56 protein-coding genes and 1 rRNA gene (1 of these 57 running past the window's edge) are annotated in these 57,671 nt (G+C 45.4%); 23 read left to right on the top strand and 34 right to left on the bottom strand.

Annotation, left to right across the window (positions count from 1 at the left end):
• On the top strand, nucleotides 1–1,514 hold the 3' portion of the coding sequence (gene ilvA, locus R7E78_RS16620) for a threonine ammonia-lyase, biosynthetic (protein WP_053304042.1). It extends 34 nt beyond the left edge of the window; the window shows 1,514 of its 1,548 coding nt (coding positions 35–1,548); its start codon lies beyond the left edge, outside the window; its stop codon occupies nucleotides 1,512–1,514.
• A gap of 54 nt (nucleotides 1,515–1,568) precedes the next feature.
• Here the strand turns inward: ilvA and punR are convergent, their stop codons facing one another.
• A complete protein-coding gene (punR, locus tag R7E78_RS16615; RefSeq protein ID WP_213872076.1) occupies nucleotides 1,569–2,471 on the bottom strand; it encodes a DNA-binding transcriptional activator PunR in 903 nt (300 codons plus the stop codon).
• Nucleotides 2,472–2,623: 152 nt separating this feature from the next.
• On the opposite strand from punR, the gene punC reads away from it, so the two are divergent.
• On the top strand, nucleotides 2,624–3,829 hold the full coding sequence (punC, locus tag R7E78_RS16610; RefSeq protein ID WP_308386944.1) for a purine nucleoside transporter PunC: 1,206 nt from the start codon (nucleotides 2,624–2,626) through the stop codon (nucleotides 3,827–3,829).
• Between the two features lie 44 nt (nucleotides 3,830–3,873).
• Here punC and R7E78_RS16605 read toward each other — a convergent pair whose 3' ends face one another.
• Nucleotides 3,874–4,650: a transporter substrate-binding domain-containing protein gene (locus tag R7E78_RS16605; protein ID WP_318058076.1), complete on the bottom strand. Its 777-nt coding sequence runs from the start codon at nucleotides 4,648–4,650 to the stop codon at nucleotides 3,874–3,876.
• Between the two features lie 115 nt (nucleotides 4,651–4,765).
• On the opposite strand from R7E78_RS16605, the gene R7E78_RS16600 reads away from it, so the two are divergent.
• Nucleotides 4,766–5,506 carry an amino acid ABC transporter permease gene (locus R7E78_RS16600; RefSeq protein ID WP_318058075.1) on the top strand — a complete coding sequence of 247 codons (741 nt, stop codon included), beginning with the start codon at nucleotides 4,766–4,768 and terminating at the stop codon, nucleotides 5,504–5,506.
• Nucleotides 5,507–5,586: 80 nt separating this feature from the next.
• On the opposite strand, the gene glmU is transcribed toward R7E78_RS16600, so the two are convergent.
• The 23 genes from glmU to R7E78_RS16485 all read right to left on the bottom strand — a co-directional run bounded on the left by glmU (nucleotide 5,587) and on the right by R7E78_RS16485 (nucleotide 25,838).
• On the bottom strand, nucleotides 5,587–6,948 hold the full coding sequence (gene glmU / locus R7E78_RS16595; RefSeq protein WP_047102566.1) for a bifunctional UDP-N-acetylglucosamine diphosphorylase/glucosamine-1-phosphate N-acetyltransferase GlmU: 1,362 nt from the start codon (nucleotides 6,946–6,948) through the stop codon (nucleotides 5,587–5,589).
• 149 nt (nucleotides 6,949–7,097) lie between these two features.
• Nucleotides 7,098–7,520, bottom strand: a complete 423-nt coding sequence (locus R7E78_RS16590) for a F0F1 ATP synthase subunit epsilon (RefSeq protein WP_005378937.1) — start codon at nucleotides 7,518–7,520, stop codon at nucleotides 7,098–7,100.
• A gap of 18 nt (nucleotides 7,521–7,538) precedes the next feature.
• Entirely contained in the window at nucleotides 7,539–8,942 is a 1,404-nt protein-coding gene (gene atpD, locus R7E78_RS16585; RefSeq protein ID WP_005383849.1) for a F0F1 ATP synthase subunit beta, read from the bottom strand.
• 35 nt (nucleotides 8,943–8,977) lie between these two features.
• Nucleotides 8,978–9,844 carry a F0F1 ATP synthase subunit gamma gene (atpG, locus tag R7E78_RS16580; RefSeq protein ID WP_005378932.1) on the bottom strand — a complete coding sequence of 289 codons (867 nt, stop codon included), beginning with the start codon at nucleotides 9,842–9,844 and terminating at the stop codon, nucleotides 8,978–8,980.
• 44 nt (nucleotides 9,845–9,888) lie between these two features.
• Nucleotides 9,889–11,430, bottom strand: a complete 1,542-nt coding sequence (gene atpA, locus R7E78_RS16575; RefSeq protein ID WP_005378931.1) for a F0F1 ATP synthase subunit alpha — start codon at nucleotides 11,428–11,430, stop codon at nucleotides 9,889–9,891.
• Nucleotides 11,431–11,443: 13 nt separating this feature from the next.
• Nucleotides 11,444–11,977, bottom strand: a complete 534-nt coding sequence (gene atpH / locus R7E78_RS16570; protein ID WP_017635596.1) for a F0F1 ATP synthase subunit delta — start codon at nucleotides 11,975–11,977, stop codon at nucleotides 11,444–11,446.
• Between the two features lie 14 nt (nucleotides 11,978–11,991).
• A complete protein-coding gene (atpF, locus tag R7E78_RS16565) occupies nucleotides 11,992–12,462 on the bottom strand; it encodes a F0F1 ATP synthase subunit B (RefSeq protein ID WP_005378929.1) in 471 nt (156 codons plus the stop codon).
• Between the two features lie 74 nt (nucleotides 12,463–12,536).
• Nucleotides 12,537–12,791 carry a F0F1 ATP synthase subunit C gene (gene atpE, locus R7E78_RS16560; protein WP_002540812.1) on the bottom strand — a complete coding sequence of 85 codons (255 nt, stop codon included), beginning with the start codon at nucleotides 12,789–12,791 and terminating at the stop codon, nucleotides 12,537–12,539.
• A 57-nt stretch (nucleotides 12,792–12,848) separates the two neighbouring features.
• Complete coding sequence (atpB, locus tag R7E78_RS16555) at nucleotides 12,849–13,661, bottom strand: F0F1 ATP synthase subunit A (protein WP_005378922.1); 813 nt, start codon at nucleotides 13,659–13,661, stop codon at nucleotides 12,849–12,851.
• An 8-nt stretch (nucleotides 13,662–13,669) separates the two neighbouring features.
• Nucleotides 13,670–14,059, bottom strand: a complete 390-nt coding sequence (locus R7E78_RS16550; RefSeq protein ID WP_005378921.1) for a F0F1 ATP synthase subunit I — start codon at nucleotides 14,057–14,059, stop codon at nucleotides 13,670–13,672.
• Between the two features lie 189 nt (nucleotides 14,060–14,248).
• Entirely contained in the window at nucleotides 14,249–15,130 is an 882-nt protein-coding gene (locus R7E78_RS16545; protein WP_005383840.1) for a ParB/RepB/Spo0J family partition protein, read from the bottom strand.
• A gap of 24 nt (nucleotides 15,131–15,154) precedes the next feature.
• Nucleotides 15,155–15,928: a ParA family protein gene (locus R7E78_RS16540; RefSeq protein WP_005383838.1), complete on the bottom strand. Its 774-nt coding sequence runs from the start codon at nucleotides 15,926–15,928 to the stop codon at nucleotides 15,155–15,157.
• A gap of 10 nt (nucleotides 15,929–15,938) precedes the next feature.
• The gene (gene rsmG / locus R7E78_RS16535) at nucleotides 15,939–16,574 is read right to left on the bottom strand and encodes a 16S rRNA (guanine(527)-N(7))-methyltransferase RsmG (protein WP_262657852.1); all 636 of its coding nucleotides are present in this window, start codon (nucleotides 16,572–16,574) and stop codon (nucleotides 15,939–15,941) included.
• Nucleotides 16,574–18,469 (bottom strand): tRNA uridine-5-carboxymethylaminomethyl(34) synthesis enzyme MnmG, encoded by a 1,896-nt coding sequence (gene mnmG, locus R7E78_RS16530; protein WP_318058074.1) that lies wholly within the window; start codon nucleotides 18,467–18,469, stop codon nucleotides 16,574–16,576. The genes rsmG and mnmG overlap by 1 nt, the downstream gene beginning before the upstream one ends.
• A gap of 479 nt (nucleotides 18,470–18,948) precedes the next feature.
• A complete protein-coding gene (gene mioC / locus R7E78_RS16525) occupies nucleotides 18,949–19,383 on the bottom strand; it encodes an FMN-binding protein MioC (protein ID WP_005378900.1) in 435 nt (144 codons plus the stop codon).
• Nucleotides 19,384–19,483: 100 nt separating this feature from the next.
• Nucleotides 19,484–20,845, bottom strand: coding sequence for a tRNA uridine-5-carboxymethylaminomethyl(34) synthesis GTPase MnmE (gene mnmE / locus R7E78_RS16520; protein WP_005383836.1), 1,362 nt, complete (start codon nucleotides 20,843–20,845; stop codon nucleotides 19,484–19,486).
• Nucleotides 20,846–20,975: 130 nt separating this feature from the next.
• Nucleotides 20,976–22,598: a membrane protein insertase YidC gene (gene yidC, locus R7E78_RS16515; protein WP_318058073.1), complete on the bottom strand. Its 1,623-nt coding sequence runs from the start codon at nucleotides 22,596–22,598 to the stop codon at nucleotides 20,976–20,978.
• A 2-nt stretch (nucleotides 22,599–22,600) separates the two neighbouring features.
• Nucleotides 22,601–22,858, bottom strand: a complete 258-nt coding sequence (gene yidD, locus R7E78_RS16510) for a membrane protein insertion efficiency factor YidD (protein ID WP_005378822.1) — start codon at nucleotides 22,856–22,858, stop codon at nucleotides 22,601–22,603.
• Nucleotides 22,825–23,148 (bottom strand): ribonuclease P protein component, encoded by a 324-nt coding sequence (gene rnpA, locus R7E78_RS16505; RefSeq protein WP_005394102.1) that lies wholly within the window; start codon nucleotides 23,146–23,148, stop codon nucleotides 22,825–22,827. Before rnpA ends, yidD begins: the two co-directional genes overlap by 34 nt.
• Nucleotides 23,149–23,194: 46 nt before the next feature.
• Nucleotides 23,195–23,329 (bottom strand): 50S ribosomal protein L34, encoded by a 135-nt coding sequence (gene rpmH / locus R7E78_RS16500; RefSeq protein ID WP_005378825.1) that lies wholly within the window; start codon nucleotides 23,327–23,329, stop codon nucleotides 23,195–23,197.
• Nucleotides 23,330–23,571: 242 nt separating this feature from the next.
• A complete protein-coding gene (locus tag R7E78_RS16495) occupies nucleotides 23,572–24,309 on the bottom strand; it encodes an amino acid ABC transporter ATP-binding protein (protein ID WP_005378827.1) in 738 nt (245 codons plus the stop codon).
• The gene (locus tag R7E78_RS16490) at nucleotides 24,306–24,977 is read right to left on the bottom strand and encodes an amino acid ABC transporter permease (protein ID WP_005378829.1); all 672 of its coding nucleotides are present in this window, start codon (nucleotides 24,975–24,977) and stop codon (nucleotides 24,306–24,308) included. Before R7E78_RS16490 ends, R7E78_RS16495 begins: the two co-directional genes overlap by 4 nt.
• Before the next feature lie 114 nt (nucleotides 24,978–25,091).
• Nucleotides 25,092–25,838, bottom strand: coding sequence for an amino acid ABC transporter substrate-binding protein (locus R7E78_RS16485; protein WP_005378831.1), 747 nt, complete (start codon nucleotides 25,836–25,838; stop codon nucleotides 25,092–25,094).
• A 412-nt stretch (nucleotides 25,839–26,250) separates the two neighbouring features.
• Here R7E78_RS16485 and dnaA point away from each other — a divergent pair, with 412 nt between their 5' ends.
• From dnaA to R7E78_RS16455, 6 genes are all read left to right on the top strand, one after another.
• A complete protein-coding gene (dnaA, locus tag R7E78_RS16480) occupies nucleotides 26,251–27,657 on the top strand; it encodes a chromosomal replication initiator protein DnaA (protein WP_005378835.1) in 1,407 nt (468 codons plus the stop codon).
• 63 nt (nucleotides 27,658–27,720) lie between these two features.
• Nucleotides 27,721–28,821 (top strand): DNA polymerase III subunit beta, encoded by a 1,101-nt coding sequence (dnaN, locus tag R7E78_RS16475; RefSeq protein ID WP_226084086.1) that lies wholly within the window; start codon nucleotides 27,721–27,723, stop codon nucleotides 28,819–28,821.
• A 9-nt stretch (nucleotides 28,822–28,830) separates the two neighbouring features.
• A complete protein-coding gene (gene recF / locus R7E78_RS16470; RefSeq protein ID WP_005378839.1) occupies nucleotides 28,831–29,910 on the top strand; it encodes a DNA replication/repair protein RecF in 1,080 nt (359 codons plus the stop codon).
• 13 nt (nucleotides 29,911–29,923) lie between these two features.
• Nucleotides 29,924–32,341: a DNA topoisomerase (ATP-hydrolyzing) subunit B gene (gene gyrB / locus R7E78_RS16465; RefSeq protein WP_005378841.1), complete on the top strand. Its 2,418-nt coding sequence runs from the start codon at nucleotides 29,924–29,926 to the stop codon at nucleotides 32,339–32,341.
• 343 nt (nucleotides 32,342–32,684) lie between these two features.
• Complete coding sequence (locus R7E78_RS16460; protein ID WP_017821918.1) at nucleotides 32,685–33,101, top strand: GreA/GreB family elongation factor; 417 nt, start codon at nucleotides 32,685–32,687, stop codon at nucleotides 33,099–33,101.
• Between the two features lie 533 nt (nucleotides 33,102–33,634).
• Nucleotides 33,635–34,072, top strand: a complete 438-nt coding sequence (locus tag R7E78_RS16455; protein WP_005378857.1) for an Hsp20 family protein — start codon at nucleotides 33,635–33,637, stop codon at nucleotides 34,070–34,072.
• 126 nt (nucleotides 34,073–34,198) lie between these two features.
• On the opposite strand, the gene R7E78_RS16450 is transcribed toward R7E78_RS16455, so the two are convergent.
• From R7E78_RS16450 to glyQ, 4 genes are all read right to left on the bottom strand, one after another.
• Nucleotides 34,199–35,452: a valine--pyruvate transaminase gene (locus R7E78_RS16450; RefSeq protein WP_017635592.1), complete on the bottom strand. Its 1,254-nt coding sequence runs from the start codon at nucleotides 35,450–35,452 to the stop codon at nucleotides 34,199–34,201.
• Nucleotides 35,453–35,681: 229 nt separating this feature from the next.
• Entirely contained in the window at nucleotides 35,682–37,766 is a 2,085-nt protein-coding gene (locus tag R7E78_RS16445) for an alpha-amylase (RefSeq protein WP_318058072.1), read from the bottom strand.
• Between the two features lie 217 nt (nucleotides 37,767–37,983).
• Nucleotides 37,984–40,050, bottom strand: a complete 2,067-nt coding sequence (gene glyS / locus R7E78_RS16440; protein WP_262602156.1) for a glycine--tRNA ligase subunit beta — start codon at nucleotides 40,048–40,050, stop codon at nucleotides 37,984–37,986.
• A 1-nt stretch (nucleotide 40,051) separates the two neighbouring features.
• Nucleotides 40,052–40,981 carry a glycine--tRNA ligase subunit alpha gene (glyQ, locus tag R7E78_RS16435; protein ID WP_064376850.1) on the bottom strand — a complete coding sequence of 310 codons (930 nt, stop codon included), beginning with the start codon at nucleotides 40,979–40,981 and terminating at the stop codon, nucleotides 40,052–40,054.
• Between the two features lie 484 nt (nucleotides 40,982–41,465).
• Here glyQ and R7E78_RS16430 point away from each other — a divergent pair, with 484 nt between their 5' ends.
• Together R7E78_RS16430 and R7E78_RS16425 are read left to right on the top strand one after the other, a co-directional pair.
• Nucleotides 41,466–42,020 (top strand): TMEM165/GDT1 family protein, encoded by a 555-nt coding sequence (locus R7E78_RS16430; RefSeq protein ID WP_318058071.1) that lies wholly within the window; start codon nucleotides 41,466–41,468, stop codon nucleotides 42,018–42,020.
• 160 nt (nucleotides 42,021–42,180) lie between these two features.
• A complete protein-coding gene (locus R7E78_RS16425; protein ID WP_005378878.1) occupies nucleotides 42,181–42,441 on the top strand; it encodes a hypothetical protein in 261 nt (86 codons plus the stop codon).
• 44 nt (nucleotides 42,442–42,485) lie between these two features.
• Here the strand turns inward: R7E78_RS16425 and tusA are convergent, their stop codons facing one another.
• Nucleotides 42,486–42,734 (bottom strand): sulfurtransferase TusA, encoded by a 249-nt coding sequence (gene tusA / locus R7E78_RS16420; RefSeq protein WP_005378879.1) that lies wholly within the window; start codon nucleotides 42,732–42,734, stop codon nucleotides 42,486–42,488.
• Nucleotides 42,735–42,867: 133 nt separating this feature from the next.
• On the opposite strand from tusA, the gene R7E78_RS16415 reads away from it, so the two are divergent.
• The 6 genes from R7E78_RS16415 (at nucleotide 42,868) to R7E78_RS16390 (ending at nucleotide 47,138) form a co-directional block, all read left to right on the top strand.
• Nucleotides 42,868–43,050, top strand: coding sequence for a hypothetical protein (locus R7E78_RS16415; protein WP_005378880.1), 183 nt, complete (start codon nucleotides 42,868–42,870; stop codon nucleotides 43,048–43,050).
• A 176-nt stretch (nucleotides 43,051–43,226) separates the two neighbouring features.
• Nucleotides 43,227–44,984: a hypothetical protein gene (locus R7E78_RS16410; protein WP_318058070.1), complete on the top strand. Its 1,758-nt coding sequence runs from the start codon at nucleotides 43,227–43,229 to the stop codon at nucleotides 44,982–44,984.
• 190 nt (nucleotides 44,985–45,174) lie between these two features.
• Entirely contained in the window at nucleotides 45,175–45,369 is a 195-nt protein-coding gene (locus tag R7E78_RS16405; protein WP_318058069.1) for a hypothetical protein, read from the top strand.
• A gap of 1 nt (nucleotide 45,370) precedes the next feature.
• Nucleotides 45,371–45,823 (top strand): hypothetical protein, encoded by a 453-nt coding sequence (locus R7E78_RS16400; protein ID WP_318058068.1) that lies wholly within the window; start codon nucleotides 45,371–45,373, stop codon nucleotides 45,821–45,823.
• Between the two features lie 336 nt (nucleotides 45,824–46,159).
• The gene (locus tag R7E78_RS16395; protein WP_318058067.1) at nucleotides 46,160–46,666 is read left to right on the top strand and encodes a hypothetical protein; all 507 of its coding nucleotides are present in this window, start codon (nucleotides 46,160–46,162) and stop codon (nucleotides 46,664–46,666) included.
• Nucleotides 46,620–47,138, top strand: a complete 519-nt coding sequence (locus tag R7E78_RS16390) for a hypothetical protein (protein WP_318058066.1) — start codon at nucleotides 46,620–46,622, stop codon at nucleotides 47,136–47,138. Before R7E78_RS16395 ends, R7E78_RS16390 begins: the two co-directional genes overlap by 47 nt.
• Nucleotides 47,139–47,144: 6 nt before the next feature.
• Here R7E78_RS16390 and R7E78_RS16385 read toward each other — a convergent pair whose 3' ends face one another.
• On the bottom strand, nucleotides 47,145–47,480 hold the full coding sequence (locus R7E78_RS16385; RefSeq protein WP_318058065.1) for a hypothetical protein: 336 nt from the start codon (nucleotides 47,478–47,480) through the stop codon (nucleotides 47,145–47,147).
• A 310-nt stretch (nucleotides 47,481–47,790) separates the two neighbouring features.
• Between R7E78_RS16385 and R7E78_RS16380 the strand changes: the two genes are divergently transcribed.
• Together R7E78_RS16380 and R7E78_RS16375 are read left to right on the top strand one after the other, a co-directional pair.
• On the top strand, nucleotides 47,791–48,357 hold the full coding sequence (locus R7E78_RS16380) for a recombinase family protein (protein WP_318058064.1): 567 nt from the start codon (nucleotides 47,791–47,793) through the stop codon (nucleotides 48,355–48,357).
• A gap of 265 nt (nucleotides 48,358–48,622) precedes the next feature.
• Complete coding sequence (locus tag R7E78_RS16375; protein WP_017821924.1) at nucleotides 48,623–49,567, top strand: LysR family transcriptional regulator; 945 nt, start codon at nucleotides 48,623–48,625, stop codon at nucleotides 49,565–49,567.
• Nucleotides 49,568–49,619: 52 nt separating this feature from the next.
• On the opposite strand, the gene R7E78_RS16370 is transcribed toward R7E78_RS16375, so the two are convergent.
• The 3 genes from R7E78_RS16370 to fadB form a co-directional block, all read right to left on the bottom strand.
• The gene (locus tag R7E78_RS16370) at nucleotides 49,620–50,600 is read right to left on the bottom strand and encodes an MDR family oxidoreductase (protein WP_042523906.1); all 981 of its coding nucleotides are present in this window, start codon (nucleotides 50,598–50,600) and stop codon (nucleotides 49,620–49,622) included.
• Nucleotides 50,601–50,850: 250 nt separating this feature from the next.
• Nucleotides 50,851–52,026 (bottom strand): acetyl-CoA C-acyltransferase FadA, encoded by a 1,176-nt coding sequence (fadA, locus tag R7E78_RS16365; protein WP_006743176.1) that lies wholly within the window; start codon nucleotides 52,024–52,026, stop codon nucleotides 50,851–50,853.
• A 14-nt stretch (nucleotides 52,027–52,040) separates the two neighbouring features.
• Nucleotides 52,041–54,212, bottom strand: a complete 2,172-nt coding sequence (fadB, locus tag R7E78_RS16360) for a fatty acid oxidation complex subunit alpha FadB (RefSeq protein WP_053308127.1) — start codon at nucleotides 54,210–54,212, stop codon at nucleotides 52,041–52,043.
• Between the two features lie 261 nt (nucleotides 54,213–54,473).
• Here fadB and R7E78_RS16355 point away from each other — a divergent pair, with 261 nt between their 5' ends.
• The 4 genes from R7E78_RS16355 to R7E78_RS16340 form a co-directional block, all read left to right on the top strand.
• Nucleotides 54,474–55,097 carry a YigZ family protein gene (locus R7E78_RS16355; RefSeq protein ID WP_005378891.1) on the top strand — a complete coding sequence of 208 codons (624 nt, stop codon included), beginning with the start codon at nucleotides 54,474–54,476 and terminating at the stop codon, nucleotides 55,095–55,097.
• Nucleotides 55,098–55,143: 46 nt separating this feature from the next.
• On the top strand, nucleotides 55,144–56,601 hold the full coding sequence (locus tag R7E78_RS16350; RefSeq protein WP_005378893.1) for a TrkH family potassium uptake protein: 1,458 nt from the start codon (nucleotides 55,144–55,146) through the stop codon (nucleotides 56,599–56,601).
• A gap of 9 nt (nucleotides 56,602–56,610) precedes the next feature.
• On the top strand, nucleotides 56,611–57,138 hold the full coding sequence (hemG, locus tag R7E78_RS16345) for a menaquinone-dependent protoporphyrinogen IX dehydrogenase (protein WP_005378894.1): 528 nt from the start codon (nucleotides 56,611–56,613) through the stop codon (nucleotides 57,136–57,138).
• Between the two features lie 466 nt (nucleotides 57,139–57,604).
• Nucleotides 57,605–57,671, top strand: a 16S ribosomal RNA gene (locus R7E78_RS16340); the annotation flags it as partial.

The raw sequence follows: 57,671 nt of genomic DNA, 5'->3' as shown, positions 1-57,671 counted from the left end.
AAACTGGCGCAGATTATCTGCGCCAAATCCTTCGCGCACCTGTTTATGAAGTAGCAACAGTGACGCCACTGCAAGAAATGCCTCGTTTATCTGCACGTATCGGGAATAACGTGCAGATCAAGCGTGAAGATCGCCAACCCGTACACTCGTTCAAATTGCGCGGTGCATACAACATGGTGGCGAGTTTATCTGAAGCGCAGAAAGCCGCTGGTGTCATTGCAGCATCGGCAGGTAACCACGCTCAAGGCATGGCGCTCTCTGGTACTAAGCTAGGCATCAAAACCACCATCGTGATGCCTAAAACCACACCAGACATCAAAGTCGATGCGGTACGTGGCTTCGGTGGCAATGTAGTGCTGCACGGCAGCAACTTTGATGAGGCAAAAGCGGAAGCGGAACGCCTTTCTGATCTGCATGGGTACACATTTGTCCCTCCTTTCGATCACCCACTGGTGATTGCAGGTCAAGGCACCATCGGCATGGAAATGCTGCAGCAAAATGGTCACCTTGATTACATCTTCGTCCCTGTCGGTGGTGGCGGTTTGGCTGCCGGTGTTGCGGTACTCGTGAAGCAGCTCATGCCAGAAATCAAAGTGATTGCGGTCGAGCCAGAAGATTCTTCATGCCTCAAAGCGGCATTGGATGCAGGTGAACCAGTAGTATTAGACCAGGTCAGCATGTTTGCCGATGGCGTTGCAGTAAAACGCATTGGTGAAGAGACGTTTCGTCTATGCCAAAAGTACATTGATGGCCATATTGCAGTCTCTAGCGATGAAATCTGCGCAGCAGTAAAAGACATCTTTGAAGACACTCGCGCCATTGCTGAGCCTTCGGGGGCGCTTGCTCTGGCGGGGCTGAAGAAGTTTGCTGAACAGAACAAGCTGAAAGACAAAAACCTAGGTACGGTATTGTCTGGCGCAAACACCAACTTCCACGGTCTGCGTTATGTTTCTGAACGCTGCGAGCTTGGTGAAAAACGTGAAGGTCTGCTTGCCGTCACCATCCCTGAGCGTCAAGGTGCTTTCTTTGAGTTCTGTAACCTCATTGGCGGCCGTGCCGTGACAGAGTTTAACTACCGCTACAACGATGACGCATTAGCAAATATCTTTGTCGGTGTGCGTTTGCAAGGCGGTCAGGAAGAGCTAGAACATATCATTCACGACTTACGTGATGGTGGCTACCCAGTGGTTGACCTGTCTGATGATGAAATGGCGAAACTGCACGTGCGCTACATGATTGGTGGTAAGCCGTCTAAGCCGCTTAAAGAGCGCCTCTACAGCTTTGAATTCCCAGAATATCCGGGAGCGCTACTCAAGTTCTTAAGCACACTCGGCACACACTGGAATATCAGTTTGTTCAACTACCGTAACCACGGCGCTGACTACGGACGTGTTTTATGTGGTTTCGAGTTAGATGAAAGCGATTTAGCTCAGTTTTCTGCACATTTACGTGAACTTGGCTATCAATGCAAAGACGAGACAGACAACCCATCGTATAAGTTTTTCTTGTCATAAAACGCCACATTTTAAACATATCAATGAAAACACCTCGCTAATGCGAGGTGTTTTTTATGACTGTAACCAATCTTTATGTAGCTGATTAGGCGACCCAAGATAGTCCACCATCCACTGGATCAATTTATGATTATCATCTTTGCGCCATACTAAGCAGCAGTGACTGAGCGGTTTATCATCCGGCATGACCTTCTCCACCAGCACACCATCATTGATTAAGGGTGTTGCAATATGACGTGGCATGTAACCCACGCCCACCCCATTTTTTAAACATTCAATCGCACTATACCAATTGGGCAATAATAATCGGCGCTGTTGCGAATAATGGCCAGTATGGCGTTTTGGCAGCACATTCGAAGTATCATCAAGACAGATCGCCGGAAATTGACTCACAAACTCTTCAGTAAGCACTTGTTGTCGAACGCAAGGATGAGCGGGTGACATTACAAATGCCCAATCTAATACGCCCATATCTTTGACTTCAAAATCTCCCCCAACGGGAACCGCAGATGTCGCGCCAACGACAATGTCGGCTCGACCTTGTGCTATGGCTTCCCAAGAACCATTGAAGACCTCCATATTGATCTGCAATTCAGCAAATTCAAACTCGCGATAAAAATCTTCCACTAAAGGTTTGAGTTTTTCTAACTTCACCACGTTATCTAAGGTCAGCTTTAACGTGCTTTTCCATCCTTGAGCCGCTCGCCGCGTTTGTGCTTTCACCTCTTCCATTTGACGCAGCAAAGAGCGCGCCTCGGCCATAAAAAGTTCACCCGCTGGAGTTAGCTCAACTTTCCTTGGTAAACGTCGAAACAGCACCACATCTAGATCTTGCTCGACCTGCCTTACTCCATAGCTGATGGCTGAGGGGACTTTATGCAATACCTCAGCCGCAGCGGTGAAACTGCCTAAACGGGCAACCGTATCCAGCATTTCCAAAGACGCTTTAGAGAACATGATTTAACCTTTCAAAAAATTTGATTGATAACCAACAATTTTAGCGTTTTATTTTCTCAAAATCGAAAAATAGAATAATAAGGTAAATAAATCAGGGTTGGCGCCAACTGATGTTGATTAAAAAATGATTAAATAATTTGACTGGTTGAATCATGAAAATCTCAAAACTACAGCTCATTTATCTGGCAGCATTATCGATGCTTGGCTTCGTTGCTACCGATATGTATCTGCCAGCATTCAAAGCGATGGAAATCGACTTTGCAACAGGCCCTGAGCAAATTGCGCTCTCTTTAACGGTATTCCTCGTTGGTATGGCGATTGGCCAGCTAATGTGGGGATTGGCATCCGATAAATTTGGCCATCGTAATACACTCGCAGCCGGGTTGGTGCTATTTACTATCGCGTCATTCGGTTTGGCTTTCTGTGATCAAGTATGGCAACTACTCACACTGCGCTTTATCCAAGCTATCGGTGTGTGTGCACCAGCCGTGATCTGGCAGGCTATGGTCATTAAACGCTACTCAAGCAGTAGCCAACAAATTTTTGCGACAATCATGCCACTCGTCGCGCTATCACCAGCACTAGCACCTCAATTAGGGGTTGTGTTGGCAGATAACTTCGGCTGGCACAGTATCTTTATTACGCTAACACTGGTTGGTGTCTTTTTGGTCTTTGCGACCATGGCACAAAAAGACGAGAAAGCAGAAATCAAACAAACCAGTATGTCTGCCGACATCAAAGCGCTGCTGAGTTCTAAAAAATACCTTGGCAACGTGTTTATGTTTGCGACGGCTTCAGCTGCATTCTTTGCTTACCTAACTGGGATGCCAGAAATCATGGCGCAACTGGGCTACGAAGCAAAAGATATTGGTTTGAGCTTTATCCCACAAACCATCGCGTTTATGGCTGGTGGCTACTTAGGTAAAGTAGGCGTTCGAAAATTTGGTGATGAAAAGGTTCTGCGCCAACTGATTGGCCTATTTAGTGTCGCGGCATTAATGATTTTCATTGCTTCACAGTGGGATCTGTCATCGATTTGGCCTATTCTTGCGCCATTCTGTTTGATTGCCGTTGCTAACGGCGCGCTGTACCCAATCGTGGTAAACCGTGCACTGGCCAGCGCACAACAGAGCCCTGCAACAGCAGCAGGTCTGCAAAACAGCCTGCAAATCTGTGTAAGTAGCTTCTCAAGTGCATTGGTAGCCGCAATGGCAAGCCAAGCTCAGATGGTTACTGGCATCGCAATCATCATCTGTATGAGTGGGCTGTGGATGGGATACATTCTGTCGAATCGCGAATTATCCAAGCACTTTACGACTCCTGACAACGCCCGAGTCGTGAGTGAAGACGAACTTTAATCGTTCAGATAATAAAAAGAGCCGCGCAATGCGGCTCTTTCTGTTTATAAGCTTTTCAACCCCCATTTCTTGGCAGTCTGCTTAAAAAAGCCTTGAGTCTTTTTCAACTCTACCCAGTGATTGATGTAATTAATCCATACTTGATCGTCTTGCGGCAACAACATAGCAATTGGGGTTGGTTTACGCGGTGCGGTCACTGGCACTATCGCCAACTGTTTAAACTTATCCACCAACGTCGCTGCTTCCACATTGGACGTCACCGATACATCGGCCCTGCGAGCTAGTAGTTCTTGGAAGTCGCGCGCTGGCGCTTCAATAACAATATGCTGAGCAGACGGGAAGAACTCTTTCACCATTTTTTCTTGTACCGTACCTAACGTCGCCGCGACTTTTACTTCTGGTTTATTAAAATCCGCCCAATCAGAGAATTTGGCGAGATCTTTCTTTTGCACCACAGGTACAAAGGAAAGGTAGAAATATGGCTGGCTATATCCAGCTACTTTCGCGCGAGACATGTTCAGAGATGCGCTGCCAGTAATATCGTATTCGTTGGCGGTAATGCCATTAACTAGCGTCTTCCAATCCGTGGGCACATACTCCACTTTTACACCGAGATCTTTAGCAAGTTCTGTTGTTACATCGATATCGAAGCCACGATAACTGTTTGTCGCGGGGTCTTTCATCGTCATCGGATTCCAATCTCCCGTCGTTCCAACTCGGAGTACGCCATTGTCTAAAATGGATTGAAGACGGCTTTCAGCGTGAGCGACTTGAGTCGCAGCAAGCAAACACATTCCTAGCACTAGTAAAATCTTTCTCATTTTTATTCCCTTAAAAATAATGACCTTATACGGTTTAATAATTAACCTTTATTAGAGCTCTACTGATAACATAGCAGCAACAAAGGAAGTTTTTTAGTTAATTCAGGGAGTAAATGTGACGTTTCGAACTCTATGGTTATTTTCACTACTATTACTCACTGGTTGTTCAGATTATCAATGGGGCTGGTATGTACTTGACCCTTCGACGGATCAAGGGCTCACCAATCTAAAGTTTTTAATCGCTGGGTTTAACGACACCATCCAAGTATCACTCCTTAGTATGTTATTTGCGATGAGCTTGGGCCTAATCGTTGCGTTACCCGCTCTGTCGGACTCAGCCTCTCTGAAGTGGATAAACCGTATTTATGTCGAGGTGATCCGTTCAGTGCCAGTTTTAGTCTTACTACTTTGGGTGTATTACGGCATGCCTACACTATTGGATGTCTCACTCAATCACTTTTGGGCGGGTGTTATTGCACTGACTATCGCTGAGAGTGCGTTTATGGCGGAAGTGTTTCGCGGTGGGATACAAGCTATCAGCCGTGGCCAACATGAAGCGGCTGAATCTTTGGGCTTAAGCTATTGGCAAAAGATGCGCCTGGTAATTCTTCCCCAAGCATTTCGACAAATCCTCCCTCCACTGGGCAATCAATTTGTCTACATTCTCAAGATGAGTTCTTTAGTCAGCGTGATTGGTTTAAGCGATCTCACTCGCCGTGCTAATGAGATGGTGGTGAATGAGTACTTACCCTTAGAGATTTATACCTTCCTCGTTTTGGAGTACTTGTTACTCATCCTATTTGTATCTCAAGCCGTTCGTTGGCTCGAAAAACGTATTGCCATTCCTAGCTACTAGCGATGAAGCCTTAGCTAGAAACAACAAAGCCGCTCTTGTTGAGCGGCTTTGACAATATAGAGACAGAGTGTAGGTAATGCTTATTTCTGTTTTACAGGACGCTGCCAGCCAGTAATTTTGCGCTCTTTGACGCGAGTAATTACTAACTCACCTTCTTCAACATCTTTTGTTAGTGTCGTGCCTGCACCGATGGTTGCGCCATCAGCGATAGTGACAGGCGCCACCAGCTGGCTATCAGAACCAACAAAAACATCATTACCGATGATGGTTTTAAACTTGTTCGCACCATCGTAGTTACAAGTGATAGTACCTGCACCGATGTTAGTACGTTGACCGATCTCTGCATCACCTAAGTAAGTTAGGTGGTTCGCTTTTGAACCTTCTCCGATGCGCGCATTTTTCACTTCAACGAAGTTACCCACATGGGAATCGTTACGCATTTCAGCACCAGGACGAAGGCGAGTAAATGGACCAACCGTACATTCTTCACCAACCGTTGCACCTTCAATCACACTGTAAGGGCGAACGATGGTGTTGTCGTCGATTTCACAATCTTTCAGTACACAACCCGCACCGATAACCACGTTATCACCCAGTGAAACTTTACCTTCGACGATAACATTCACGTCGATTTCACAGTCCATACCGCACTGTAACTCACCACGCAAATCAAAGCGTGCTGGATCGCGTAGCATGACACCTTGCTCTAGTAGCTTCTGAGCTTGCATTGACTGGAAAGCACGCTCTAGACGAGCAAGCTGTGCGCGGTCGTTGACCCCTTCCACCTCAATGGCATTGACTGGGTGTACTGCCTCAACGGCACGACCTTCATCGTGTGCAGCTGCAATAACGTCAGTTAGGTAGTATTCGCCTTGTGCGTTGTTGTTGTTTAAGCCAGACAACCAACGCTTAAGATCCCCACCAGTCGCAACCATCACGCCAGTGTTGATCTCTTTAATTTGTTTTTGTTCTTCTGTTGCATCTTTTTGCTCAACGATCGCCACAACAGGACCATTCTTACGGATAATACGACCATAGCCTGTCGGGTTATCTAGAATCACTGTTAGTAGTGCAATACCGCCAGTTGGCTGTGCATCTAATAGGTTTTCAATCGTTTCAGCTGAAATCAGTGGAACATCACCATAAAGCACCAGTACTTTTTCATCGTCTTCAAACTTCGGAGACGCTTGATCAACCGCATGACCTGTCCCTAACTGCTCCGCTTGAAGCACCCAATTTACAGGCTCTTCTGCAAGAGTGGTTTGCATTTGATCACCACCGTGACCAAAGACCAAGTGGATGTTTTGTGCGCCAAGACCTGTACATGTATCGATAACATGTTTTGCCATTGGCTTGCCTGCCAAAGTGTGTAGCACTTTAGGCATGTTCGAATGCATACGGGTACCTTTACCCGCTGCAAGAATCACAGCACTGAATTTCATTGATAACCTATTGACGTTTTATGTTAATTGGCCGTTATTTTAAACAGCTCTTTTAAAATAGTTAATGGAGTAAGGTAAATTTCCAACTAAAATTAATCAAAAAGGCGACCAATTGGCCGCCTTTTTTCATGCAACGTTGCTAATTGAGCTTAGCGACGCTTTTTTGTCAGCTCGATAACTCGTAGCTGAGCAATGGCTTTAGCCAGTTCACTGGCCGCTTGTGCGAAGTCCATGTCACCATGCTGATTCTGGATTTGCTCCTCAGCGCGGCGTTTGGCTTCTTCTGCCTTCGCTGCGTCTAGCTCTTCACCACGGATAGCTGTATCAGCTAGTACAGTCGCTGTACCAGGCTGAATCTCTACCATACCACCAGAAACATAAATAATTTCTTCGTGGCCGTGCTGTTTCACAATACGCACCATACCAGGCTTGATAGCGGTCAGCAGCGGTGTGTGACCATGGAAAATACCAAGTTCACCTTCGCTACCGGTCACCTGAAACGTTTCAACACGACCAGAGAAGATTTTCTTCTCAGCGCTTACTACGTCTAGGTGAAAGGTTATTGCTGCCATATCGCCTCCTAGTTAGCCTTATAGCTTCTTCGCATTCTCAATAGCATCGTCGATGCTACCGCAGTACATAAATGCCTGCTCAGGAATGTCGTCGTATTCACCAGCTAGTAGACCTTTAAAGCCACGTAGAGTCTCTTTTAGAGGTACGTAAATACCAGGGTCACCTGTAAATACTTCTGCTACGTGGTAAGGCTGAGTTAGGAAACGCTCAATCTTACGTGCACGAGATACAACTTGCTTATCTTCTTCAGATAGCTCGTCCATACCTAGGATAGCAATGATATCTTTCAGCTCTTTGTAGCGCTGAAGAGTCTGCTGAACACCACGAGCAACTTCGTAGTGATCTTGACCAACGACTAGTGGATCAAGCATACGAGATGTTGAATCTAGCGGGTCGATCGCAGGGTATAGACCCATTGCAGCGATGTTACGGTTAAGTACAACCGTTGCATCCAAGTGCGCGAACGTTGTTGCTGGAGACGGGTCAGTCAAGTCATCCGCTGGTACGTATACCGCCTGTACAGACGTGATAGAACCTGATTTCGTTGACGTGATACGCTCCTGAAGTACACCCATCTCTTCTGCAAGAGTTGGCTGGTAACCTACCGCAGAAGGCATACGACCTAGTAGTGCTGATACCTCTGTACCTGCAAGTGTGTAACGGTAGATGTTATCAATGAACAGTAGTACGTCACGACCTTCGTCACGGAAACGCTCTGCCATTGTTAGACCAGTCAGTGCAACACGTAGACGGTTACCTGGTGGCTCGTTCATCTGACCGTAAACCATCGCTACTTTTGATTCTTCAGGCTTCTCAACGTTTACAACGCCCGCTTCCTGCATCTCGTAGTAGAAATCGTTACCTTCACGAGTACGCTCACCAACACCAGCAAATACTGATAGACCTGAGTGCTGTAGTGCGATGTTGTTGATAAGTTCCATCATGTTAACGGTCTTACCTACACCTGCACCACCGAATAGACCGATTTTACCACCCTTAGCGAATGGACAAATTAGGTCGATTACTTTAACGCCCGTTTCTAGAAGTGCAATTTCGTTTGATTGCTCTTCGTAGCTTGGTGCACTACGGTGGATAGAGTAAACCTCTTCCGCACCCACTTCACCACGCTCGTCAATCGCGTCACCTAGGACGTTCATGATACGACCTAGAGTTTTAGTACCTACTGGTACTGAAATTGGAGCGCCAGTGTTAACCACTTCTACTCCACGACGTAAACCATCAGAGCTACCCATTACGATACAACGAACTACGCCACCGCCTAGCTGTTGTTGAACTTCAAGAACTAGACGCTCTTTTGAGTCCGTTACGTTTAGAGCGTCATATACACTAGGTACATTGCTCTGTGGGAACTCTACGTCGACTACCGCACCGATGATCTGTACGATCTTACCTGTAGCCATCGTTAATCCTCTAAACTATTTCGTTTTACCTAAGCTTAAACCGCAGCTGCACCACCAACGATTTCTGATAGTTCTTGTGTAATCGCAGCCTGACGGGCTTTGTTGTACACAAGTTCCAAATCGTCAATCAAACTGGTTGCGTTATCCGTTGCAGCCTTCATCGCAATCATTCGAGCCGCTTGCTCACAAGCAAGGTTCTCAACCACACCTTGGTATACCTGAGACTCTACGTAACGCACTAATAGCGTATCCAGTAGAGGTTTTGGTTCAGGCTCATAGATGTAGTCCCATGAATGCTCACGCTGCATCTCTTCGCTGTCCGATTTAGGCAAAGGTAGCAATTGATCGATCGTTGGTTGCTGAACCATAGTATTAACAAACTTGTTGAATACTACATATAGACGGTCCAGTTCACCTTCATCGTATTTCTTCAGCATTACGCCAACAGAGCCGATTAGGTCTTGTAGGCTTGGATTATCTCCAAGACCAGAAACCTGTGCCGCAACTTTTGCGCCACCATGTTTAAAGAAAGCTGTTGCTTTTGAGCCAACAACGGCTAGCTCAATCTCAGCACCTTTCTCTCTCCATGCTTGCATGTCTGTAACGGCTTTTTTGAACACGTTAATGTTCAAACCACCACACAGACCACGGTCTGTCGAAACGATGATGTAACCAACACGTTTAGCTTCACGCTCTTCTAGGTACGGATGACGGTACTCTAGGTTTGCGTTAGCCACATGACCGATCACTTTACGCATTGTTTCAGCGTATGGACGAGAAGCTTCCATTGCATCTTGAGAACGACGCATTTTTGAAGCTGCTACCATTTCCATCGCTTTCGTAATTTTCTGAGTGCTTTTAACACTACCGATTTTATTACGTATCTCTTTTGCGCCGGCCATCGTTACTCTCCGTTAGTTGGTGGCAGAAACTGCCACCGACCTAATTACCAAGTTTGGGTTGCTTTGAAGTCGTCAGTCAGTTTCTTCAACTGAGCTTCGATTTCATCGTTGTAAGCGCCAGACTTGTCGATCTCAGCTGCTAGTTCAGCGTATTGACCGCGAGCGTACGATAGTAGAGCCGCCTCGAAATCTAGAACTTTGTTAAGTTCTACATCATCAAGGTAACCGCGCTCTGCCGCGAAGATAGTTAGAGCTTGGTCAAATACAGACATTGGAGCGTACTGCTTCTGCTTCATTAGTTCTGTAACTTTTTGACCATGGTCTAGCTGTTTCTTCGTTGCGTCATCAAGGTCAGAAGAGAACTGAGCAAATGCCGCTAGTTCACGGTATGCAGCTAGTGCTGTACGGATACCACCTGATAGTTTCTTGATGATTTTCGTCTGAGCTGAACCACCTACACGAGATACTGAGATACCAGGGTCAACAGCAGGACGAACACCAGCGTTGAATAGCTCAGTTTGTAGGAAGATCTGACCATCGGTAATCGAGATTACGTTAGTCGGTACGAATGCTGAAACGTCACCTGCTTGAGTTTCGATGATAGGAAGAGCAGTCAAAGAACCAGTCTTACCTTTCACTTCACCGTTAGTGAAACGCTCTACGTACTCTTCGTTTACACGAGCTGCACGCTCTAGTAGACGCGAGTGTAAGTAGAATACGTCACCTGGGAATGCCTCACGGCCTGGTGGACGTTTAAGTAGTAGAGAGATCTGACGGTAAGCTACCGCTTGCTTAGATAGATCATCGTAAACAATCAGTGCGTCTTCACCGCGATCGCGGAAGTATTCACCCATCGCACAACCTGCGTAAGGCGCTAGGTATTGAAGCGCTGCAGATTCAGAAGCTGATGCAACTACAACGATAGTATTTTGTAGTGCGCCGTGCTCTTCTAGTTTGCGAACAACGTTAGCGATAGTCGATGCTTTCTGACCGATTGCTACGTAGATAGAGAAAATACCAGAGTCTTTCTGGTTGATGATCGCGTCGATCGCCAGTGCTGTTTTACCAATCTGACGGTCACCGATGATAAGCTCACGCTGACCACGACCGATTGGGATCATTGAGTCAACTGACTTATAACCAGTTTGCACAGGTTGGTCTACCGATTTACGGTCGATTACACCTGGTGCGATCACTTCTACAGGCGAAGTCATTTTCGCTTCGATTGGACCTTTACCATCGATAGGCTCACCCAGCGTATTTACTACGCGGCCTAGTAGTTCTGGACCAACTGGCACTTCAAGAATGCGGCCAGTACCTGTAACTTTCATGCCTTCCTTAAGGTCAGCATATGGGCCCATTACAACCGCACCAACCGAGTCACGCTCAAGGTTAAGTGCCAGTGCATAACGGCCACCCGGTAATTCAATCATTTCACCTTGCATCACGTCCGCTAGGCCGTGGATGCGGATGATACCATCGCTTACCGATACGATAGTACCCTCGTTGCGAGCTTCACTAACAACTTCGAAAGATTCGATACGTTGTTTGATCAGATCGCTAATTTCCGTGGAATTAAGTTGCATGCTCCAATCCCCATTAAGACTGCAATGCATCGCTCAGGCGGTTCAAACGACCACGCGCTGAGTCATCGATGACTAGGTCTCCGGCTCGAATAATAACCCCACCAAGTAGGGTCTCATCTACACTGCAATTCAGCTTCACTTTGCGTTCAAGACGCTTTTCAAGTTTGCTGCCAATGTTTGCAAGTTGTTCATCAGAAAGCTCTGTTGCTGAAATTACTTCAACATCAATTTCTTTCTCATGTTCTTTTTTCAGAGTAAAAAACTCCGTGCAAACATCAGGAAGGGCCGCTAAACGACCATTCTCAGCCATTACCTTCAAAAGGTTTTGACCGTGCGCATCAACTTGTTCGCCGCAAACTGCAACAAAAATTTCTGCCATTTTGTCAGCAGAAACCGAACCCGTTAGTAGTTCGTTCATTTGTTCGTTTTTGGCCACTTCAGCAGCAAAAGATAACATTTGGCCCCATTGGTCCAACTGGTCTTTCTCTAAAGCAAAGTCGAAGGCTGCTTTAGCATAGGGGCGTGCGATAGTAGTCAAATCAGACATATGCGCCCCCAGACTTAAAGTTTTGCAGTAATGTTGTCGAGAATATCTTTTTGCGCATCTTTATCGATAGAACGCTCAAGGATTTTCTCAGCACCAGCTACAGCCAGAGTAGCAACTTGTTTGCGCAGCTCATCGCGTGCACGATTGCGTTCAGCTTCAAGTTCTGCTTCTGCTTGCGCTAGGATTTTCTGGCGTTCTGCCTGAGCTTCCTCGCGAGCTTCATCAAGAATTTGAGACTTACGTTTGTTCGCTTGTTCGATGATCTCAGTTGCTGTGCGCTTCGCTTCTTTCAATTGATCAGAAGCGTTGGCTTGTGCTAGATCCAAGTCTTTCGCAGCACGTTCTGCTGCTTGAAGACCATCAGCAATTTTCTTCTGACGCTCTTCGATCGCTTGCATCAATGGTGGCCATACATACTTCATGCAGAACCACACAAATAGTGCGAACGAGATTGCTTGACCTAGCAGAGTTGCGTTTATGTTCACAACAGCTACCCCTCTATTTGGACTTAGTGTTAATCAGTGACAAGCGATAATCGCCCGTCCCGAGTTAAAGGTGATTAACCTAGTTGACCAACGAATGGGTTTGCGAAAGTGAATAGTAGCGCGATTACGATACCGATCATTGGAACCGCATCAAGTAGACCCGCGATGATGAACATCTTAACTTGTAGCATAGGAGCCATTTCTGGTTGACGTGCAGCACCTTCTAGGAATTTACCACCTAGCAGTGCGAAACCAATCGCTGTACCAAGAGAAGCAAGACCGACGATAATACCTACGGCGATTGCAGAAAAGCTCAGTAAAGTTTCCATTACTATCTCCAATTTATAGTTGTTGGCTTAGTGCCCAAATAAAAAGCTTTAAAAAAATTAATGATCAGGATCTTCGTGTGCCATTGACAGGTAAACAATTGTCAACATCATGAATACGAAGGCTTGAATCGTAATAACCAAGATATGGAAGATTGCCCACGGTAGTGAACCCATCCATTGTAAGTACCATGGTAGCATTGCCGCACAAAGAATGAATACAACCTCACCCGCGAACATGTTACCGAATAGACGCATACCAAGTGATAGAGGTTTCGCTAATAGCGATACCACTTCAATTAGTAGGTTAAACGGAATCATCAGTGGGTGATTGAATGGATGTAGTGCAAGTTCTTTTGCGAATCCACCTAGACCTTTTACTTTGATGCTGTAGTAAATCATCAATGCAAAAACGCCTAGAGCCATAGCCATGGTGATATTCACATCAGCAGACGGTACAACCTTAAGGTAAGGAATACCTAGCCAATGCTCTGCTGGGTATGGTAAGAAGTCGATAGGAACTAAGTCCATCACGTTCATCAAAAATACCCAACAAAAGATAGTCAGTGCTAAAGGCGCGATCAGTGGGTTGCGTCCATGGAACGTGTCTTTGACGTTATCGGCGACAAATTCAACGATCATTTCTACAGCACACTGAAGCTTACCCGGTACACCCGCTGTTGTTCTCTTTGCTACTTTGTAAAAAATTCCGAGGAAAATTAAACCAGTAAACCAAGAAAAAAACAGGCTATCGATATGTACGTTCCAGAAACTTGTCTCCGACCCTACTAAACCCAACTTGTATAGCGATAGGTTAGAAAGGTGGTGGGCAATGTAACCGGACGATGTTAGCGCTTCACCTGGCGCAGCCATAACTCATCCTATTTTTTGTTGTTAATGAATAGCACTGGTGCACAGATATTAATACCTAGTACCAGCAAATAGGTTAGTTTGAGGGGAACAAGTTCCACCTGCATATACATGTAGGCAACATAGAACAGAGCAACCGTGATGAGAATTTTCAGTACTTCACCCGTATAGAAGGAAGCAGCGATGCGCTTGGCAGCGCGAGCTCCACTAAACATGAAAGCACACAGCGCGAATACTGCATTGGCAACAACAAAAATGCCTCCGCCAATCAGCGCTGAAAATCCCCAGTCAGGATTTATGGCTACCGCCATTCCTGCTGCCACAAAAATAACCGCGCCAGACTGGATCATTAACAATTGCCTTGCGAGCTCTCGTCCTGGTCTAGCTAACGCAGCTACCATGTATTCGTACCTCTAGTAATATCCACTTCGCACTTAACTCTCTGTGCTGGGAAATTGGCGAAAATTATACGTTCAGTTCAACGTAAAGCAATTCGATTGCATCAAAAACTTACAGTTTTGTTTACAAAACGACAACTTTCGCACAAAATTCGATTAATTAGATTAATTGACCTAAATCAATTATCTCATCTAGGCCTCAAGCTTGGCAATTAGTTGGTCCAATTTGTGAGGCTCATCAAGACTTATCGTCAATTTCGCTTTTCCGTTTGCAGAACGGGTAAGAGAAACTTTTGCATCAAGCAGCTGACTCAATTTATGCGACATTTGCTCGGCTTCGGTATCCTCTTGTTGCCCTTTTTGCTCATTTTGTGGGGCTAAGCACTTTTTTACTAACTGTTCGGTTTGGCGAACAGTCATTTGCTTCTTAGCCACTTGTTGAGCTACTTCGACTTGCTGTTCGCCTTCTAACGCTAACAGAGCTCGAGCATGACCCATTTCCAATTTTTTATCTGCAACCAGACCTTTTACATCAACTTCCAACTGATTCAGACGTAATAGGTTACTCACCGTCGTTCTTGATTTACCAATCACATCGGCCACTTGCTGATGTGTCAGCGTGAATTCATCTTGTAGACGCTCAAGCGCTTGGGCTTCCTCAATCACATTCAAGTCTTCACGTTGAATGTTTTCAATCAACGCCATGGCGATGGCGGCACGATCTTCAACTTTTTTCACCAAACACGGCACGCGTTTTAAACCCGCCTGCCTTGCAGCACGCCAGCGGCGCTCACCTGCGATGATCTCAAACTGACCATTTTCGACCTGGCGAACCACGATTGGTTGAATAATGCCTTGTGATTGAATCGAAGCCGCTAGTTCTTCTAGCGCTTCAGGCGCCATATCTTTACGCGGTTGGTATACGCCCGGCTGCAATTGACCAATCGCTAAATCGGTTAACTCACCGTCTGCCGATAATTCTTGGCTATGCGATGCAATATGCTGTTTTTCACGAGCAAACGAACTGGTCGACAATAACGCATCCAGTCCTTTTCCGAGACCACGCTTAGACATGGGATTGAATTCCTTAGGTTAGAGTTAAACTGGGATTTCTTCGCGGCGGAGCATTTCGCCCGCTAGAGCAAGATACGCTTTGGCACCTGCGGAGTACTTATCGTAGTACATTGCAGGCTTACCGTGACTTGGTGCTTCAGCCAAACGAACATTACGCGGAATGACAGTACGGTAAACTTTATTCCCAAAGTGTTTTTTAAGTTGATCGGATACTTCATTCGATAAGCGGTTGCGTGGGTCGTACATGGTACGCAATAAACCTTCGATTTTGAGGTTTTCATTCACAACAGCCGCTAACTTGCTGATTGTATCCATAAGAGCAGTTAAACCTTCTAACGCAAAGTATTCACATTGCATCGGCACCAGCACTGAGTCAGCTGCCGCCATCGCATTGATTGTAAGAAGGTTTAGAGAAGGAGGACAATCAATAAAGATGAAATCATAGTTATCGCGAACTGACGACAATGCATTTTTTAGACGCACTTCACGAGCGAAAACTTCCATCAATTTGATTTCTGCCGCGGTTACGTCTCCGTTCGCCGCGATCAAATCATACTTCCCTGTTGTTTGGGTACAAACGACTTGATCGAACGGTGTATCTTCGACCAAAAGATCGTATGCGGTGGCGTCGACCATATACTTATCCACGCCACTGGCCATCGTAGCATTACCTTGCGGGTCGAGATCGATCACCAAAACCTTGCGCTTTGTTGCCGCCATCGAAGCCGCTAAGTTAATGCACGTTGTTGTTTTGCCGACCCCACCTTTCTGGTTGGCGATTGCTACAATTTTACCCACGATTACCTCGCTAATTTTCCTTGCGCGATAAGATTACTAGATGACGATCACCTTCCAACTCAGGAACAGCCAAAGATATGATCTCTGTCACACTGCACCATTCAGGAAGCTGATCCATTTCATCTTTAGGGTGCTGTCCTTTCAGCGCTAGAAACACCCCGTGCTCTTGTTTCGGCAAATGGTGGCACCATTCCACCATGTCTGTCATTGAAGCAAAAGCTCGACTCAAAACGCCATCAAATTTTTCTTCAGGCTGGAATTCTTCGACGCGACTTTGAATTGGTGTCACGTTTTTCAGCCCTAATGTGTGCACGACTTGCTTGATAAAACGGATGCGTTTGCCAAGACTGTCGAGCAAAAAGAAGGTTTTCTCAGGGTTCATGATTGCCAAAGGGATGCCCGGTAACCCCGGACCAGTACCAACATCAATGAAGCGCTCACCGGGCAGGTGTGCGCTTACAACGATACTATCAAGAATATGTTTCACTAACATATCAAGCGGATCACGTACCGATGTTAAATTGTACGCTTTGTTCCATTTGTCGAGCAGTTCGACATAGCCAACTAACCGCTCTCGTTGCTGTTCTGACACTTCCAAATCGGTTTTCGCGATCAGTGAATCCAGCTTTGTTCGCAATGCGCTCATTATTCTTCCTCACCTTTCTTCAGCAAACCATGCTTTTTCAAGTGAACAAGTAGAATAGAAATTGCAGCAGGCGTAATACCAGAAATGCGTGATGCAATACCGATGCTCTCTGGTTTGGCCTCGCTCAGTTTAGCAACGACTTCGTTTGATAAACCTTTTACATCGCGGTAATCCAAATCAGCAGGTAACTTGGTATTTTCGTGACGCAGTGATTTTTCGATCTCTTCCTGCTGACGCTTGATGTAACCATCATATTTCACTTGAATTTCAACTTGCTCAGCCGCTTGCTGATCTTCAAGCGCAGGAGCAAACGCTTCAAGTTGCGTCAGTTGCGAATAAGTGATCTCAGGACGACGCAGAAGATCCTCACCACTCGCTTCACGGGCCATTGGGGTTTTCAGCAGCTTGTTCAGCTCATCAACACCCTCTGACTTCGGATTCATCCACGTTGCTTTCAAACGCTGACGCTCCGTTTCCATATTGTTGATTTTCTCGTTAAAGCGAGCCCAACGAACATCATCAATCAAGCCTAGCTCGCGCGCTTTTTCCGTTAAACGTAAATCGGCGTTATCTTCACGAAGTAGCAGGCGGTATTCCGCACGAGAAGTGAACATTCGGTACGGCTCTTTGGTACCCATGGTCGATAAGTCATCAATCAACACGCCCATGTAAGCTTGGTCACGACGTGGGCTCCAGCCTTCTTTGTCTTGGCTAAACAAGCTTGCGTTTAGACCGGCCATCAAGCCTTGCGCTGCGGCTTCTTCGTAGCCAGTCGTACCATTAATCTGGCCAGCAAAGAACAAACCATGAATGAACTTCGTCTCGTACGTTTGCTTCAAATCACGTGGATCGAAGAAATCGTATTCAATCGCATAACCTGGGCGAACGATGTGTGCATTTTCAAACCCTTTCATTGAGCGCACGATTTGTACTTGCACATCAAATGGCAAGCTGGTCGAGATACCATTAGGGTATAACTCGTGCGTGGTTAGGCCTTCTGGCTCAATGAAGATTTGGTGGCTGTTTTTGTCAGCGAAACGCATCACTTTGTCTTCAATAGACGGACAGTAACGAGGACCAATACCTTCAATCACACCAGCGTACATTGGACTGCGATCCAAGTTACTACGGATCACATCGTGAGTTTGTTCATTGGTGTGGGTGATGAAACATGGAATCTGACGCGGATGCTGTTCACGTTTGCCCATGAACGAGAATACAGGCGTTGGGTTATCACCATGCTGAGCTTCTAGCACTGAAAAATCAACAGTACGAGCATCAATGCGCGGTGGAGTACCTGTTTTTAAACGATCCACACGGAACGGCAGTTCACGCAGTCGATCCGCTAATGCGATCGATGGTGGATCCCCGGCACGACCACCAGCCGAGCTTTCCATACCTATGTGGATCTTACCACCAAGGAAGGTACCTACGGTTAGCACAACGGCTTTCGCATGGAAGCGAAGTCCCATTTGAGTTACCACACCAACTGCGCGATCTTGTTCAACAATCAGATCATCAACTGATTGCTGGAACAACGTTAAGTTAGGCGCATTTTCTAATGCATTACGAACGTACGCTTTGTACAGAGCGCGATCGGCTTGAGCTCGAGTTGCTCGTACTGCAGGACCTTTGGAGGCATTTAGTGTACGAAACTGAATACCTGCATGGTCGATGGCTTCAGCCATCAAACCGCCCATAGCATCTACTTCTTTTACTAAGTGACCTTTACCAATACCACCGATCGCCGGATTACAAGACATCTGGCCTAATGTATCGATGTTATGGGTAAGGAGAAGCGTTTTTTGTCCTGTGCGTGCAGATGCGAGCGCGGCTTCCGTTCCTGCGTGTCCGCCACCGACAACAATGACGTCAAAGTTTTCGTGATAAAGCATGAACTGACCTCAGGTATTCAAAGGGATTTAATGGACAGATAAAGGAGCCGTATTTTACCTGCTTTATGCCAGAGAGAAAAACGTTTTCTCGTTTTATCCGTTTTAAGCTTCAAGATAAATATATATAAGATCTATATATATGATCTTTTATTAGATCTACTATTAGGATCGACCGTTTCTGTGGATAACCTAAAAATGATCAACAAGATCATGGATCTTCTTTGGATCATATCTTGTGATCATGATTGGATCAGATCGAGGATTAGCTGGGATCAAAAGTGGTGGTTATACACAGGGGGTGAAATTGATCAAAGTTGTTATTGGGATAACTAAAGGAAAATCACTGGATCTTATTGTAGTTATCCACAGTCTGTTTGGTTGGTTTTTGAGCGGTTAAACAAAATAATTTGGTGGGAGAGTTATTCACATGGGAGAAAACAGAGCCGAATTTCGACTCTGTTGAAGGGAAAGTCGTGAGTTTAAAAACGTTCGATATTCTCTTTTAACCACATTTCTGCGGCGTCTTCTGGCACATCATGGCTCAGTACATCGATTTTAAAGCAATCTGCGAGAGGGGTTGCACCAATATCCTCTAATAAATCATAAGCGTGTTGACCAGCGGCACAGAACGTATCGTAGCTAGAGTCACCAATCGCAATCACCGCAAATTTTACATCAGTCATTTTTGGCGGTGTATTTTGTAATGCTGCGATAAAAGGTTGGATATTATCAGGATACTCACCAGCTCCATGTGTAGAGGTGATCACCAACCACGTACCTTGATTTTCGATATCACTGAGGGAAGGCTGGTTGTGGATCGTTGTTTCAAATCCATTCTCGTTGAGTAGATCACTCAGGTGATCCCCTACGTATTCTGCGCCACCTAACGTGCTGCCTGTAATAATGTGGATCATACTTCTTCCTTATTGAATGCGACGGCTAAAGCTCATGGATGGCTTGCCGTACAAAAAGAAACGCGGTGTGAGTTAAGCTCAGCACCGCGCGTTCGATTATTTACTTCCCGATACAGAATGAAGAGAAGATTCGTCCCAGTAAGTCGTCAGAACTGAACTCACCGGTAATCTCATTGAGATGTTGTTGGGTGATGCGTAGCTCTTCAGCCAATATTTCACCTGCCATATAGCCTTCAAGCTGCTCCTGGCCTATTTGAAGGTGCTGTGCGGCACGTTCTAATGCATCGAGATGACGACGACGAGCCATAAACCCACCTTCACTGTTGCCAGAGAAGCCCATACACTCCTTGAGATGATCGCGCAGAGCTTCAACCCCTGCACCAGTCTTCGCTGACAAACGGATAAGAGTAGGGTTATTGACGTGGCAGATCCCCATATCTTCACCCGTTTGATCCGCTTTATTACGGATCACAGTTATGCCAATGTTGTCTGGTAGGCGATCCACAAAATCTGGCCAGATATCTTTCGGATCGGTGGCATCGGTTGTCGTGCCATCCACCATGAACAACACGCGGTCTGCTTGGGCTATTTCATCCCACGCACGTTCGATACCGATTTTCTCTACTTCATCGGAAGCATCACGCAAACCTGCTGTATCAATGATGTGTAGTGGCATGCCATCAATATGGATATGCTCACGCAGTACATCACGCGTGGTTCCTGCGATGTCGGTTACGATTGCAGATTCTTTACCCGATAGCGCGTTCAGTAGGCTTGATTTGCCCGCATTTGGGCGACCCGCAATCACGACTTTCATCCCTTCACGCATAATAGCGCCTTGGTTAGCTTCTTTGCGCACCGCATCTAGGTTGTCGATGATGGCTTGTAGGTCACCAGCCACTTTACCGTCGGCCAAAAAGTCGATCTCTTCTTCAGGGAAGTCGATGGCTGCTTCAACATAGATACGCAAATGAATCAGCGACTCAACTAAGGTATTAATACGGCCTGAAAATGCGCCCTGTAAGGATTGCAGCGCCGATTTTGCTGCTTCTTCAGAACTGGCATCAATGAGGTCTGCAATCGCTTCGGCTTGAGCTAGGTCGAGCTTATCGTTCAGAAATGCGCGTTCAGAGAACTCACCAGGGCGAGCAGCTCGAATACCATCTATACCTAGAATGCGTTTTATCAGCATATCCATCACGACAGGGCCGCCATGGCCTTGCAGCTCAAGTACGTCTTCACCTGTAAATGAGTGTGGGTTAGGGAAGTACAGTGCGATGCCCTGATCAAGCACAGTGCCATCTTCTGACTTAAACGGCAGGTACTCTGCGTAGCGGGGCTTTAGTGTTTTGCCAGTGACTTCTAACGCCACTTGGTTGGCTTTAGGGCCAGAAACTCGAATAATACCGACACCGCCACGACCAGGCGCGGTCGCTTGAGCGACAATCGTATCTGTAGTCATAATTTTGCCTTTTGAGCTGGGCTATAGGGAAGATACCTAGGGAGCCATCACAATTAATTAGCTGAATTGTAATCAGCCAAAAACAAAAAGGCGACCTTTTGGCCGCCTTTCTCAATCATTTCCTAAAAGGTTACTTGCTGTGTAAGCCTTTTTTCTCTAATCCTTTGTAGATCAGAGTTTGCTGGATAAGCGTTACGATGTTCGACACCAACCAGTACAGAACGAGACCTGATGGGAAGAACAAGAAGAAGAAGGTAAACATAACCGGCATAAAGGTCATGATCTTCTGCTGCATTGGATCCGTTACTGTTGTCGGGCTCATCTTCTGGATTAGGAACATTGACGCACCCATCAGTAGAGGCAGGATGTAGTAAGGGTCCTGCGCTGAAAGGTCATGAATCCAACCGAAGAATGGAGAGTGACGTAGCTCAACCGATTCCATTAGTGCCCAGTATAGTGCGATGAAAATAGGCATCTGTAGGATAAGAGGTAAACAGCCACCTAGTGGGTTCACTTTCTCTTTCTTGTACAGTTCCATCATTTCTTGGCTCATGCGCTGACGGTCATCACCGATACGCTCACGCATTGCTTGCAGCTTAGGCTGAAGCATACGCATTTTCGCCATAGACGTGTATTGCGCTTTTGTTAGTGGGTACATTGCACCACGAACGATGAAGGTCAGACAGATGATTGCCACACCCCAGTTGCCAACAAAGCTCTGGATGAATGAAAGCAACATATGAAGAGGCTTCGCAATGAACCATAACCAGCCGTAGTCCACTACTAGGTCTAGGTTAGGTGCCACTTCTGCCATTTCATCTTGCAGTTTTGGACCAACCCAAAGTGTTGCTTCAAACTTAGCCTGATCGCCTGTTGCGATAGTTTTGTTCGGCATACGAACGCCGATGTCGCCTAGGTTGCCAATTACACGAGTGTATAGGTTAGTACCTGGTTCGTTACGTGGGATCCAAGCTGCGGCAAAGTAGTGTTGAATCATTGCTGCCCAACCTTGGCCATCGGCTAGGTTAAGAGACAGGTTGCGATCCTGCATATCATCAAAGCTGTACTTCTTGTAACGCGTATCTTCTGTTGAGTATGCGCCACCACGGTAAGTAGGCATTGTGATGCTACCACCATCGTCCATTAGGTTTTGACGTAGGTGAGCGTACATACCAAATGTTGCGTTGTTGCCTGAGTTGTTCACTACATCGTATTCAACATTAAGCGCGTAGCTGCCGCGTTTAAAGACGTAAGTTTTGGTGTATTCGATGCCGTTTGCAGTGAATGTCATCGGAACGCGAAGTTCATCTTGACCGTCAGCCATTGTGAAGCTGTCTGCACTTACGTTGTAGTGAGGGCGATTTGTGCTGCTCAAGTCGATACCTTGAGGACCCACTAGACCGCTTTGAGCGATAAATTGGTGACCTTGAGCGTCTTTAAGCAGAACAAAGGAATCTGATGAATCTAACTCAGCAGAGTATTCGTTAAGGTTGGCATGTACCACATCGCCACCAACGGTGTCGATCGACAGAGTTAAAACATCAGTCGTTACTGTGATAGTTTTTGCAGAAGCTTGCTGTTGACCAGGAACTGGGTCAAGTTCATCAGCAAAAGATGGTGCAGGTAGAGTGCTGCTTGATTGAGCCTGTTCAACTGCTTGAGGTTCTGGATTCTTTGCAACTTGCCATTGTTGAAACAGCAAAAAAGAAACCAGGGCCAAACCGATGAGCAGGATATTACGTTGAGAATCCATCGTTAGTTATCTCTGTCTTGTTTTTGGACTGGTGGAACGGGGTCATACCCCCCTTCATTCAAAGGGTGGCATTTTAATAGACGTTTGCCTGATAACCAACATCCTTTTACAAAACCGTGAGCTCTCAAAGCTTCTAGCGCGTAAGTGGAACAGGTTGGTGTGAACCGGCAACGAGGACCAATCAAAGGGCTGATAAACCAGCGATACAGATAAACGAGCCCAATGGCTATCCACGTGAAGGGCGAGACAGGCGTTGCCATAGCTTATCAAACAACTTAAAAATTTCCTCATTGCTTAAATCTTGCGCGCTTTTCTTTGCAATCACAACAAAATCTTTGTTTGGAAGCTGATGTTGATTGTTACGAAAGCTTTCACGAGCCAAACGCTTAAATCGGTTACGACCGACAGCCGTTTTGATTTGCTTTTTGGGAACCGCTAAACCTAATCGTGGGTGAGAAAGTTTGTTATTGCGAGCAATGATGGTGAAATGAGGCGAGCCAGCTCGATGAGCTTGCTGGAAGACGTTTTGATAATGCTCGGGAGTTAACAAACGTAACTCCCGATTAAACGCGTACGTGTTCAAAATAAACTAGCGATTATTTTGATAGGCGCGCACGGCCTTTTGCACGACGTGCGTTGATAACTTTACGACCGTTCTTAGTTGCCATGCGAGCACGGAAGCCGTGAGTACGCTTGCGCTTTAGAACTGTAGGTTGAAAAGTGCGTTTCATGATAATTACCTTTACTGATCAGTAGTTTTAGGTTCTTGTTAAACCCGGCGTGGGTATTTGCTTTCTTATATAAAGAAGCTCTTTATATAGAGAAGGACAACCGACGCCTCTCAACAAAGAGGCGGAATTGTAATCACACTCACATAATGTGTCAATGACTCAATGAGTACGAAATTCCGGCCGGGCGATTATACGTAGTGTGAGTAAAATCTCAAGGATCAATCGATCCTGATGCTTGATCGTTACTCTATTCCTACTTGGTTAAGGAATTTTTTCAAACGAGGATCTTGTGGATTATCGAAGATATCCTGTGGAGAACCTTGCTCAACGATATTGCCTTCCGCCATGAAGATCACTCTATCAGCTACTTCTTTCGCGAATTGCATCTCGTGCGTCACCACCAGCATGGTTTGATGCTGATTAGCTAACTTCTTCATTAATGAGAGAACTTCACCGACCCATTCAGGATCCAGCGCAGAAGTTGGTTCGTCAAACAACAGCAGTTCTGGTTGCAGCGCCATCGCTCGGCCGATACCCACACGTTGTTGTTGGCCGCCAGATAATGCCGCTGGATAACTATCGCCTTTATCCCCAAGGCCGATGTCATCCAGAATTTGTTGCGCTCGTTTGAGAGCATCGGCTTTTTTCCAACCTCGAACGGTCACTAGACCTTCGGCAATGTTCTGGCGCGCATTCATATGGGCAAACAGGGCATAGTTTTGGAACACAAAGCCAGTTCGACGACGCAGCGCTAATACTTCGGCTTTAGTGTGTTTTTGAGTATCAACGGAGATGTCATCTATCGTTATACGACCTTCATCTGCTTGTTCTAGAAAGTTCACCGTACGCAGCAAGGTTGATTTACCCGTACCACTTGAGCCGATAATCACGATGATCTCACCTTGCTTAATATCGAGGTCGATGCCTTTCAGCACTTCAGTCTCACCAAAACGTTTGTGAATATTTTCTAACTTAATCATCGTACGTACGCCTTATTCAGTTTTGCTTCTGCCCAGATTTGTACGCGAGTCAGAATCACCACCACGCCCCAGTAAATAAGAGCAACCGCAAGGAAAGCTTCAAAGAAACGGAAACTTGATGAGGCTTCCATCTGTGCTTTCGCCATGATTTCGGCCACACCAAGCGTGAAGGCGAGAGACGTTGACTTGATCATATCGATGAAATAGTTCATCAATGAAGGCAGTGCGACACGCGTTGCTTGAGGTAAAATCACTCGGCGCATTGCTTGGGATGTCGTCATACCGACCGATAAGCTCGCTTCCATTTGGCTGCGATCAATACCAATAATGGCGGCACGAATACTTTCCGCCATATAAGCGGCAAAGTGCAGCGTTAAACCGATAACCGCTGCTGAAAAGGCGTCGATACCGACCATCAATGGAAAAATTTGCGGTAAGCCGTAGTAAAGCAGGAAAAGCTGAACCAACAGTGGGGTGCCACGGAAGAAGCTGATGTACAGTTGGCTTAATTGATCCAGAACTGGCAGTTTAAATACGCGAATATTGGCTAAAATGACGGATAAAATCAGCGAAAACACCAATCCCCATGTCGCCATTTCCATGGTTGTGCCAAGATATTTCAGCAATATCGGCAACAGTTCCAACATGTAATTAAAGTCAAATCCCATACGGCTTACCTAAAGGCTAGAGAAAAGAAAAGGTGGAAAACAAGTTCCACCTTTACGTAAGTTTATTTTAGTCCGAGAGTGATACCACTTTGCGGCCTAAAGTACAAAGAGTTCTTATTTCGTGATGTCAGCGCCAAACCACTTCACGGAAATTTTCTCTACTGTACCATCTGCGCGCATCTCAGCCAGTGCTTTGTTTACTTCTTCTTGCAGTTTACGACCTTTCTCGTTGTCAACGAAAGGCCATGCGTTTTGAATGGTCTCAAACGGTTCGCCTGCCAATTCCAGAGGAAGGCCAGTTTTCTTAATCAGCTCTAACGCAGAAAGACGATCCATTACAAATGCATCTGCTCGACCGAGCGCCACGTCATGTTCGATACCTGTGTCGTACGTTTTAATGTTGATCTTGCCGTCTTTGTCGTATTGACGCAGCAGTTGCTCAAAGTTAGAGCCTAGGTTCACCGCAACGGTTTTGCCCGCAAGATCATCAACACCTTTGATGCTGTCGTTGCCTTTACGCACGGTAATTTGTGCGCCATCTACAACGTAAGGGTCAGCAAATAGGTATTTAGCTTTACGCTCATCAGTCATGGTGATTTGGTTGGAGATCGTATCGATACGACCAGTTTCTAAAAGACCAAATAAACCAGAGAAGTTGGCTGTTACGTATTCGATTTTGTAATCGTTACGTTTACCGATTTCATCCCACATGTCGACTTCAAAGCCTTGTAGCTTGTCTTGCTTTACAAAAGTAAACGGGAAGTAGCGACCTGACATACCAACTTTGACTTCAGTAGCGGCTTGTACGGTTGCTGCCGACAGTGCAATGGCTGCAACGGCAACCTTAATCCAGTTTTTCATAATACATCTCCATAATTTTATGGTTGGAAATACTACTGTTAGTTAGCTCAATTAAATAAATAACCAAGAGCAATAACCTAGACCTGTGAGTTATTAGATAATAGAAGAAGAATGTTAAATGTGACGAAAATGCGAACTGAACCTAGCGAAATGATCGACAAAATCAGCATTGGGAATAAAATAATACACAGACTTATCACCAATCGCTCGATCTTGTGAATTTTGCCCAATTGTGGATCGTTGTGTGGGCAAATTTGGGGCAAGGTGTGTTGATCTCATCAAGTTTGCAGAAATAATTGTGAATAACTTGGATCTTATTCACTGGATCGTCGATCAATCGCTGGCGATCTTGGTTATCAACAGGTAAAATTGCCAGTCTTTTCCGATAATTCAATTACTCAGTGGGGGCACCGTGTCATCTTCGCTTTGGCTGCAATGTTTGCAGCAGCTTCAAGAAGAGCTACCAGCTACAGAATTCAGCATGTGGGTTCGTCCGCTACAAGCGGAGCTCAATGACAATACTCTCACTCTATTCGCGCCAAACCGCTTTGTGTTGGACTGGGTGCGTGATAAGTATCTGAACAATATTACTCGCTTACTGCAGGAATACTGCGGTGGCGATATTCCTAACTTACGTTTTGAAGTGGGGAGCCGACCTGTCTCTGCACCAAAACCAGCGCCGACACGTACGCCTGCAGATGTGGCTGCGGAGTCATCTGCACCTGCGCAATTACAGGCGCGTAAGCCAGTACACAAAACCTGGGATGACGACGCTCAAGCGATTGCGGCTATCAATCACCGCTCAAACATGAACCCAAAACACAAGTTCGACAACTTTGTTGAAGGTAAGTCGAACCAACTGGGTTTGGCTGCGGCGCGTCAGGTATCGGATAATCCTGGTGCAGCATACAACCCGCTGTTCCTATACGGCGGCACGGGTTTGGGTAAAACCCACTTATTGCATGCGGTGGGTAACGCGATTGTGGATAACAACCCGAACGCAAAAGTGGTCTACATGCACTCAGAACGTTTTGTGCAAGACATGGTGAAAGCGCTGCAAAACAATGCGATTGAAGAATTCAAACGCTACTACCGCAGTGTGGATGCACTCCTTATCGATGACATCCAATTCTTTGCTAATAAAGAACGTTCGCAAGAAGAATTCTTCCATACCTTCAACGCACTATTGGAAGGTAATCAGCAGATCATTCTAACGTCTGACCGTTATCCTAAAGAAATTAATGGCGTTGAAGATCGTCTTAAATCTCGCTTTGGTTGGGGTCTTACTGTTGCGATCGAGCCGCCTGAGCTTGAAACGCGTGTGGCGATCTTGATGAAAAAAGCCGAAGATCACCAAATCCACCTTGCTGATGAAGTGGCATTCTTTATTGCCAAGCGTCTGCGTTCGAACGTTCGTGAGCTCGAAGGTGCATTGAACCGTGTTATCGCGAACGCGAACTTTACTGGTCGTCCAATCACGATTGATTTTGTGCGTGAAGCGCTGCGCGATCTGCTTGCTCTACAAGAGAAGCTGGTGACGATCGATAACATTCAAAAGACCGTGGCGGAATACTACAAGATTAAAGTAGCGGACTTGCTGTCTAAGCGTCGTTCTCGTTCTGTAGCGCGTCCTCGTCAGCTGGCTATGGCGTTAGCAAAAGAACTAACCAACCATAGCTTGCCTGAAATTGGCGATGCGTTTGGGGGCCGCGATCATACGACCGTACTTCATGCTTGTCGCAAGATTGAGCAGCTGCGTGAAGAGAGCCACGACATTAAAGAAGATTACTCTAACTTGATTCGCACCCTGTCTTCGTAATCGGTTAGAATAACGGTATTCTAAGCAAATCATTTATTGAGCTGACAGCGTAAAGAGCCAAGCATGAAATTTACCATTGAACGTAGTCATTTAATCAAACCGCTACAGCAGGTTTCGGGCGCTTTAGGTGGCCGACCAACTCTGCCAATCCTGGGTAACCTACTTCTTAAAGTAGAAGAGAACGTATTGTCGATGACGGCAACCGATCTTGAAGTAGAGTTAGTAAGCAAAGTGACGCTAGAAGGTGATTTTGAAGCGGGCAGCATTACCGTTCCTTCGCGTAAGTTTCTCGATATCTGCCGTGGTTTACCGGACGATGCGATCATCACATTTGTATTAGAAGGTGATCGCGTACAAGTTCGCTCTGGTCGCAGCCGTTTCTCGTTGGCAACGCTTCCTGCGAACGATTTCCCTAATATTGAAGACTGGCAAAGCGAAGTGGAAGTATCACTGAGCCAAGCCGATCTACGTACGCTGATCGACAAAACTCAGTTCTCGATGGCGAATCAAGACGTTCGTTACTACCTCAACGGCATGTTGTTTGAAATTGACGGCACCACGCTACGCAGCGTGGCGACGGACGGCCACCGTATGGCGGTATCGCAAACTCAGCTAGATGCGGACTTTGCGCAGAAGCAAATCATCGTGCCACGCAAAGGTGTGCAAGAATTAGTAAAGTTGATGGATGCGCCAGAGCAGCCCGTAGTACTTCAGATCGGTAGCTCCAATGTTCGTGCTGAGGTGAATAACTTTACTTTTACCTCTAAGTTGGTTGATGGTCGTTTCCCTGACTACCGCCGTGTATTGCCTCAGAGCACCAATAAGACACTAATAGCAAGTTGTGACGAGTTGCGCCAAGCCTTCTCTCGTGCTGCGATTCTTTCCAACGAAAAATTCCGTGGCGTGCGAGTGAATCTGGCTGATACTGAAATGCGCATAACCGCGAATAACCCAGAACAAGAAGAAGCGGAAGAGATGCTTGATGTAACCTTTGAAGGTGACGCCATCGAAATCGGCTTTAACGTAAGCTATGTGCTTGATGTTCTGAACACGTTGCGTTGTGAAAATGTACGTGTGTCGATGTCGGATGCTAACGCTAGCGCGTTGATTGAAAATGCCGACGATGACAGTGCCATGTACGTGGTGATGCCAATTCGTCTATAAGCCAACTGAATGCCTCTTTCTCGTCTCATCATTCAGCAGTTTCGAAACATTAAAGCCTGTGATATTGAGTTATCAGCAGGCTTTAACTTTCTTATCGGGCCGAACGGCAGCGGTAAAACCAGTGTCTTAGAAGCGGTTTATCTGCTCGGGCATGGCCGCTCATTCAAGAGCTCTCTCACCGGACGAGTGATACAAAATGAGTGTGACGAACTGTTTGTTCATGGTCGTTTTTTGAACTCGGATCAATTTGAGCTACCTATCGGCATTAATAAGCAGCGTGATGGCTCAACAGAGGTTAAAATAGGCGGTCAATCTGGACAAAAATTAGCGCAGTTGGCACAAGTTCTGCCTCTGCAGTTGATACACCCAGAAGGGTTTGATTTACTGACAGATGGCCCTAAACATCGTCGTGCGTTTATTGATTGGGGCGTGTTTCATACCGAGCCCGCTTTTTATCAAGCATGGGGAAGGTTCAAGCGCCTGAACAAGCAGCGCAACGCGTTGTTGAAAACCGCCAATAGTTATCGTGAGCTCAGTTATTGGGATCAGGAAATGGCAGGGTTGGCTGAAAACATCAGCCAATGGCGAGCAAGTTACATCGAGCAGATGAAAACCGTCGCAGAAACTATCTGTCAGACATTTTTGCCAGAATTTGAGATCCAATTGAAGTATTATCGTGGCTGGGATAAAGACACTCCATACCACGAGATACTAGAAAAGAATTTTGAGCGTGATCAGGCATTGGGATACACCTTTAGTGGCCCAAACAAAGCTGATTTGCGCATTAAAGTGAACGGAACGCCCGTTGAAGATGTTCTGTCACGCGGTCAATTAAAACTCATGGTGTGTGCATTGCGTGTAGCGCAAGGGCAACACCTGACAGAGATGGCCGGTAAACAATGCATTTACCTAATTGATGACTTCGCGTCGGAATTAGATAGCCAACGTCGCAAGCGTCTTGCTGACTGCTTAAAAGAGACGGGCGCACAAGTATTTGTAAGCTCTATCACTGAAAGCCAAATCGCCGATATGTTGGACGATAACGGTAAATTGTTTCATGTGGAACATGGCAGGATAGAGTCAAACTAGAAGAGAGAAACTCATGTCTGAAAATTACGATTCATCGAGTATTAAGGTACTGAAGGGTCTGGATGCGGTACGTAAGCGTCCAGGAATGTACATCGGCGATACGGACGACGGCACCGGCCTTCACCACATGGTTTTCGAGGTGGTGGATAACTCAATTGATGAAGCGTTGGCAGGTCACTGTAAAGACATCGTTGTGACAATTCATGAGGATAACTCGGTTTCCGTTAGCGATGATGGTCGTGGCATTCCAACAGAAATCCACTCAGAGGAAAATGTCTCTGCAGCAGAAGTAATTATGACGGTTCTTCACGCGGGTGGTAAGTTCGACGATAACTCATACAAAGTATCGGGTGGTCTTCACGGGGTAGGTGTTTCAGTAGTAAACGCACTATCAGAGAAAGTTGAGCTAACGATTCATCGTGGTGGCCATATCCATACGCAAACCTACCGCCATGGTGAGCCTCAAGCGCCACTAGCCGTTGTGGGTGATACGGATAAAACCGGTACACAAATTCGTTTCTGGCCAAGTGCCGAGACGTTCTCTAACACTGAGTTCCACTATGACATTCTGGCGAAACGCCTGCGTGAACTGTCATTCCTGAACTCTGGTGTGTCGATCAAATTGGTTGATGAACGTGAAGCGGACAAACACGATCACTTCATGTATGAAGGTGGTATTCAAGCGTTCGTTGATCACCTAAACACCAACAAAACGCCAATCATCGAAAAAATCTTCCACTTTAACTCTGAGCGTGAAGACGGCATTTCAGTTGAAGTGGCGATGCAATGGAACGATGGTTTCCAAGAGAATATCTTCTGCTTTACCAACAATATCCCACAGCGTGATGGTGGTACTCACCTTGCTGGTTTCCGTGCTGCGCTAACACGTACATTGAACAGCTTTATGGATAAAGAAGGTTTCTCGAAGAAAGCGAAAACAGCGACTTCAGGCGACGATGCGCGTGAAGGTCTAACTGCGGTTGTTTCGGTGAAAGTGCCTGATCCTAAGTTCTCAAGCCAAACAAAAGACAAACTAGTTTCTTCTGAAGTGAAATCAGCTGTTGAGTCTGCAATGGGTGAAAAACTGTCTGAGTTCCTGATTGAGAACCCGACAGAAGCGAAGATGGTTTGTTCGAAAATCATCGATGCAGCACGTGCACGTGAAGCTGCGCGTAAAGCTCGTGAAATGACGCGCCGTAAAGGTGCACTAGACCTAGCTGGTCTTCCAGGTAAACTTGCAGACTGTCAGGAAAAAGATCCGGCACTCTCTGAACTATACATAGTGGAGGGTGATTCGGCAGGCGGCTCCGCAAAACAAGGCCGTAACCGTAAGAACCAAGCAATCCTACCGCTAAAAGGTAAGATTCTTAACGTAGAAAAAGCACGTTTCGACAAGATGCTATCTTCTCAAGAAGTAGCAACACTGATCACCGCACTAGGTTGTGGTATCGGTCGTGACGAGTACAACCCGGACAAGCTTCGTTACCACAACATCATCATCATGACCGATGCCGATGTCGATGGTTCGCACATCCGTACGCTACTGTTGACCTTCTTCTACCGTCAAATGCCAGAGCTTATCGAGCGTGGCTATGTGTACATCGCTCAGCCACCACTATACAAAGTGAAAAAAGGCAAACAAGAGCAGTACATCAAAGATGAAGAAGCGATGAACCAATACCAAGTATCATTAGCTCTGGATAATGCATCGCTACACGTAAACGCAGAAGCACCTGCACTGGCTGGTGAAGCACTAGAGAAGCTTGTTCAACAGTACAATGCGGGTATTAAACTGGCGGAACGTATGAGCCGTCGCTACCCAAGTGCTTTGGTAAACGAGTTGATTTACACTCCTCGCCTAACGCCAGAGCAATGCCATGACGCATCAGTTGTGGAAGCGTGGACGAAGCAGCTTATTGAGCAGCTGAATGCGAAAGAAGTGGGTGCAAGCCAGTACAGCTACGAAGTTGAACAGCACGAAGAGCTAGGCTTAAACTTGCCTAAGATTGTGGTTCGTACTCACGGTGTGACGCACGAACATGCAATTAGCATCGACTTCCTAAACTCGAAAGAGTACGGCAAGTTGGCTGATCTATCAGAAGCACTTGATGGACTTCTGGAAGAAGGCGCGTACATCAAACGTGGTGAGCGTACTATGCCAGTGGCAAACTTTGCAGAAGCACTTGACTGGTTAGTGAAAGAGTCAATGCGTGGCTTAAGCCGTCAGCGCTACAAAGGTCTAGGTGAGATGAACCCAGACCAACTTTGGGAAACCACCATGGACCCAGAAACTCGTCGTATGATGCAGGTAACGATTGAAGATGCGGTAGGCGCAGATCAACTGTTCACTACGCTAATGGGTGACCAAGTAGAACCTCGTCGTAACTTCATCGAAGAGAACGCACTGAAAGTAGCGAACCTAGACGTATAACGACACTGTTCGTGATAGTAAAAAGCAGCGAGAAATCGCTGCTTTTTTTGTTTTACCACCAGCTAAAATCGCCACTTTCTGCTAAAGCGGATGTTTTTCTGGTACTAACTGCCAACAACCCGATCAAGCCTGCCATTTTATTTCTGTTTTCTTTTTTTCTCGCCATTTTGTTCGCTTGAGCGTTTTTGCTTTCTTTTTTCTGCTCGCTATAGTGCTGAAGAGCTGATGAATAAGGAGACTAAGAAAATGGTGATGACTTTCCTGAACTAAGCCGGAAGTGATGCACTTCCGGTTCAATGCACTGAATTTATTTGTAAGACAAGGCATTAAGAAGGAAATAATCATGTTTGAACGCTGGTTCTCAGCGTACTGCTTGGCGCTGCGAACTTGGTGGTTAACCAGTCGCTTTTTAACCTATCAATCACCACTAAGGTTGTTATCGCTATTTGAAACCTGCGAGCAACAAGCCCATTGCCGTAACCGAACTCGTATTGCGGTTGGGGACACGGTTCGCTTAGTGGATGTTGAACGCGCCTATCAATATCGCATGACATTGGTCAGCTCGCGCAAGGGGCAACCCATGACAGGTATGCTCGCGGTCGATTCTTATTTGGGATCTCGACTGTTAGGTCGAGCTAAAAATGATGCGCTCGAAGTGGAAATTTTTAATCAGCGACGCTGCTTTGTGATTACTGAAATTGTTCATCAATCGCAGCCACCAGCTCAGAAAATGCTGTGTGGTTGTCTGTTGTGCCAATAAATAGAGGTGAAGTCATGAGTAAGAAAGAAAAGAAACAACCGCAGTTGAGTCTAAAAGAAAAGCGCAAACTAAAGCAGGAAAAGGCGGCAGAAAAGGGCGTTGTAAAAGCGCGTAAATCCTCCCGCAAGTAAAGTGTAGATTGAGCCCTCCAGAACGGCGGGCTGTTTATCACTGATCGCGAAGTGATGAGAAACTAAGCTGTTCAAGGGGATAGTGGATGCTTTAAAAATTTTTTATTTTTTCCCTTGAAAGTCATTTTTGACGACCTTATATCTAGTTGTGAAGAGGGTGACTGGCTTGCTAGAGACTAGAAGACCAGCCCTCTGAAATCGCTAAAACGAGATCGCTCAGAAGAGGATATGGCGTTTTAGCACACAACTTAAACCTTTAGATTCAATATCATGTCTCCGAGCCAAACCAAGGCCAGTGGAATGATAAGAATCTCTTAGTTCGGCGTTGGTTTTTGCATAAACACGCCAGTAGGATAAAACTCATCTGAACTAAGACTATTGCTTAATTAAGAGGATAGATTTATGCGTAATGTAGATTTCTCACCACTATACCGTAATGCAATTGGCTTTGATCGTCTGCTAAACCTGATGGAAGCGAATACAGCGAAAAATACTTCTGGCGGTTACCCTCCATACAACATTGAGCAAAAAGACGAGCACAACTACCGTATTACTATGGCCGTTGCTGGCTTTGCTGAAGAACAGCTCGATCTGACTCAAAACGAAAACATGTTGATTGTGAAGGGCGAACGTAAAGCAGAAGAAGGCAAAAACTACGTTTACCAAGGTATTGCAGAACGTGATTTTGAACGTAAATTCCAGCTAGCGGATTACGTAAAAGTCGTGGGTGCATCAATGGAAAACGGTCTGCTTCATATCGATTTAGTTCGTGAAATCCCTGAAGCCATGCAACCACGTAAGATTGCTATCGGTGGCAACAACCTGATTGAGAACAACTAATCAGTTAACCACCCGGTTATAGAATGAGAAAGAGCGCCATATGGGCGCTCTTTTTAGTTTGGGGGTTTCAAATCCGCTATTTCAAAGCCGTAATTTCAAAGAGAAGAACGGCTGAGTTCAATCCGTCTATTTACCTTCGCGGTAAGCCTTTTCCACTTCTTCAGCGATAATCGCAATGCCTTTTTGCATCATCTCATCATCTTGAACGTAGTTCATACGCAGGCATTGGTGCGCGTGATCCCACTCGTCTTGCTGGCCAATAAAGAAATATTCACCAGGGACAATCAATACGCCACGCGCTTTCAAGCGTTGGTACAGTTCCATTGTTGTGATTGGCAGTTCATCAAACCATAACCACAAGAAGATAGCGCCTTCCGGCTTGTGGATGCGGAATCGCTCATCGGTAATTGCTTGTTGGAGCAGTTCAACCGCACGTTGCGACTTCTGCTTGTAGAACGGCTTAATCACCTCTGAACTCAGTTTAAGCAGATCACCTTTGCCAATTATATGGTTTGCCAGCGCTGGACCAACACTGCCCGGCGCTAGGCTGATGATGCCGTTCATATTGGTTAATGCTTGCGTGATTTCTTCACTCGCAATCACAATGCCACAACGCACGCCCGGTAAACCAAGCTTAGATAGGCTCATGCATAGGATGGTGTTTTCATTCCAGAACGGTTCGACATCTTCAAAGATGATGTTCGGGAAAGGTAGACCGTAGGCGTTATCGATGATCAGTGGGATGTTGTTCTCACGTGCTAGCTTGTCCAGCTTACGTACTTCTTCATCTGTCAGTACATTACCCGTTGGGTTAGTTGGGCGAGACGCGCAGATTGCCGCAACAGAGTCGTCGACGGCGAGTTGCTCAAAATCGACGTGGTATTTAAACAGGCCGTTATCTAACAGCTCGATTTCTGGGTGGTAAGAAATAAAGATATCTTCATCAATGCCAGCATCACCATAACCGATGTATTCAGGCGCGATAGGCAGTAGCACTTTCTTGTGCGAACCGTCTGGCTGTTTACCTGCCAACAAGTTGAACAAGTAGAAAAAGCCACTCTGGCTACCGTTAGTTAGGCTGATGTTCTTTTCGGAAATATCCCAGCCGTAAGTTTCACGGAATAACTGAGCTAGCGCTTTGACGAACGCGTCTTTACCCTGCGGGCCATCGTAGTTGGCGAGGGCGGCGACGAGCTCCCCACTGGCGAGCATTTCCTCACTGGCTTGGTGAAAGTAATCGAGCATGGCAGGAATGGCGGCAGGATTACCTCCACCGAGCATGATGGCACCTGGTGTGCGCAGACCATCATTCAAATCGTCCATTAACTGCGTAATACCTGAATACTGATTAAATTTTTCACCAAACTTTGAGAACTGCATGCTGACTTATACCTAATTCATTGTGATTGCTTTGTGTATGTTTATGCCGATGTTTTATCGGCTTATCGAGTAATCCTTGACCTTACCTCAATGTGTAATTAACGCAAAGTGTGAATTAAGCCGAAAAAGAAAAAAGTGCGTCATCAGACCAGAGGAACGAGACAAAAGGGCAAAAAGAACAATAAAAAAGGGAAGCTTATGCTTCCCTTGCTGGTGGAGAGAGTGTGATTTACTCACCGGTGTAAACAATCAGCACCTTGTCGTCTTGGTATTGGCGTTCGAACGCGTAATAACCTTCTTGGTTGCGAGTGATGTGCTTACCTTGAGCAACTGCTGGGTGGCGTTTACGGAATTCACCCAACTTTTGCCAATGTTGCAGTAGATCTTCACGCTCGCCATGAATCTTATCCCATGGCATATCTGAGCGTGTGCCTTGGTGGGCGTCTGAACCAGTAATGCCAAAATCACGAGCTATCTCATCACCGTAATAGATCTGTACTGCACCCGGAGCCAGCATCAGTGCATTTGCTGCACGTGCTTGGTCATCAAAGCTGCGGCTGCGCGCTGACCAAAACAGCTGTGTATCGTGTGAAGACAAGTAGCTCAACACGTTGAACTCAGGATCGGTATTGATGCGTTCTGCATAGCGGCGGTAATCATTATCAAGTTGAGCGAAACACTTCAGCGCTTTTGGTGCTACATCAGATTGGAACTCGAAGTTGATGATGGAATCGAAGCCGTTATCGAAATACGGGCTCTTCACTACGCTGTGTGCCCACACTTCACCTGTCATCCAGAAAGGTAGGTCATCCAAGGCTTTGTCCGGGTTGTTTTGCTTCCATTGAGCAAGCGCTTGGGTGGTGCTGGCTTTCAGCTCTGCCCACGCTTCCATTTCAACGTGTTTAGCGGTGTCGACACGGAAGCCGTCAATGCCGTAGTCGCGCACCCAATCGGATAACCAGGTAATCAGGTGTTCACGTGGGGTTTGCAGCTCATCTTGCGCATTGGTGTCTTTATTGCGGAAGAAGTTTGGTAATCCGGTTTTCTGAGTTGATTCGGTTTTAAGATCCGGTAGGTAGTTCAAAGACATGGTGATGTCGTTGTAGCCCGGAGCATCGTAGTCGCCAATATCGGTGCGGATCCAATCTTTGCCCCACCATTTATCCCACGCTTCGCTATCACCGTATTTGATGTAGTCGTTGAAGCTATGCCAGCTTTGTCCTGATTTTGGCTGCCAGTCGGTCCATTTTTCACCAAGGACTTCTTTGGCTTCTTGGTCATCAAGGTAAAGCTGACCAAATCCGAATTCCTGCATGTCTGCTAATGTTGCGTAGCCTGTGTGGTTCATGACTACATCCCAAATCACGCGGATGCCTTTCTTGTGGGCGGTATCGACGAAGGTTCTGAGTTCATCTTCGGTACCCATGTTGGCATCAAGCTTGGTCCAATCTTGGTGATAGTAGCCGTGGTAGCCATAGTGCTTAAAGTCGCCTTTATCGCCGCCGCCAACCCAGCCGTGGATCTGTTCCAGTGGTGAGGTTATCCAGATAGCATTCACACCAAGTGATTCGATGTAATCGAGTTTTTTCGTTAGACCCGCTAAGTCACCACCGTGGAAGGTACCAATCTCATATTTTCCGTCTTTACTGCGACCGTAGCTGTTGTCGTTGTCAGGGTTGCCATTGTAGAAGCGGTCAGTCATGACGAAGTACACTGTTGCGTTATCCCAGCTGAACGGTTTGTCGGCTTGCTGTTCAACTTCTTCTAGCAGCAATAGACCTTGGCTCATAGGACCCGGCTGCATGGTGACGCTGCCATTGGCGACTGTGGCTTCTTGTCCGGTTAAGGCATCACGAACGACAGTGCCATCATTAAAGGTTTGAGCAACGTTGATGGTTTTTGGCGTGTCAGTTGCGACAGGGCAAGAGTAGGTGATGTCCTGACTTTGTTTTGGTTTGATTTTTACCGTCAGCTCGTTGGTGGTTGGATTGAGCGTAAATTGATAGGTATTGGCTTTGAAGATGCGCAGCGGCATTTGTGCATCAGTGGCGCAGTTATCCATTTTTAATGGACGATTGAACTTAATGCGATCTTCTTCTGCTAGGGCAAAGCTACTTCCACAGCTTTGCTTGCTGTCAGCAATGGTAAAGGTATAACTGCCTTTTTCGAGTTTTTGCTCGGCGACAAGTAAGCCCTGTGAGTTTTCCTCAAAAACAGCGGTGTCATCACCAACGCTTAATACGATGGCATTTTCTGGAATCTGGCTGCAGGCGCTCAGTAGACCGATAGAGAGTGCGAGAATTGTTTTTTTCATTGTGTCCTTCCCCCGAATAAACAGTCCAGTTATAGCAAAACTGTGCCTCTACAATCCGAGCTCTACACCAACAAGTTAAACGCGTCTCACCCTACAAATTTTCGTCTTGTTCACAAAATGAATAATAAGCTTCACCTTCATCGGTTTGAAGGCAACAAAAAAGGGAAGCATCTGCTTCCCTTTTACTTATTTCTTAATCACTTCTAAGAGTAATGAATTACTTTTGAAGCAAAGAAATGTCTGCGATCTGTAGGAACAGGTTACGCAGGTTGCTCAGTAGTGTCAGACGGTTCTTCTTAAGTGCTTCGTCGTCTGCCATTACCATTACGTTATCAAAGAACGCGTCAACTGGTTCACGTAGGTCAGCTAACTTGCTTAGGGCTTCTTGGTAGTTACCTGTAGCAAATGCTGGCTCTAGCGCTTCTGTCATTACTTCAACGCTTTCTGCTAGTGCTTTCTCTGCGTCTTCTTGTAGAAGTGCTAGGTCGATGTCTGCTGCTAGTTCGCCGTCGAATTTCGCTAGGATGTTACCTACACGTTTGTTCGCTGCTGCTAGAGACTCAGCTGCTTCTAGTTCACGGAAGTGAGAAACCGCTTTAACTCGTTGGTCGAAGTCTGCTGGTTTAGTCGGACGACGAGCTAGAACCGCTTGAATGATGTCTACACTGAAGCCTTCGTCTTGGTACCAAGCACGGAAACGACCAAGCATGAACTCGATAACGTCTTGTTCAACGTTGTCGTTGGTTAGGCGGTCGCCAAACAGTGACTTCGCTTTCGCTACTAGGTCAACAAGGTCTAGGTTGTAGCCGTATTCAACGATGATACGTAGTACACCTAGAGATGCGCGGCGTAGCGCGAATGGGTCGCTGCCTTTAGGCGCTTGACCAATACCGAAGATACCTACGATAGTGTCTAGCTTGTCTGCCATTGCAACTGCAGTTGAAACACCGTTAGATGGTAGTTCATCACCTGCGAAACGAGGCATGTATTGCTCGTTCAGTGCTACTGCAACTTCTTCTGCTTCACCGTCGTGGCGAGCATAGTGCATACCCATAACACCTTGAGTATCCGTGAATTCGAATACCATTGAGGTCATTAGGTCACATTTTGCTAGTAGACCAGCACGCTTTGATTTCTCAACGTCAGCACCGATTTGCTCAGCAATGTAGCCAGCAAGTTCGGTGATGCGGTCTGTTTTGTCTTTGATCGTACCCAGTTGCTTTTGGAAGATCGCTTGCTCTAGTTCAGGTAGACGGTCGATAAGCGGACGCTTACGGTCTGTGTTGAAGAAGAACTCTGCGTCAGCAAGACGAGGGCGAACTACTTTCTCGTTACCTTCGATTACGTAACGAGGCTCTTTTGATTCGATGTTCGATACGAAGATGAAGTTAGGTAGTAGCTTCTTGTTTTCGTCATAAACAGGGAAGTATTTTTGGTCACCTTTCATGGTGTAAACCAACGCTTCAGAAGGCACTTTTAGGAACTCTTCTTCGAACTTCGCTGTTAGTACTACTGGCCATTCAACCAGAGACGTTACTTCTTCTACTAGGTCATCTTCTAGGTCAGCGATACCGCCAACCGCTGCTGCTGCTTTTTGTGCGTCAGCTAGGATGATTGCTTTACGCGCTTCGTAATCTGCCATTACTTTACCGCGCTCTTCTAGGATCGCAGGGTATTGTTCAGCAGAATCGATAGTGAACTCTTGCTCACCCATGAAGCGGTGACCACGGATAGTGCGATCAGAAGCGACACCAAGGATCTCGCCTTCGATTAGGTCGCTGCCCATTAGCATGGTTAGCGTCTTAACTGGACGGATAAATTGAGTCGTTTTGTTACCCCAGCGCATTGGTTTTGCGATAGGTAGGTTTGCTAGTGCTTTCGCTGCAAGTTCAACTACGATCTCAGACGTTGGCTGACCTTTCACTTCTTGTTTGAACAGTAGCCATTCACCTTTGTCTGTAACCATGCGCTCTGCTTGGTCAACCGTGATGCCACAACCGCGTGCCCAGCCTTGAGCCGCTTTTGTTGGGTTGCCTTCCGCGTCAAACGCTGCAGAAACCGCAGGACCACGTTTTTCAACAACTTTGTCAGACTGGCTGTCTGCTAGTGCTGCGACTTTAAGTGCAAGACGACGAGGTGCCGCGAACCATTTAACGCCTTCGTGAGCAAGCTCAGCGCCTTTTAGTTCTGCTTCGAAGTTTGCTGCGAATGCTTCAGCTAGAGTGCGAAGTTGCGTTGGTGGTAGCTCTTCTGTACCTAGCTCGATTAGAAATTCTTTTGCCATGTTACTCTACCCCTTGCGCTTGTTCTTTCTTACACATTGGGAAGCCTAGAGCTTCACGCGATGCGTAGTATGCTTCTGCAACTGCTTTAGTCAGGTTGCGGATGCGTAGGATGTAACGTTGGCGTTCAGTTACTGAGATCGCTTTACGTGCGTCTAGTAGGTTGAATGCGTGACCAGCTTTTAGAATGCGCTCGTAAGCAGGTAGTGGCAGTGGCTTTTCAAGCTCAAGCAGCTCTTTACACTCTTTCTCGCACTGTTCGAAGAAACCAAATAGGAATTCCACGTCTGCGTGCTCGAAGTTGTAAGTCGATTGCTCTACTTCATTTTGGTGGAAGATGTCACCGTAAGTCACTTTGCTGCCGTCTGGTGCGATGTTCCAAACTAGGTCGTAAACAGAGTCTACTTCTTGGATGTACATTGCTAGACGTTCGATACCGTAAGTGATCTCACCAGTAACTGGCTTACACTCAAGACCGCCAACTTGCTGGAAGTAAGTAAACTGAGTCACTTCCATGCCGTTTAGCCAAACTTCCCAGCCTAGACCCCATGCGCCTAGTGTTGGGTTTTCCCAGTTGTCTTCTACGAAACGGATGTCGTGTACAAGAGGGTCAATACCAAGAACTTCAAGGGAGCCAAGGTACAACTCTTGAATATTGTCAGGCGATGGTTTTAGCGCTACTTGGAATTGGTAGTAGTGCTGAAGACGGTTAGGGTTTTCACCGTAACGGCCATCAGTAGGACGACGTGAAGGTTGTACGTAAGCTGTCGACATTGGCTCTGGGCCAAGCGCTCGTAGACAGGTCATTGGGTGAGAGGTACCCGCACCCACTTCCATATCTAGCGGTTGAACAATGGTACAACCATTTTGAGCCCAATAATCCTGCAGCGCGAGGATCATTCCCTGGAAGGTTTTGATATCGTATTTTTGCATAAGTCAGGTTCGCGCGATTCTCTTGTTACTCGTTAATTCGTCATCTATGCCGAGTTTTTCAACTCTAACAACGGCGATAAAGAGTAATTACGGTTGAATAAATTAACAATCTAGTATAACCAGATATTGAGCATGGGAGTAGAGCTAATCTTGATTAATTCGTGGGCGATTTTCTCCTTTAATGAATTTTTACCGCGTTATCTGCTGTATTTTTCCTAAAAGGGAGTTTTCGCCTGCTTTGGCTCTTGAGAAGCGCAACAAAGGTGGCTAGAATTGCGCCTGTCTTTGGGGAGTAGCTTACCTGATGAAGTTTCTGTTTCATCTGGTTCGTCCGTCAACATAATTGGTGCAAAATCACCATGGCGTTCGAGACTTGAAGCCTTTCAAGTTTAGCAAGACCTTAGACAAATCATCACGAACCGGGGTAGGGGCGTGAGGTTTGTCTTCGGTTAAAAATAATAATCCCTGCCCCAATGAGCATGTCGTGAGCGTTTTAGCTATTTCAATTACTACTGTAGCGTTAGCAGAAATTGGCGATAAGACCCAATTGCTATCTCTATTACTCGCAAGTCGTTACCGAAAACCAATCCCAATTATTGCAGCAATCTTTTTGGCAACTATTGCCAACCACGCTTTGGCTGCATGGTTAGGTGTGGTTGCCGCAGACTATCTATCACCTGAGATTTTAAAGTGGGTGCTGGTGGTCAGTTTTGTCGCGATGGCGGCTTGGGTTCTGATCCCGGACAAACTGGATGATGACGAGCAGATTTCTAATCGAGGCCCATTTATTGCCAGCTTTATCGCGTTCTTCGTTGCGGAGATAGGCGATAAAACTCAGATCGCCACTTCCATCTTAGGGGCGCAATACGCGAATGCGTTAAGTTTGGTGATTATCGGTACCACAATCGGTATGCTGCTGGCGAATGTACCTGTGGTCCTGATTGGTAAATTGTCGGCCGACAAGATGCCTTTAGGGCTGATCCGTAAAATCACCGCATTTTTGTTTATTGCTCTGGCAATAGGGGCTGCACTGTTCTGATTTTTTGCACGTGAAATGATGTGAGTTATCAATCATTAGTGGCGTGCTGCGCGAGTTCAAACTCTGACTCTAAATCGTTCCGTTGCGTGACGGATGACATATAAGTGTCATACTTGTCATGGTAGTTTAATGGTGTGAATGATAGCGAGAGGGCAAGTTTATGCTTACACGTTACATGGGGATGTCCCCGAAGAGTCAGAGTTATTTATTCACTTTTGGTTTAGCGCTGTGTTTACTAGCGATGGTGCTAACTGATATGTGGTTACCGATTGTAGCAGGATCGTTCGTCCTTACTGGATTGACAGTAGAAGCGTGGATTCGTGTCGCTCACATCATTCCTATGCATGAAGAGATGCGGGCAATGAAGAAACAACTTAACAAGCTCCAATCAGAAGTTCGCACACTCGAATACGACGAATAAACAAACGGCAGCCAATATTGGCTGCCGTTTTTAGTTCGACCAGATTATTCCAATCCTTTCTTGATCAGGTACTGATACGGAACTTGCTCCGTTTGTGCCGCAACTAATTGGTGGTCCATAAAGCGGCAGAAACTCGGAATGTCTCGAGTTGTGGATGGATCGTCTGCTTTGACCAGCAAAATCTCACCATCTTGCATGTTGCGAATTGTCTTCCTGACCATCATCACTGGCTCTGGGCAGCGCAGTCCTTCCGCCTCTAATGTCTTGTTTGCCAGTTCAGGATTAAAGCTCATAGTGTGATTCTCGTAACTAACTGAGCGTTGAATTTTACTTTCGTTGAAAAAATATTCAATAACCACTTGGCAAACCGAATTTTTTGTTTTACCTTAAATTAACAATTTGGTAACAACTGGCAAGGGAGAGGCAATGTTAACAGCGTTAGACAGACTTACGATTTACTCAGTGCTGTGTTTTATCTCGTTTTGTGCATTGGTACTCAGGACGCCAGCTGACACCTCTTTGACGCCTCTAGTAGGCATGGTTGCCACTATTATTGGGATTTGGATCGAGATGCGCAGATGGTCTGGCGCATCTGAGCAAGAAAATTAGCGCTTCTTGCTTGGATCAGAATGCTTTTAATAACGCTCACCTATTTTTTACCGACACTTCATTCCGACACTATCCCCATTTTTCTTGGGCTTCCCCGCTGAAAGGCGGGATTTTTTTTGCCTGAAATTAGGCGGTTAGTTATACATGTGTGACGTGTAACACAATAGGTGTCACACATGACCACAGTTAAACATACTATCCAGCGCGGTGAGATTTATCATTTCAATCATAGGATTGGAGGTATAGTTTACAGAAAGAGCTTAAAAACAGACTCTCCATCTACTTCTCGGCAATATGTATCTGATATCTTATCGTTTATCGAACAAGGTAAAGTATTGGGGGTATCAGTGGAAAAGGAAGATATTGACCAGTTTATTGAGATGTTAATCTCTAACAAAGTAAATGAAATTGTTAGACTAGGCAAAGCAGTCACTGAGCCTATGAGTGCAACAGCGAAGTCTTATTTCGACATCTGGTTTCATCAAACAAAAGCTGCAAGAGATTACAACCTGATGGTTGAAGAAAGTAGCAGTAGCGCTCCTATTGATGTTGATATATCAACTCACCTACGTGATTCTCCTTCATATAATCAGTGGCTAACAGCAAGAATGGAGTCGGCTGCGAATCATAGCCCTCTTGTACAAGATTTATCTCAATGGGATGAAGACGAGGGTTGGAGTATCAATGAAGACCATCAATTCTATTGGGATTTCAGAGATTACACTTCTCATGCAAGTGAGTGGGAAAGTCATTTAGACAGTGAAGTAACTACACACGCAAAGAATCTCGCTCACGCATACAGTAAAGGTCATTCTGTACGTGCTCGTATGGAGCTAGGGGAACTCAAGACTAAGTTTGCCCCATTGCTATCTACCACTCCTCCCTCAGTTCATCAGGTGGCAGAACCCAATCCAGAATCTGAGTCTAAAGCACCGTTATTTGAGGATATGTTCGAAGATGTGAAGCAATATATTATTGAAGTACGCAAGCTAAAACCCAAAACAGCCGAAAACAAAGTCGCAGCTTTTAAAGACTTTGTTCCGGCTTTCCAAGGGTTACAAATAGACAGGATTACTTTCGAAGACCTAGAACAGATGTGGAATACGTTTGTTGGATTACCCAAATTAGACAAATTCTCTATAACAAAATACGGCATTGAGGGAGATAGCAAAGAAGAAAAACGGTTATCTCGATGGGAATTAGTTGCTAGTGGCGATATTGATGTAGATGAAGAAGATATGCTAAAGGCGAGTGCGCTTGGTGATAAAGTCGCATTTCTAAAAGATATCTTTATTACGGCAATGCGCAAAGGTTATATCACGACAAACCCGTTAGACATGGCTAACTTAGTAATACCAGAATATCGTAAAACGACACGAGCACCATTATCAAAGACAATCGTTGCAGCTATTGAAACACATGCTTTAGGCGTCCGTGATAGTTATTCTATGGCAATTTTAATGATGGTATATCATGGCATGCGCCCCAGTGAGATTACTTCATTAACCAAGTCTCAAGTGGTGACAGATGAAGATACTAACGTTGTGTATTTTAATATTCTTTCCGGCAAGACAGCTAACGCTATTCGAAAAGTTCCAGTTCACCGTAAGTTACTGAAAGCGGGATTCAGGGACTATGTGGATTCATGTTCTAATGAATTGTTTAAGTTCACTCGCCAGCATCTAACAAACTACTTCAATGTTAAGTTGCGCCCTATGTTCGATATCCCATCGAAGAATAGCGCTGGTGAGTTACAAAGCCTATATAGCCTGCGACATAACGTCATATCTCAGCTTGGTCATTTAAGTACGGAGTTGAAATATAGATTAGTTGGTCATGGTACTAAGACTGTAACTACTAGCTATACATCTGTTGAATTGTTAGAAGCACAGCGGATAATCAACAAAATACAATACCAGCCTTATCATAAATAAGCTGGCTTGTCAATATAAATTGCTTGCAAAATTTATTGGTTAATGTTAATATATCTGTATGAATTGGTTAATTAAATAGCCGATCTTAACAATTCGCGCTCTTTTAGAGCTGCGATACGATTTGAATGCACTACCACCCTTTAGGGGCGGTTGGTGTGTTCTTCTTTTATCTGAAATATAAGGAAATCTTATGTATACACCAGAAGCAGCAATGGTTTATTGCACTCAAAACCAACGCTTACAACCTGTTTTAGCGGTAATCCAAGCTCTTATTGATGGTAAGACTGCAGAACAAATCATCCGCGAACAAATAGCCCCAAGCCTATCAATCCGCACAATTCAATATTACGCCAGCAAGTACCAACCAACACAGGAGTGTCACTAATATGAATCAAGAAATTATCAACGAATTAAACGAACGCTGTCCAATCAAGTTTGACCAAGAGCGATTAGATACACTCGAAGCATCAACCAAGATGCTGCATGAACGTGAAGGAAAATACTTCAAAGAGTTTTATTCTTCTATCTATCATTTTCTCAACGATGTACCAGATAAGTTGAAGCAAAAGTTTGTCATTGTTTCTGATAAATACAGATTAGCTGGTGCTGGTATCAGCATTGTTTATGAGTTACCACCAGCAAAAGCGAAACAGAAATTAGCGGAATCATTAGACAAAGTACGAGTTGATTACCAAGCCGATATTGAAGCCAAACAGCAACGATGGATTGAAGAGCAAATTCAAAGTTTGTTAGATAAGGAAAAAGCCCAGGCAATTTCTGAAGCAGAAAAAAAAGAGCGAGAGTTCAAACGTAAGCTACTAGATGCAATGAGAAAGTAGTCTTAAAAGCGCCTATAACGCGCTCAGAGCAACTTTAAAACTTGAGGTGACGCTTCTCCATTGACGGTAAAGGAAATCTCCACTCATGCCCCTAAGATGTGATTCATGTTTGTTGATGCATCAATACTACTACCGCACAAATAGCGAAAAATCCATTTTAGAACTCAATCTACATCATCCCTTGTAAGATAATAATCTTGTTCTCTCATCCCTTACTATATCGAGTGTTTTTTGGGTATCAAAAGATTATATATCAAGCTGTTTTTGGGATGAAAAATGATTGCTAGTATAGTGACTATGTAATAGGAGCCTACTTTAAACATATAGAGGTAAGTAATGTCAGAGACAACAGGGCAGAAAACTAGACGTAAATTTAAACAAGCGCTAAATATGTACGTACCGCAATACCTAACCTCTATCCAATTCACCGACGAAGCAACACCTATCGAAGTAACCGAGTTCTTCAAGTTTCTTAGAAAATCCCTGAGGTATCACCATGACGGCGTTTTAGTCTTCTGGCTACGTACCAACCGAACAAAATACAAAGTGACGTATCCGATGATTTGTATTTTTACTCAAACGTGTCTAGATACCTCCATCATTCAAACAGAATCAATAGATAGTATTGTTTATAAAATTTTACAGAAGGAATGGACAAGCCAGCTTTCTGATAAATGGCTGAATAACAAAGAGATGTTTGATAATGAATTATTTCGTGATTTCTATGACTTGAATGAAGGTGGCAAACGTAACCCAAGTAGATTAGCAATAGCTAACAAGGACAAAGTCATAGAACATGAAAACATTCTTTCAAATGACGAATGGGGAGAGTGCCCCTTTTAAAGATTTCTACGATTCAGAGCAAGAATACCTATTCCACCAGCGTCACCCAAACTTACTCTACAACTCAACCAGCAAACCTTTTGATTTAACATTCACGGATAGTAACGGAGACAGCTTTCTGGCTGTAGGTGACTTCTACGATATGAACACTGGCTGGTGGATTGAATTAAAGTCTTGTGCTTTGAACAAGTACAGTACCAAGCGTGATAGCTTAATATCTCTTAATCTCGCTCAGCAGCATGCCAAAACTGACAAAACCAAAGCATTAGCCCAACTCAATCATGGTTGGAATCATTCCACGGATAAACAAACCATTGTTCAAGCCAGTTTGAAGTTAAAAGGTATCAACCACGTTGTTATTTTTACCGATAACACCAAACTGACTTTTAGAAGTAATGGCGACATCAACCACATGAAAAAGAAGAAATTGTTTTGGCTATATGAGAATCAATACTTTAGTTTTTTAATTTAGTTTCAACTATTTAATTAAGTATTGTGTTAATTTTTCTAAATACTCACCCTCTCCAAAAGAGATGTAATCTTTAAATAAATAAGTTGTGCTCAGATCCTCTTTGTCATTATTTATTGCTATAACCTCTTTGTGTTCTAAGCTGTCCAGTAGCTCAACAGCTTTATCAATCAATTTCCGCTTGTTTACTTCCAACGTTAACTTTTCGACATCCGTTAGATTCTCTTTGTTCAGTTCACTTTTACAGTAGTTATATGACATAGCTAGTTGTTTATATCGGTGGATTGCTACCTTATCAAGTAAATCCTGATCAATTGGTTCTATGTTATTGCTAAACCATCCCATTGTTAACGCTCCCTTATTGATTGAAAAATAACAATCAAGTATTAGCACAAAAATGCTTAGCAAGTCCCTCTAGCTGTCCACAAGGTACAGAAATTTTTCTCAGCAATGATTTAACGTTAAAAAACCTAGAGTTGATCTTGGGTTGTATTCATATGTATACCCAAATAAATACAAATTAAATGAATACAAAAGCAACGTAATTCCTAGCATAAATACACTTCAATCTGCAAAATATCTAGGGTTTAGACTTGTGAATACAAAAGAATTACACTACTATGCAACTAGATTAATTCAGTAAGGGAGAGTGACAATGACTAAGTATCATTACATCCGAGTGAGTACCGCAGAGCAGCACACTGAACGTCAGGAAGTGAAAACACCAGAAGGTTATGTGCAAATCATCGATAAAGTGTCTGGACGTTCTACAAAGCGCCCAGAGCTTACAAACATGTTAGTTAATCTATCTGTAGGTGATGAGGTGTTAGTCGATGATATAAGCCGTCTAGCGCGCTCCTTGAAGGACTTAAACGAGTTACTCCATCAAATCACTAGTAAAGGCGTAACAGTTACCTTTGCAAAAGAAAACCTTACTTTTACAGGTGATAAATCAAATCCCACAAATGAACTTTTGCTAAACCTTATTGGCGCTGTGTACCAGTTTGAGGTTGATATCAAGAAAGAGAGACAGCGTGAAGGTATTGAGATTGCTAAAGCAAAAGGTGTTTACAAAGGCCGTTCAACAGCGATAAGACAGAAAGCTGAGGTGATTGCACTGCTTAACGATGGCGTACCACAAAGAAAGATTGCAGAACAGATAGGTATAAGTTTGTCGTCAGTTCAACGCATAGTGAAGAAGCACAAAGAGAAAGCAGCCTAGGATATTTTAAACAAAGGCTCCATGACTAGCACAGTATATTCGTGCCACTAAGCGAAGCCCGCAAGATATTTCCCTTAATATCTCCACCAAGAAGCACCACCAGCAATGGGTTGGAAGCTTTATAATTTGTACACAATGTCGTATTGTTATGTAACACATATCTATAAACCCACACGTCCCACGGAAACTATCCGCTGAAAGGCGGGATTTTTTTTGCCTAAAGAGTACAATTTACCCAAACACATACAAAATAAGTGGCTAATTCGTGGAACTGGAAGACATCTATCGCCGAGATTTAAATTTACTGGTTGCGTTGCGAGTACTGATAGAAGAAAACAGTGTCAGTAAGGCGGCAACACGTCTGAACTTGAGTCAATCGGCAATGAGTCGTGTGCTTGGTCGTCTACGCGACTTATTGGGAGACCCGCTGTTTACTCGTCAGGGACAGCATTTGATCCCAACTCAGAAAGCGTTAGAGATCGATCGCTCATTGGGCGAACCATTAGAGTCTTTACGTCAGTTGTTATCTCCGGTTGAGTTTGACCCATTGCAATGCGTACAGACTTTCAACATCGTGACCACCGACTATGCCATGCAAACGATCTTACCGTTCGCTTTGCCGAGAATTTACCAAGAAGCGCCAAACGTGTCTTTCAACTTCTTACCACTGCAACACGACCGTTTATCAGATCAGCTCACTTATGAAGGTGCAGACTTAGCGATTTGTCGCCCGACAGGCCCGGTGGAGCCTCTACGCAGTGAAGTGTTGGGGCGAGTGGGGGTGCTGTGTATGCTTTCAAAACAGCATCCATTAGCGAATAAAGAAATGAGCTTGGATGATTATCTGAGTCATCCACATGCCATGATCGCCATCAGTGATGGTGTTAAGGCACTGATCGAACAAGCTTTGATGGAGAAACCTAAGCGTAAAATGGTCCTGCGGGCGTACCATTTAGAAGCCGCATTGGCGATCATGGATACCTTGCCAATTATCATCACAGTACCAGCGGATTTGGCGTATCTGGTTGCCGAGCGTTATGACTTAGTGGTGAAACCGTTACCATTCCAATTCACGCCGTTTGAATACTCGATGATTTGGCATGCGCGTTGCGAGCATTCTCCCGCTCAAGAATGGTTAAGAACGATTGTGCGTGAAGAGTGTAGCCGTCTGATAGCTAAACGTATCGAAGATATGGGACTGAACTGCTAACAAAAAAGAGCCAGCAATGCCGGCTCTTCGTCTGTTTACACTGAGTCAGTGTTTATAGCTTGATAACCACACGACCCGTTACTTGACCGTTGGTGATGTCTTCTGCATATTTCGGTGCTTCAGCAAGAGCAACTTCAGTACACGCTTGCTCGAAGTAGCTGTCTGGTAGTAGCTCGACCAGCTTTTCCCATGCAGCGATACGTTTCTCTGTTGGGCACATTACTGAGTCCACACCTTGTAGGCGAACATTACGTAGGATGAACGGCATCACTGTGGTTGGTAGATCAAAACCACCAGCAAGACCACAAGCTGCAACTGCACTGTTGTAATCCATTTGCGCCAATACTTTAGCCAGTACTTTGCTGCCTACAGTATCAACCGCACCTGCCCATACTTGCTTTTCAAGTGGACGTGCTAGTTCTTCAAATTCAGTACGGTCGATGATGCGGCTAGCACCTAGTTTTTCAAGTAGCGGGCCATTTTTTTCTACACGACCTGTCACTGCAGCAACTTTGTAGCCAAGCTGTGCTAGAAGCGTTACTGCGACTGAGCCTACACCGCCACTTGCGCCAGTTACTAGGATTTCGCCATTTTCAGGTTTGATGCCTGCATCAAGCAGTGCTTGAACACACAGCATACCAGTGAAGCCAGCAGTACCAACCATCATTGCTTTCTTGCTGTCTAGACCTTTTGGTAGTGGTACTAGCCAATCCGCTTTTAGACGAGCACGCTGAGACATACCACCCCAGTGGTTTTCACCCACGCCCCAGCCAGTAAGGACAACTTTGTCACCAGCTTGGTAGCGGTCGTCTTCTGAGCTTACTACCGTACCTGCTAGGTCAATACCTGGCACCATCGGGAAGTTACGGATGATTTTACCTTTACCTGTGATCGCAAGACCGTCTTTGTAGTTTAACGATGAGTAATCAACGTCAATCAGAACGTCGCCTTCAGGCAGTTGTGTTTCATCGATTTGCTCGATGTTAGCGATAGTACGTTTGTCTTCTTGATTTAGAACTAGAGCATTAAACATAAGGTTCTCCGATTGTGCGGTAGCATGACTCTGGGTCACATGCAGCAAGATATTAACTGGTCTAAGTGTATGTCTTCTTTGTCTATGAATAAAATGAAACTTGATCATTTAATGTATGCTCTTCATGCATGTTTGATGTAAAACAAAGGGCGACATCAATTGTCGCCCTTAAGTGTAATACTAAAAATTTTAGTACTAGTTCATTTGCTTATGATTGTTGGCTCGATCACTACAACAACGTCTTGAACTGTTATGGTCGTTCAAATACTGTCGCAATGCCCTGACCCAAACCGATACACATGGTGGCCAGACCGTATTTCGCGTCTTTCGCTTCCATTAGGTTGATCAACGTTGTTGAGATACGTGAACCAGAACAGCCTAGTGGATGACCCAATGCTATCGCACCACCGTTAAGGTTGACCTTCTCATCCATAACATCAAGCAGGCCTAAGTCTTTAGCACACGGCAGAGACTGCGCGGCAAATGCTTCGTTTAGCTCAACCACATCCATGTCTTCAATTGAAAGACCGGCACGCTTGAGCGCTTTTTTCGTCGCAGGTACAGGACCGTAACCCATAATAGAAGGATCGCAGCCCGCAATGGCCATGCCTTTAATACGTGCACGAATCTTCAAGCCAAGCTCATTGGCTTTCTCTTCACTCATGATCAACATCGCTGATGCACCATCAGACAGAGCCGATGATGTACCGGCTGTTACTGTACCGTTTGCAGGGTCGAACACTGGGCGAAGTTGAGATAGACCTTCAACGGATGTTTCAGGGCGAATCACTTCGTCGTAATCCAGAGTGAACAGTGTGCCGTCTGCTGCGTGGCCTTCAATTGGTAGAATTTCGTTTTTAAAACGACCCTCTACGGTTGCTGCGTGCGCACGAGCGTGAGAGCGAGCGGCAAACTCGTCTTGTTGCTCACGGCTAATACCATGTAATTTACCAAGCATTTCAGCCGTTAAGCCCATCATGCCCGCAGCTTTTGCTACGTTCTTTGACATACCTGGGTGAAAGTCTACACCGTGGTTCATTGGCACATGCCCCATGTGCTCAACGCCACCAATTAGGCAGATTTCAGCATCGCCAGTCATGATGGCACGTGTACCGTCGTGAAGCGCTTGCATTGATGAACCACACAAGCGGTTAACCGTCACGGCGCCAATTTCAATCGGCAGGCCCGCGAGTAGCGCGGCATTACGTGCAACGTTAAAGCCTTGCTCTAGTGTTTGCTGTACACAGCCCCAGTAGATGTCTTCAATCTCGCTTGGGTTCACTTGTGGGTTACGCGCAAGAATGCCTTTCATTAGGCGCGCAGATAGATCTTCTGCTCGTGTATGACGGAAAGCACCACCTTTAGAGCGACCCATTGGAGTACGTAGACAATCGACTACGACAACATTTCTTGTTTGATTAGTCATTTTAGAATCCCTCCTTAGATAGAACCTTGCTGTTGTGCACCGTAAAAGCTTTCACCTTTCGCCGCCATATCAATCAGCATTTGCGGTACTTGGTACATCGCACCTAGCTCGGCGTGTTGTTTTGCCATTTCAACGTATTCAGCAATACCCACGCTGTCTAGATAACGGAATACGCCACCGCGGAATGGAGGGAAACCAAGACCATAAACCAATGCCATATCTGCTTCCTGCGGAGTTGCGATGATGCCTTCTTGTAGGCACAGCACCACTTCGTTAATCATTGGAATCATCATACGTTGAATGATGGTCTGATCGTCAAAGTCCTGCTTATCGGCACAAACGTCAGCAAGTACCGGTAAGATCGCTTCGGAGAAGGTTTTCTTCGGCTTACCTTTTTTATCTATGGTGTAGCTGTAGAAGCCATTACCATTTTTCTGACCATATTTGTCTGCTTCGAATAGTGCATCAATCGCATCACGACCTTGTTTACCCATACGCTCAGGGAAACCGTCAGCCATCACAGCTTGTGCGTGGTGCGCGGTATCAATGCCGACTACGTCAAGTAAGTACGCCGGTCCCATCGGCCAGCCAAACTTACGCTCCATGACTTTGTCGATTTTCGTAAAGTCAGCACCATCACGAAGTAGCATGCTGAAGCCGCCAAAGTATGGGAACAATACGCGGTTAACGAAGAACCCTGGGCAGTCATTAACGACAATTGGTGATTTGCCCATTTTCGCAGCATACGCCACAACACGATTGATGGTTTCATCAGAGGTGTGCTCACCACGGATGATCTCAACAAGAGGCATACGATGCACTGGGTTGAAGAAGTGCATACCACAGAAGTTTTCTGGGCGTTTTAGTGATTTTGCCAATAGGTTGATAGGAATCGTCGAGGTGTTTGAGGTGATAACGGTGTCGTCACCGACATGGGATTCAACTTCACTTAAAACTGCTGCTTTTACTTTCGGGTTTTCAACGACAGCTTCAACAATCACATCAGAGTTTTCAATACCTGCGTAATGTAAGCTCGGTGTGATTGACGCTAAAATACCCGCCATCTTAAAGCCATCAATGCGACCGCGAGATAAGCGTTTATTCAGCAGCTTAGATGCTTCAGTCATGCCTAGGTCGAGCGACGCTTGTGCGATGTCTTTCATCAAGACTGGCACACCTTTTAGCGCTGATTGGTAAGCAATGCCGCCACCCATGATACCAGCACCTAATACGGCTGCACGTTGCGTGTCTTTACTTGCTGACTTCGCTGCTTTTTTCGCAATGCCTTTGATGTATTGATCATTAAGGAAGAGGCCAACGAGTGATTTTGCTTCTTCCGATTTAGCCAATTTCACGAAGTGCTTACGTTCAATGTCTAACGCTTCATTACGTGCAAAGCGAGCACCTTCTTCAATCGTGATAACGGCTGTCATTGGGGCAGGGTAGTGAGGACCTGCTTTTTGTGCCACCAGACCCTTCGCCATGGTGAAGCTCATCATTGATTCAAGCTTACTCAGCGTTAGCGGAGATGTTTTCTGTGCTCGGCGTGCTTGCCAGTCAAGTTTCTCGTTAATTGCAGAGTTAAGAGTTTGTAGTGCTGATTCGTATAAAGCATCAGGCTCTACAACTGCATCGAGTAAGCCAATTTTCAATGCTTCATCAGCTCGGCATGCTTTACCTTGGGTGATGATTTCCATTGCGCTGTCTGCGCCAATAACGCGAGGTAAGCGTACACAACCACCAAAGCCAGGCATGATTCCCAGTTTCGTTTCTGGTAGGCCGATGCTGGTGGTTTTGTCACCAATACGCATGTCTGTTGCTAGCACACATTCACAACCGCCACCAAGAGCGTGGCCTTTGATCACTGAGATGGTCGGAACGGGTAAGTCTTCTAATTTGTTAAAGATGCTATTAGCAAATTGCAGCCATTGGTCGAGCTCGGCATCCGTTTTAGCAAACAGACCTAAAAACTCGGTAATGTCTGCGCCTACAATGAATGCGTCTTTATCTGAAGTGAGCAACAACCCCTTGAGGCCTTGATGGGCAATGAGCGCATCAAGAGCTTTATCTAGCGATTCCAATGTCGCTAGGTCGAGTTTGTTGACGGATTTTGGAGAGCAGAAGCTTAGCTCTGCAATACCATCTTGTATTTCCTTTACCTGTAGGGTTTCGGCTTGGTAAATCATTGTCTATCTCCATGACATACAATCGTGGATTGTCTGTATACCTATTTCAACGACGCCGTGTACCTCGGCAAATAGGTATCGAGGAAGTCGTTTTATTTTTGTTCTGGTTTGACCAGTAAAGTTAGTTTGGATCGTGGATTGTCTAATTTCAATACATTTTTTAAACAAGTGTTTAACATTGTGCGCTGTGGCAGATCTTATGCGACGGGTAAATCACACTCGTGATAGACTTCAGGCAAATAGACCTGAATCCATAATCCTATGAATGACAAGCCTTATCTGATTCCAGCAGAGCCCGCTCAATTTGAAGAAGAAATTAAAAAGAGCGTCTTCATTACTTATTTGGCACACACGCCAAGTATCGAAGCTGCAAAAGCATTTGTTGATCAAATCAAAGCTAAACACGCTGATGCTAGACATAACTGTTGGGGCTTTGTTGCTGGTCGCCCGGAAGATTCAATGAAATGGGGCTTTAGTGATGATGGGGAGCCGTCCGGAACTGCAGGCAAACCGATCCTGGCGCAGCTGTCTGGATCTGGGGTAGGGGAGATCACGGCTGTGGTCACGCGATACTCTGGTGGAATCAAGTTAGGTACAGGCGGCTTGGTTAAAGCGTATGGGGGTGGGGTACAACAAGCGCTCAAGCTGCTTCAAACTATTGAGAAAAAAATAACCACAAAGCTCAGACTAACGTTAGACTATGGGTTTATGCCGATCGCACAATCAATCATGCCGCAATTTGGTGCGATAGAAGTCGAGGCTGAATACAGCGATCAGGTCGTATTAGTGGTGGAAATTGAGCTTCGAGAAGTGAGCGCGTTTACCCAAGCAATCATCAATAAAAGCGGGGCAAAGGCAATTGTCACTCCGCTAGACGGACAATAATGAAAAACAGGAAGCAACAGGGACAGCTTCGCTAGTCAATTTATCCATGCAATTTCGTTCAATTATTCGAATCGTCGGGCTACTGCTCGCACTCTTTAGTGTCACTATGCTTGCGCCAGCACTCGTTGCGCTGATCTATCGAGATGGTGCTGGTGTGCCTTTTGTCACGACATTTTTTGTTCTGCTGTTTTGTGGGGCCGTTTGTTGGTACCCAAACCGCAGGTATAAGCACGAGCTTAAAGCTCGAGATGGCTTTCTTATTGTCGTCTTATTCTGGACAGTACTTGGCAGTGCAGGCTCGATCCCCTTTCTCATTGCTGACAACCCGAACGTCTCAGTGACAGATGCGTTTTTTGAATCGTTTTCTGCTCTCACGACGACCGGGGCGACCGTTATTGTTGGTTTGGATGAGTTACCTAAAGCGATTCTATTCTATCGACAGTTACTGCAGTGGTTCGGCGGTATGGGAATCATCGTATTAGCGGTGGCGATTTTGCCAGTACTTGGCATTGGTGGTATGCAGCTTTACCGCGCCGAGATCCCTGGTCCAGTCAAGGACACTAAAGTGACGCCGCGCATAGCAGAAACTGCTAAGGCGCTTTGGTACATCTATCTGAGCCTGACTATCGCCTGTGCTTCGGCTTTTTGGTTAGCTGGTATGACGCCATTTGACGCCATCAGTCACAGCTTTTCCACCATTGCTATTGGCGGCTTCTCTACCCACGATGCCAGCATCGGATATTTTGATAGTTACGCGATTAACCTGATTACTGTGGTTTTTCTGCTTATATCTGCATGTAACTACACGCTGCACTTTGCTGCATTTGCATCAGGTGGCGTACATCCCAAGTATTACTGGAAAGATCCTGAGTTTCGTGCCTTCTTGTTTATTCAAGTGCTGCTATTTATCATTTGCTTTCTATTATTACTGAAACATCACTCTTACACATCGACATACGATGCTTTCGATCAGGCTCTGTTCCAAACCGTATCAATATCCACAACAGCGGGCTTTACGACAACAGGTTTTGCGGATTGGCCTCTCTTCTTACCTGTGCTGTTATTGTTCTCTTCCTTTATAGGTGGTTGTGCTGGTTCAACAGGCGGCGGCATGAAAGTGATCCGTATCCTGCTTCTTACCTTACAAGGTGCGCGTGAACTAAAACGTTTAGTCCATCCACGCGCGGTTTACACCATCAAAGTAGGTGGCAGTGCCCTACCGCAACGTGTTGTCGATGCGGTTTGGGGTTTCTTCTCCGCATACGCATTGGTATTTGTGGTTTGTATGTTGGGGTTGATTGCAACAGGAATGGATGAGCTTAGTGCGTTCTCAGCGGTGGCTGCGACTCTGAACAACCTCGGTCCTGGCTTGGGAGAAGTGGCGCTTCACTTTGGTGATGTTAACGACAAAGCAAAATGGGTATTAATAGTTTCTATGCTGTTTGGTCGTTTGGAAATCTTTACCTTACTTATTCTACTTACGCCGACGTTTTGGCGTAGCTAAGGGGAAATCGTGGCAAAAGCATTATTTCTATACTCTTCCCGCGAAGGGCAGACTAAAAAAATTCTCCACTATATAGATGAACAACTTCCAGATTTCGATTGTGAGCTGGTGGATTTACATAATGTCGAGACGATTGACTTCAGCCAATACGACAGAGTATTGATAGGCGCCTCTATTCGCTATGGCCATCTTAATAAAAAGCTATACCAGTTTATTGAGCGAAACCTCAATCAATTGGAGCAAAATAAAGTGGCATTTTTCTGCGTAAACCTAACCGCTCGTAAAGAGGACCAAGGAAAGGATACACCTGAAGGTAGTGCCTACATTCGCAAGTTCCTAATTAAGTCGCCTTGGAAACCAACGCTAATCGGTGTTTTTGCTGGTGCACTTTATTACCCACGTTATAGCTGGTTCGACAGAACTATGATTAGGTTCATTATGTCGATGACGGGTGGCGAAACCGATACGACCAAAGAGGTGGAGTACACCAATTGGGAAAAAGTGGCTCTTTTCGCAGATAAATTTAGAGAACTGTAGAAATAACGTGCTCTTTTGACCGCTTTTGATGCAAATTTATCCGAACGATAAAAAAATCAAAAAAAACGAGAAAAAGGGCTTGCCAATGTGATCGCAATCTCTATAATGCCACCTCGCTGACACGGCAACGCTTCGAAGCTTAAGTTTCGAAAGTAAGAAGCCAAGTTAGCAAGCCAAATTAGCCAAGCGGAAACGCTTGAAGAAAGTTTGAAAAAAGTGATTGACACTAAACTTTAACTCGCTAAAATGGCCGTCCTGTTTTGAGCAAAGCTCAACAGGAAAGCTCTTTAAAAATATAGACCTATCAATCTGTGTGGGCACTCGTTGATGATAATCCAATTCGATACTTTGGTATCAAATTAGGTTTCAATGAAACGAAGTGACCATTGAATCTTCGGATTCAGCACAGTCAATTCAAACATTACTTTATGTAATGTTCAGTATTCATTGAGCCGAACAAAATCTTAAATTGAAGAGTTTGATCATGGCTCAGATTGAACGCTGGCGGCAGGCCTAACACATGCAAGTCGAGC

The sequence above is a fragment of the Vibrio sp. YT-19(2023) genome (genome assembly GCF_033337395.1).
The sequence above is the reverse complement of the archived record's forward strand: the minus strand, read 5'-3'. Positions and strand labels throughout refer to the sequence as shown.

Excerpts from the sequence above, each read along its gene's own strand:
- atpE (WP_002540812.1), bottom strand. The coding sequence starts at position 12,791 with ATGGAAACTTTACTGAGCTTTTCTGCAATCGCCGTAGGTATTATCGTC.
- glyQ (WP_064376850.1), bottom strand. The coding sequence starts at position 40,981 with ATGCAAAAATACGATATCAAAACCTTCCAGGGAATGATCCTCGCGCTG.
- R7E78_RS16445 (WP_318058072.1), bottom strand. The coding sequence starts at position 37,766 with ATGAAAAAAACAATTCTCGCACTCTCTATCGGTCTACTGAGCGCCTGC.
- R7E78_RS16490 (WP_005378829.1), bottom strand. The coding sequence starts at position 24,977 with ATGGGATTTGACTTTAATTACATGTTGGAACTGTTGCCGATATTGCTG.
- R7E78_RS16355 (WP_005378891.1), top strand. The coding sequence starts at position 54,474 with ATGAATGACAAGCCTTATCTGATTCCAGCAGAGCCCGCTCAATTTGAA.
- rsmG (WP_262657852.1), bottom strand. The coding sequence starts at position 16,574 with ATGAGCGCATTGCGAACAAAGCTGGATTCACTGATCGCGAAAACCGAT.
- R7E78_RS16450 (WP_017635592.1), bottom strand. The coding sequence starts at position 35,452 with ATGCAGTTCTCAAAGTTTGGTGAAAAATTTAATCAGTATTCAGGTATT.
- mnmG (WP_318058074.1), bottom strand. The coding sequence starts at position 18,469 with ATGCTTTATCACGAAAACTTTGACGTCATTGTTGTCGGTGGCGGACAC.
- yidD (WP_005378822.1), bottom strand. The coding sequence starts at position 22,858 with ATGGCAACGCCTGTCTCGCCCTTCACGTGGATAGCCATTGGGCTCGTT.
- R7E78_RS16550 (WP_005378921.1), bottom strand. The coding sequence starts at position 14,059 with ATGGTAGCTGCGTTAGCTAGACCAGGACGAGAGCTCGCAAGGCAATTG.
- R7E78_RS16460 (WP_017821918.1), top strand. The coding sequence starts at position 32,685 with ATGTTTGAACGCTGGTTCTCAGCGTACTGCTTGGCGCTGCGAACTTGG.
- R7E78_RS16485 (WP_005378831.1), bottom strand. The coding sequence starts at position 25,838 with ATGAAAAACTGGATTAAGGTTGCCGTTGCAGCCATTGCACTGTCGGCA.
- atpD (WP_005383849.1), bottom strand. The coding sequence starts at position 8,942 with ATGGCTACAGGTAAGATCGTACAGATCATCGGTGCGGTAGTCGACGTA.
- R7E78_RS16425 (WP_005378878.1), top strand. The coding sequence starts at position 42,181 with ATGCTTACACGTTACATGGGGATGTCCCCGAAGAGTCAGAGTTATTTA.
- R7E78_RS16605 (WP_318058076.1), bottom strand. The coding sequence starts at position 4,650 with ATGAGAAAGATTTTACTAGTGCTAGGAATGTGTTTGCTTGCTGCGACT.
- recF (WP_005378839.1), top strand. The coding sequence starts at position 28,831 with ATGCCTCTTTCTCGTCTCATCATTCAGCAGTTTCGAAACATTAAAGCC.
- tusA (WP_005378879.1), bottom strand. The coding sequence starts at position 42,734 with ATGAGCTTTAATCCTGAACTGGCAAACAAGACATTAGAGGCGGAAGGA.
- fadA (WP_006743176.1), bottom strand. The coding sequence starts at position 52,026 with ATGACTAATCAAACAAGAAATGTTGTCGTAGTCGATTGTCTACGTACT.
- R7E78_RS16385 (WP_318058065.1), bottom strand. The coding sequence starts at position 47,480 with ATGGGATGGTTTAGCAATAACATAGAACCAATTGATCAGGATTTACTT.
- R7E78_RS16390 (WP_318058066.1), top strand. The coding sequence starts at position 46,620 with ATGAAAACATTCTTTCAAATGACGAATGGGGAGAGTGCCCCTTTTAAA.
- R7E78_RS16415 (WP_005378880.1), top strand. The coding sequence starts at position 42,868 with ATGTTAACAGCGTTAGACAGACTTACGATTTACTCAGTGCTGTGTTTT.
- atpG (WP_005378932.1), bottom strand. The coding sequence starts at position 9,844 with ATGGCCGGCGCAAAAGAGATACGTAATAAAATCGGTAGTGTTAAAAGC.
- atpA (WP_005378931.1), bottom strand. The coding sequence starts at position 11,430 with ATGCAACTTAATTCCACGGAAATTAGCGATCTGATCAAACAACGTATC.
- R7E78_RS16455 (WP_005378857.1), top strand. The coding sequence starts at position 33,635 with ATGCGTAATGTAGATTTCTCACCACTATACCGTAATGCAATTGGCTTT.
- R7E78_RS16410 (WP_318058070.1), top strand. The coding sequence starts at position 43,227 with ATGACCACAGTTAAACATACTATCCAGCGCGGTGAGATTTATCATTTC.
- atpB (WP_005378922.1), bottom strand. The coding sequence starts at position 13,661 with ATGGCTGCGCCAGGTGAAGCGCTAACATCGTCCGGTTACATTGCCCAC.
- glmU (WP_047102566.1), bottom strand. The coding sequence starts at position 6,948 with ATGAAATTCAGTGCTGTGATTCTTGCAGCGGGTAAAGGTACCCGTATG.
- R7E78_RS16395 (WP_318058067.1), top strand. The coding sequence starts at position 46,160 with ATGTCAGAGACAACAGGGCAGAAAACTAGACGTAAATTTAAACAAGCG.
- R7E78_RS16350 (WP_005378893.1), top strand. The coding sequence starts at position 55,144 with ATGCAATTTCGTTCAATTATTCGAATCGTCGGGCTACTGCTCGCACTC.
- punR (WP_213872076.1), bottom strand. The coding sequence starts at position 2,471 with ATGTTCTCTAAAGCGTCTTTGGAAATGCTGGATACGGTTGCCCGTTTA.
- R7E78_RS16405 (WP_318058069.1), top strand. The coding sequence starts at position 45,175 with ATGTATACACCAGAAGCAGCAATGGTTTATTGCACTCAAAACCAACGC.
- R7E78_RS16495 (WP_005378827.1), bottom strand. The coding sequence starts at position 24,309 with ATGATTAAGTTAGAAAATATTCACAAACGTTTTGGTGAGACTGAAGTG.
- fadB (WP_053308127.1), bottom strand. The coding sequence starts at position 54,212 with ATGATTTACCAAGCCGAAACCCTACAGGTAAAGGAAATACAAGATGGT.
- R7E78_RS16545 (WP_005383840.1), bottom strand. The coding sequence starts at position 15,130 with ATGTCTAAGCGTGGTCTCGGAAAAGGACTGGATGCGTTATTGTCGACC.
- dnaN (WP_226084086.1), top strand. The coding sequence starts at position 27,721 with ATGAAATTTACCATTGAACGTAGTCATTTAATCAAACCGCTACAGCAG.
- gyrB (WP_005378841.1), top strand. The coding sequence starts at position 29,924 with ATGTCTGAAAATTACGATTCATCGAGTATTAAGGTACTGAAGGGTCTG.
- glyS (WP_262602156.1), bottom strand. The coding sequence starts at position 40,050 with ATGGCAAAAGAATTTCTAATCGAGCTAGGTACAGAAGAGCTACCACCA.
- atpH (WP_017635596.1), bottom strand. The coding sequence starts at position 11,977 with ATGTCTGATTTGACTACTATCGCACGCCCCTATGCTAAAGCAGCCTTC.
- yidC (WP_318058073.1), bottom strand. The coding sequence starts at position 22,598 with ATGGATTCTCAACGTAATATCCTGCTCATCGGTTTGGCCCTGGTTTCT.
- R7E78_RS16370 (WP_042523906.1), bottom strand. The coding sequence starts at position 50,600 with ATGTTTAATGCTCTAGTTCTAAATCAAGAAGACAAACGTACTATCGCT.
- R7E78_RS16590 (WP_005378937.1), bottom strand. The coding sequence starts at position 7,520 with ATGGCAGCAATAACCTTTCACCTAGACGTAGTAAGCGCTGAGAAGAAA.
- mioC (WP_005378900.1), bottom strand. The coding sequence starts at position 19,383 with ATGATCCACATTATTACAGGCAGCACGTTAGGTGGCGCAGAATACGTA.
- rpmH (WP_005378825.1), bottom strand. The coding sequence starts at position 23,329 with ATGAAACGCACTTTTCAACCTACAGTTCTAAAGCGCAAGCGTACTCAC.
- R7E78_RS16400 (WP_318058068.1), top strand. The coding sequence starts at position 45,371 with ATGAATCAAGAAATTATCAACGAATTAAACGAACGCTGTCCAATCAAG.
- punC (WP_308386944.1), top strand. The coding sequence starts at position 2,624 with ATGAAAATCTCAAAACTACAGCTCATTTATCTGGCAGCATTATCGATG.
- R7E78_RS16380 (WP_318058064.1), top strand. The coding sequence starts at position 47,791 with ATGACTAAGTATCATTACATCCGAGTGAGTACCGCAGAGCAGCACACT.
- mnmE (WP_005383836.1), bottom strand. The coding sequence starts at position 20,845 with ATGACTACAGATACGATTGTCGCTCAAGCGACCGCGCCTGGTCGTGGC.